Source organism: Fischerella thermalis PCC 7521 (assembly GCF_000317225.1).
In the GTDB taxonomy this organism is placed as follows: Bacteria; Cyanobacteriota; Cyanobacteriia; order Cyanobacteriales; family Nostocaceae; genus Fischerella; species Fischerella thermalis.
In genome coordinates this window covers 115,343-166,063 of sequence record NZ_AJLL01000012.1, presented here as the reverse complement: position 1 = coordinate 166,063, position 50,721 = coordinate 115,343, and the positions used below count along the sequence as shown (strand labels likewise).

The window sequence follows — 50,721 nt, the reverse complement described above, 5'->3', positions numbered from 1 at the left end:
ATAATTTGAGAGACCTCTGCCAAATTCAAAATTTGGCAAATTTACCTAAATTTTCCTGACGCCACTGAGCGTCTAGTTTGCGATTTGTTCGCAACTCTAACACTCGTATGCCACTGGTAGGTAGAGGATTTAATTTTGTTTGCAATTGTTCCCAGGAATTTATTAATTCATATTCCACACCATAGGTAGCACACAATTGGGAAAAGTCTATATTTTGGGGTGTGGCAAAAAATTCTTCAAATGGTGGTTCAAACTTAGCAATAGGTAACATTTCAAAGATGCCACCACCATTATTGTTAACTAACACAATTGTTAGATGTCCAACAAATTTATTTCTAATTAAAAAGCCATTTGTATCATGTAATAGTGCTAAATCTCCAGTTAACATGACACTGCTTTGATGACGATGGGCAATTCCTAAAGCAGTAGATAATGTCCCATCTATACCATTTGCACCCCGGTTAAAAAAGGGTCGTATACCAGATTGATTGAGTTGCCAGAAATATTCTACATCTCGTACAGGCATACTATTGGCAATAAATAAAGGTGTTTGTGGCGGTAGACTCTGGGAAAGTAACCAAGCAATTTTACTTTCTAATAAATCGTCTATTTGCTTAAAGGTATGATCAACATTTGTTCTAACTTGTACTTCGAGTTGATGCCATAGTTGCAAGTAAGAGGATGGGGTGGTGGAGTGGTGGGGTGATAAGGAGAATTTACCCTCTTGTTTGCTGACTAATTCTTCTACATTCACCCGTAGATGAACTGTCCTATTGTGGAGAGGATCAAGATTTTGATCACTAGAGTCAATTAGCCAACGTCTAGCAGCAGTGGATTTTAGCCAGTTACGCAGTACTGGACTGGTGGGCATTTCACCAATTTGAATTACTATTTCTGGTGTGAGCTGTTTTGCTAGTTGCTGATTCCGCAATATCAGGTCATAAGTAGAGATAATGTGAGGGTTGATACTAGCATAATTTCTGACAGGGGATAATCCTTCAGCTAAGACTGGAAATTGTAAATTTTGGGCAAGTTGGGCGATCGCTTGACAATATTCCTGTGGCTGTTGTGGTTGGGCAACTCCAGCTATAATGATTCCTCGCTCAGAGTTTTGCCAATCGTTAAGGGGAACAGATGGGGTGATTGAGAGATGGCGTGATGGGGAGAATTTTGTGACGTGAGCAAAAAATTCTTCTGGGTTAAATTGCGACTGTAGAAACGCCAAATTTTGTGTCTCTACATTCGCGTCAGGAATCGGTGCGAGGGGGTCGCGAAAAGGTATATTTAGGTGTATGGGGCCAGGGACAGGGTAGAGCGATCGCTCCCAAGCATAAACCATTGTTTGCCGTAAATAAGCTAGCATTCCCATTTCTGCTACGGGTAGAGCTAACTCTGTTTGCCAGTTGGGGTAACTGCCATATAATTTCAACTGGTCTATAGTTTGTCCAGAATGACAATCCCGTAATTCTGGTGGTCGATCGGCGGTTAAAACTAGCAGTGGTACACGAGTTTGTTTCGCTTCAATTACTGCTGGGTAAAAATTCGCCCCCGCTGTCCCAGAAGTACAAACGATAGCTGTGGGTAATCCTGTGGCTTTTGCTCTTCCTAAGGCAAAAAAAGCTGCGGAACGTTCATCGAGAATGGAAATAACATCTATTTCTGGTGCTTGTTGAGCAAAAGCAACCGCTAATGGTGTGGAACGAGAACCAGGACAAATGATAGCAGTTGTTAAGCCCAAGTGCTGCAACGTTTGTGTCAATACGGAAGCCCAGAGTTCATTTGTGTTTCTGAAACCAACTTGCATGGAATTTTTTGAGATAGGGGATAGGTGATGGGGTGTAGATGCGCTTTGCGCGGCTTCCCGTAGGGTAGGGAAGATGGGGTGATGGGGAGAAAAACTAATAACCAATGACAATTGACAACTACCAACAACCAACAATATATGACTTGCTTTACAATCCTAAAGGCAAAATTCGCTCTTTTATTTTCATATGGACTGCATTGATGTCACCGGAATTCGGGCTTATGGCTACACTGGCTATCTACCAGAGGAACAGGTGCTAGGACAATGGTTTGAGGTGGATGTGAAGTTATGGTTGGATCTCAAATCAGCAGGCAAAACTGATGCGATCGCAGATACTGTAGACTACCGTCAAGTTATTAATTTGGTGCAACATCTGATCAAAACATCAAAGTTTGCTTTGATTGAAAGACTGGTAGCTGTAATTGCAGATTCTATTTTGCAAGAGTGCGATCGTCTCACGCAAGTTCAAGTTACCCTCAGTAAACCTGCTGCACCAATCCCAGACTTTGCTGGCAAAATCAGCATTTGTGTGACTAGAAGCAGGTAGGTGGGGAGGTGGGGAAGTGGGGGGCTAGGGATCCCCACTTTGTGGGGTTGGGGGGTAATGGGGAGATGGGGTGGTGGGGAGTAAGTAGTTTAAAGAATGGGTAACCACTAACAACTAACAACTAACTATTAACTATTAACATACATATCATAAGGTAATAGTTATACCAAAAATCCCTGATATATCTAATAAGTTAGGACACTGTATATTTTAAATTTGATAAATAGAAGAAATGTGCTGTGTGCTGCCAATATTTATCAAGCTTGTCTAAAAAATTTTTTTGTTAAACAACATTATATTAACTTGATATTAGACACTTCAGTTACTTGTAGCTGGTTAATTAAGAATTAAAAAATAGACTACTTTCTCAAAAACAGCAAGAGGTAGTGATTAATTTAGTTAAGTAAGACACAGTAGGATAGGGGATTTATTATGATAGGATTACGGTCTTACAAACTTAGCTAACATCGACAACAAAATTCGCTCCTGTAGAACTGGTAACTTTAGCATGGTGGCTCCAAAAATCCTAGTTATCGAGGATGAAGAAATCCTTGCTGTGGATATTACAAATACTTTACACAAGTTAGGATATGAGGTTCATAAAATAATTAATTTTGGAGAAAATGCAATACAAAATATAGTAGAAATCAGTCCTGACTTAGTGTTAATTTGTATCTGTTCAATAGGAGAATTAGATTGTGTTGAAGTAATAGATACTATTAAATTTAATTTGAAAATACCAGTACTCTGTTTAACAGAAGATCCAGAACATAAAACATTTAGTAATAATCACTTAGGAGAGCCTTTTAGCTACATTATTAAACCCTTCACGGAAAAAGAATTGTATAATGCAGTCGAAATGGCTCTTTATAAAGAGAAAATTCACAAGCAATTAAAACAGGAAAATCAAAAACTACTGACGGTTATTAATAGTATGGGCTGTGCAGTAGTGATGACAGATATAAATTCTTGCATCCAAATGATGAATCCAGTAGCGGAAATACTGACTGGTTGTCAGCAAAAAGAAGCTTTGGGGAAATTTTGGAGAGATGTTTTAAATTTAGTTGATCAAGACACTGGAGAAGAGATTGTTGATATAGTAACGCAAGCAATGGAAACTGGTATAGTTTTGCAACTACCAGAAAACTGTCTTCTCATAACCAGGGATGGGAAAAAAATACCGATTGGAGATACTGTTGCACCAATTCGTGATCATATGGGTAGAATTGCAGGTGCTGTGATAGTTTTTCAAGACATTACTCAACGCAAGCAACAGGAAGCACAACTAATTCGCAATGCTTTCTATGATGGACTAACAGCACTACCTAACCGAGTGTTATTTCTGGATAGGCTAAAACAAGCATCAGAACGTTGTAAAAGACGCTTTAATTATCATTTTGCTGTTTTATTTTTAGATTTAGATAGTTTTAAAATAATTAATGATCGCTTTGGGCATGGCATGGGTGATGATTTATTAGTAGCGATCGCTCGACGCTTGGAGTCGTGTTTGCGTGGTGGTGATACTGTCGCTAGATTTGGCGGCGATGAATTTGCAGTGTTGTTAGAGGATATTAAAGATGTTAGTGATGCTATTAATATTGCCAAACGTATTCAAGAAACTTTAAGTTTACCTCTGCACCTCAATGGATATGAAATCTCCACAACAGCTAGTATTGGGATAGCTTTAAGTTGTAGTGGTTACGAAGAACCGACAAATCTATTGCGGGATGCGGATACAGCAATGTATCGTGCCAAAGTAAAAGGAAAGGCTAATTATATTATTTTTGATAAAAGTTTTATAGATTAAATTTAAATTAGGTTTAATGTGGATTGAAGCGTTAACAACAGTATTTTGTTATCGAACACGGATGCACACAGATTAACACCGATGATTTATCTGTGTGCATCTGTGTTCATCTGTGTTCGTTATTTGTTTATTTTTGTTGTGGCTGCAATTCTGATTGATAACAAAAATAAATAATAAATAAGATTACGTATTTTTAAAATTTCCTGACAACTACTTAATATTTCATCAAATCACTTACTTTTTCAGAGTAAAGTGAATATTTAACCGTCAGCCAGCAAAGCTAATGGTAAAAGTCCTAGCAAAATTGAAATTTTCAATAGTAATTTTTGTTGTGGTATTGTTGGGTATTATTTTTGTATCTGTTCCGCCAGCCCACACCCAACAACCAGTGGTCCTCAATTTGTTGATGACAGCCCCTGATGCTCAACCTTGGAAAGAGGGTATCATCAAAGACTTTGAGAGTAAAAATCCTGGTATTCGCATCAATATTATTGAAGGGCCAAACGCTACGAATTTACTCGAAGATTTGTACACATCAGCTTTTATTTTAGGTGATTCTCCCTATGACCTGATTAATATGGATGTCATTTGGACACCTAAATTTGCTGCGGCTGGGTGGCTGCTAGATTTAACAGACAAGGTTACAGAATCAGAATTGACAGCTTTTTCACCTAAGGATGTAGAAGGTGGACGTTACAAAGGTAGGTTGTATCGAATTCCGATGCGGAGTGATGTGGGAATGCTTTACTACCGAGAAGATTTACTTAAACAAGCGGGGTTTAATCCACCAGAAACTTTTACAGATTTGATCAAGATTTCCCAAGCATTAAAACAGCAAGACAAGATAAATTGGGGTTATATTTGGCAAGGTCGCCAATATGAAGGATTAGCGGCGATGTTTGTCGAAATTCTTCAAGGTTTCGGGGGATTTTGGGTGAATCCTAATACCCTAGAAGTAGGATTAGATAGACCAGAAACCTTAAAAGCGATCGCTTTTCTCAAAGAGACAATTGCAACAGGTATTTCTCCTCCCGGTGTGACAACATACCAAGAAGAAGAAACCAGACGCATTTTTCAGAGTGGACAAGCGGTATTTTTACGCAGTTGGCCCTATGTTTGGCCCCTCGCTAATGAAAAAGATTCTCCCATCAGAGGTAAAATTGCCATTAAGCCAATGGTGAGCGCCCCTGGTGAAAATTCAGGAGCTTGCTTAGGCGGGTGGGGTTTGGGAATTTCTAAAACGACTAAACATCCCCAAGAAGCTTGGAAAGCAATTCAATACTTTACCAGCGAAGCAGCACAGCGTCGATTTATTCTCCAAGCTGGTTTTGTACCTAGCAGGCGTTCATTATTTACGGATCCGCAAATTGTCGCCACCTATCCCCACTACCCCCAATTACTAGAAGTAGTGGAACAAGCTGTTTTGCGTCCACCCATTGCTCAGTATGCCCAAACCTCAGATATTTTGCAACGTTACCTGAGTGCAGCATTAACAAATCGCATGACTCCGGAAGCAGCCATGAAAGCAGCAGCCCAGGAGACGAGGCGGCTGTTGGGGGATGTTTGAGGAGGTGGGGATTAGGGGAGTGGGGGAAGCCTAATCAACAACTAACCACTAACCACTAACAACCAACCACCAACAACCACCAATGACCAATGACCAATTTAAGTACAATGGGTAGTCGAGAACACAGAACGGCGTGGCTTTTCTTGTTGCCTGCGCTGTTGCTGTTATTGTTAGTATTTGGTTATCCAATTCTGCGGGCTTTTTGGTTGAGTTTGTTTGCTCAGAATTTGGGAACTCAACTACAGGCTAATTTTGCTGGTTTGGATAATTATGTGCGGATGGCTGGGGATGGGCGTTTTTGGCAAAGTTTCTGGATTTCATCTGTATTTACAACCGCATCTGTGATTTTTGAATTGGTTTTAGGGTTGGGAATCGCCTTAATTCTCAATCAACGATTTTTTGGACGAGGTACAGTCAGAACTGTTGCTATCATACCTTGGGCTTTGCCTACTGCTTTGATTGGTTTGGCGTGGGCGTGGATTTTTAATGATCAATTTGGGGTGGTAAATGATATTTTGCTCAGGTTGGGTGTAATTCAAACAGGAATAAATTGGCTGGGGGAACCAACCCTAGCAATGGTTGCAGTTGTGTTTGCAGATGTGTGGAAGACTACGCCATTTATTAGTATTTTGTTGTTGGCTGGATTGCAGTCAATTTCCTCAGATTTGTACGAAGCCCATGCCATTGATGGTGCTAGACCTTGGCAAAGTTTCTATCAAATTACCTTACCACTGTTGATGCCACAAATTCTGATTGCCATGCTGTTTCGCTTTGCCCAAGCTTTCGGGATTTTTGATTTAATTGCTGTAATGACTGGCGGTGGACCTGGCGGCGCTACGGAAGTTGTATCTTTATATATCTACTCAACAATCATGCGTTATTTAGATTTTGGCTATGGAGCGGCGCTGGTAGTGGTGACATTTTTATTATTAGTTACAGCTGTGGCGATCGCAAGTTGGTTGTTGAGAAAATCTCGTTTAATGGTGTAAGGGGGAAGGAAGCGGGGATTGGGGATTAACAAAACAGGGTTAATTAACTATCTGTTTTTCTTACCCTTGCGCCAGTCTAGGTACACTTACTTGTACTTTGGTCTTACATTCTTATACTCAAAAAGTGCAGTATAATACTGCACTTTTTTAACTAGCCTGCTCCCACGTGAACTTCTTCTCAATCTGTTTTTTCTTGAGCAGTCTGACTCCCCTTCGCCAGCTGTATCTTCTAAAAAGTCAGGGATTAAGACTCTGGACGTTATTAGTTTGTGATCACTGATAACTGTTCACTGTTCACTGATTTAATATCCGCCTTCTTCTTCGTACTCTGGCATTTTCTCTTTGACTTTCTTGGGAATGTTTACCGGCTTTGGTGGTTCATCATCCCAAGCGTCGCGCTTGAGATCGTCGTCGTAATCATCATATTCTTCTGTGTATGATGATTTACTGGTGTAAGGTTGGGGTGGTTCGTAGGGTTGGGCTTCATACCTATCTTTACCCGTGGCTTCACTCCAGTTGTCTTCTTCCTCTTCTTCGTAGCGGATGGACTCGTAAGATCGTGCTTCCATCACCCGTCGTTGAGGTCGTTCTTCTTCATAATAGTCTTCGTCCCATTCCTGTTCTACTACAGGTTCGGGAGCGCGAACTTTAGGCTTAATTGGTTCTATTGGCACTCCACTCGGTAACTGGTTGGAAGGTGCAACTGTTCGGGGAGCGTAGTTGTAATCTTCTACGTCTTCCCGCTCCCAAGGCGCTCTACCGATACCAAGACGCTCTAGAATACCGACTGTGAGCTGAGTTACCCGTTCTTCAGCACCCTCGAATACAATTAACCTGTTAGGACCTGTACTGACTATTTCTTCTACCGAGAGTTCATAAGTACTCAGGAAAGAATCAGGAATTTGGGGTAGTCCTAGGGAGGCGATAGTGATAGAATATATTTTCCCTGTCTCGCCGTTGAATTTGAAGCCGCGGACTTTACCTAAGACTTCACCTGTTTCTGTAATTACTTCCCAGTTAATCAGGTTGCTGAAAGCCTCAACCTCAATGTCTTCGATGACATCCTCGTTATCAACCAAAATCACATCCCCGATTTGGCTGATGTTGCTGAGGTACATATAGCGCGGTATGCCAGAGACGGAGATCAGGCTGTCTCGCAAGCCAAGAGCCACAACCTCTCGCTGATCTACATCAACCCAGACTTGACTGACTATGCCTAGTCTTTTCCCGTTGTCACGGGTGATTACCTGGGTATTTAAAATATCGGAACGCCTAATTATTTGTTCAGAGGTCATTCTATACCGAGTCCTGATCTCGAATCCGGTTTATCTATACACTATTATTAACAAAAACTCAAGCCGACGTATTAGACGATTGTAACTTAATACCCAACACTTGAGTAAAAGCTCCTCTTGCTTGAGTAACGCCAATCGTGCGTTCGGCTGATTCTATCATCGGGCGACGCAAACTCACAACTATAAATTGTGCTTGTTGCGCCTGTTGTTTAATCATTTTAGCTAATCGTTCCACGTTTGCCCCATCCAGAAACATATCTACTTCATCAAATGCATAAAATGGCGAAGGACGATACCTTTGCAGGGCAAAAATAAAGCTTAAAGCTGTGAGAGATTTTTCTCCCCCAGACATGGAAGCAAGGCGTTGTACTGGTTTACCTTTGGGGTGTGCAACTAAATTTAAGCCGCTACTAAATGGATCTTCGGGGTTGTCGAGTTGTAAATAGCCGTCGCCTTCAGAAAGGGTGGCAAAAATTGATTTAAAGTTTTCATTGACGGCGTCGAATGCTTCTTTAAAAGCGCGTTGACGCAAAGTAGTAAAGTTTTCAATTCTTAACAATAATTCTGTACGTTCTGCTTCCAATGTTTGCAATTTTTGACTGAGTTCTTCTAAACGTTTTTGGGTGCGTTCGTATTGTTCTAACGCCAGCATATTCACTGGTTCCATTGCTTGTAGGCGCTTAGCAAGCGATCGCAATTCTTTTTGTAATTCTTCTAAATCGACTTTATCTGGAACTTCTGGTAAAGGTGATGGTAAATCCGCCGCCACTGTTTGCAGTTGGGCTTGGACGTTTGCTAGTTGTTCCCGACGCGTTTGCTGGGTTTCTTGGAGTTTTTGAATTTCCCACTCTAGCTGTTGTTGACGCTGGGTGTCAGCACGCAATTCCTGTTCAGCGCGATCGCGTTTTTGTTTTTCTTCCCCTAAATTCGCTTCCATTTCACTCAAACGCTGGCGAGTCTGGGAAATTTGTTCGTTAATTGCGACTATTTCACCAGCAAGGCGATTGATTGTGTCTCTGGTAGAGGATTGTTGTGTTTGGTATTCAATAATACGCTGTTCTGCTGCTTCAATTTTCTCCTGTAAGCGCTGTTGCTGATTTTCTAAGTCTTTGAGGTTTTGTTCGGCTGTCCGTAATACTTGTTCTCGTTGTTGTAATTGTTGCTCTTGTTCTTTGATCACTGCTTGAATTTGCTGCCATTCCTGGGGAGTTTGGGAGGCTTCCAACTCTGCCAGCGCGTGGCGTAGTTGTTGCAATTGTTGCTCTTGTCCTGGTAAATCCCGATCTAAAACTTCCAAACGAGACTGAGCAATGGTAAGTCTTTCGGTATTTTGGCTAAGTTGCGATCGCGTAGTTTCTAACTGGGTAGTGAGGGTTTTGATTTCTTTTTGTAACTGTTCTAGTTGCAACTGCTGTTCGCGCCGGGTTTGACGTGCTTGTGTTAATTCTTGGGAAAGCTGTTTGGCGCGAGTTGAAAGGGATGCGATCGCCTCGGTACAACGTTCTAAAATTCGATCAATATCTCCCAAGCGCTTTTTCAGCGCCAAGACTTCTTCCGATTCCGCTGCTTCGCCACTTCCAAACCGCAACGCCGAACGCTGGAAGACACTACCACCAGTCATCGCACCACTAGTTTCTAACAATTCGCCTTCGAGGGTGACAATCCGGTAAAGTCCCAAATTTTTACGAGCGTGTTCTAAGGTGGAAAAGACAACTGTATTGCCAAAAACGTAGGCGAACACATCCCGATAACGCGGCTCACACTCCACTAAGTTCACAGCATAGCCGATAAAGCCTTGAGCTAAACGCAGGGTTGCATCTGGTGTAAATTTCGGAGCTTGAATTTTATTTAACGGTAAAAAAGTTGCTCTCCCAGCACGTTTTTGCTTTAATAATTCAATTCCGGCGGCGGCGACGGAATCATCTTCCACCACAATATGTCCCAACCGCGCACCAGCAGCAACTTCCAAAGCGAGTTGAAAACGCGGTTCCACTCGTCCTAGTTTGACAACCATCCCACAAATACCAGGCATTCCTGATTGTAGAATGACTTTACTTGCGCCTGTGCCTTGGACTTCTTGTTGTACTTGCGCTTGTGCTTCTAATTTATCTAATTGGCGTTGTTTTTCCCGTTGTTCTTGTAAGAGGCGCTTTTGGGTTTCTTGTTGAATTTGTAATTCTTGTTCTGTGGCGGTGAGATTTTCCGCTAATGCTTGAATTGGTTCACTGGAGGAATTAAATTCTGTTTCTAGGCGACTACACTCAGTTTGTTTTTCTGCAAGTTGTGGTTCTAGAGTATGAATTAACTGGGTTTGTTCTTGAATTTGCTGTTGCAGTTGGTTGTTTCGTTCCCTTAGCTGTGCTTGTTCGGTGCGCTGGGGTTCGACGGTTTGCAGCAAAGTTTCAATTTGGCGATTGAGTGCTGTTTGTTGTTGTACCCAAGCTTCCGAAGCAGAAGCAATTTCTGCTGCTGCTTGACGAGAATTTTCTAATTCTTGTTGGGTTGCATCTCGTTCCGTTTGTAGAGACTTTGCATGCGACATCTCTACATTTTGTTGTTGCACCAGTTGTTCTATAGTTTGCTGGTGCTGTTGAATTTCTTGCTGAGTTTGAACTAGACGCTTGGCTGTTTCTTGGAATGCTGTTTCTAGTTCTGTTTGTTGACGTTGGAGTTGTTTACGTTCGGCTTCTTGGTTAGCGAGGATGGATTGTACTGCTAAAAGTTCTTCTTCTCCCAATGCTTTCACACGGGCGTTGAGTTGTGCAAGTTGGATATTTTTTTGAGTAATTTGGGTGTTGAGGTGGGTGAGTTGTTCGGTGAGTTCGGTGGAGGTGCGATCGCCTGCTTGAATTTGGTTCGCTAACTTTTCTTGGTGATTTTGCAAGGTACGCCAAGATAACACCGCTTCCCACTTTTGTTTTTCTAAATACTCAGTGCGGAGTTTTTGATATTTTTCGGCTTTGGCTTTATCTTGAGAGAGGCGATCGCACTGTGCAGTTAACTCTGTTTCAATAATCCGGCAACTATCTTCTTTTTCCCGAACTTCTTCGAGAGTATTTTTCGCTTGATTAATTTTACGGTCAAAGGCTGCCACCCCTGCCAACTCATCAATAATTTCGCGCCTTTCCCGCGCGTTCATCGAAATAATACTAGTGACGTCCCCTTGCAAAACGACGTTGTAACCTTCTGGATAAACCCGCAGACGTTCTAATTCTTCGTGTAACTCTGTCAGAGTACTGGAAATTCCGTTAATGTAATAGTTTGATGTATAAGTTCCTTGGGGAGTCACGCGTAGCCTGCGGGTGACACTCCACTCTCCACCCGGTATAGCGCGGATTTTTTGTTTACGATTTTTTTCGTCTTCTGTTGGTTCAACCTCTTGTGTATTCTTCTGTGCAACGGAGGTATCGTCATCGAGGCTTTCAACTTCGACGGTGGAAACAATCGGTTCAACTTCTAAAAATTCATCTGGTTCATGATCCGATAAATCAAACGTCACCGTCACACTAGCTTCGACAGCAGCACGAGATTTGCTAGTTTGGGTGGTGTTGACGAGATCGGGTAAGCGATCGGCACGCATTCCCTTAGAATTAGAGAGTCCTAAGCAAAATAGCAGCGAGTCAAGAATATTCGATTTCCCAGAACCATTTGGTCCAGAAATGACAGTAAACCCCGGCAACAGAGGAACGGAGGTAGTGCCACCGAAGGATTTAAAATTGGTAAGTTCAACCCTTTTTATATGCACCATAGGCGCTGACTAGTTGGGAAGGCGGAAAGTTCAAGTGTATCAGTGAACGTTGTTAATAGTCATTGATTTGGGATCGGGGGTTGAGGATTGGGTGGGGTTCTAGTGGTCTGTGTCATTAGTTCTGAGGGGTAAAAAAGAACCGCAAAGACGCCAAGTACGCCAAGAGAAGGGGAGAAGAAAAGGGTAATTGATTAAATTATTAACCCAGCAAAATTAATGCGATCAACCACTAGGCTGGGATAGTAATTACAAACTCTGCTCCCAGTCCCGGGGTAGAATTTACCTCCAGAGTACCCCTATGTTTTTCTACAACAATTTGACGGGCAATAGATAATCCTAATCCAGTTCCTTTACCTACAGCTTTGGTGGTAAACAGGTGATCAAAGATTTTTTGTCTAACTTGTTCTGACATCCCCACGCCATTATCTTGAATGCGGATCAAAACTGAATTTTTATTTTGACTCATGCTAGTCGAAACAGTAATGCAATTGGGATGGGCTTGAATTTCCTGAAAGTTACGTCCAAAATTTGACTCCTCTAAAGCATCTATGGCATTTGCTAGTAGGTTCATGAATACTTGATTCAATTGTCCAGCAAAATATGGGATGGGAGGTATATCACCATAATTTTTCACAACTTCAATGGCGGGACGAGTATTATTCGCTTTGAGACGATGTTTGAGAATCAAAATAGTACTGTCGAGACCTTCATGAATATTAAAGGCAATTTTACTTTCGGTGTCTGCTCTGGAAAAAGACCTTAAGCTATCGCTGATACTACGAATGCGCTGTACACCCTCTTGCATTGACAAGATTAATTTAGGTAAATCTTCACGCACATATTCTAAATCTATGGCTGCGATTTCTGCTTGAATTTCTAAATCAGGGTTGGGATATTTCTGCTGGTAGAGGTTGATGAGATAGAACAAATCCTGTACATAGTTTTGGGTAGAGAAGCGATGCTAAAGTCGATAATTTTGATTTGTTTGGTTGTGGGGTTGATGAGAATATTAGCCGGTTTGATGTCTTTATGAATAATGCGATCACGATGTAGTTTTTCTAGAATCAGGGTAATTTGAATAGCGATGTCGAGAAATTCTTCTACAGAAGGGATGTTTTGCTTGATCCATTCCTGAAGAGAGATACCCCCAAAGTCTTCCATTACTAAAGCATAACCATTGCCGTAGGTTTCTAAGCTCAGTGGTTGCACAATACCAGGGATATCAAGATTTTTGGCAATTGTGTACTGATTACGAAATTGCACAAGTTCATTGAAGCTAGGATATTCATTCCGCATCAGTTTAATCACTACGGGTTGCTGATCTTGCTTTCTCAAACCTCGATAAACAAGAGTTCTAATACCTGTATAAATTTTTTCTAAAACGCGATAACCCGGAATATTAACTGTAGCTTCTACCATGTTGATTTTAAACACCGATTGTCTATTCTATAATAGTTTTCCCCTCAGTGTGGTTTTTGTATCAACTATTGCTAAAACTCATCTAATTTACTTAAAACAAATGAGGTCTAGCAGAAGCCTACTAGACCGGAAATTTTATTTGGAACGCGATCGCAATTAATTTAAAGATGTATTGCGTCACGAAGAGTTATCGATGGGAGTAATTACAACTAAGGGTGGACAGTAGGACACTGCAAATTAGCTCATCTACGGTAGGAAGCTCAAGACAAAGCATTCACTGAGTGAAATATTAAACAGTGCAACTGAAAGCGAATGTGATATTTAGGTGAACTATTGCAGCGCTGGGCTTAGGCAGGAGGCACAAGCCTTTGCCTGTGGATTAAGTATATTAACGTGTGCCTGTCGTTCATGTGACTTGATTCTATACAACTTTTGAGCAAAAGTCAAGTAGATTCTTAAGACAATATTAAAAAATAAGCTTTTTTTAATTTTTAGTGATACACGGTACTTGATTTCATTTAATCCATTGGCAGAATGATCGTAAAGAACTATTGCGATCGCTTTTCATGGCTCTGGCTACCGGACATTTAAGGAATTCTACCTGCCTAGAACCTATCTTCATACTCCAGCACCGCCTGATTATCGCCAGATAAATCAGTGGAAGTACGCAGGCGAAATTCAGAATTAATACGATAGTTAACGCCAAATTGTGGCGCTTCATCACTCGTCAAAACTTTGAGAGCAGAAAAAGAAATATTACGGGAAACATCAATTCCAGCTTCCGCCGCCAGATCCATCGAAAAATTTCTCCTTGTTACTTCTGGATTATCTGGATCATCGGAAGCAACAGTAGGAAATATACGTAGTTCACTTAAACCGAAAGCGTTACCAATTTGGTTAAAAGCGCGTTGAATATTCAAAGCCGAACCTGCTAAATTGACAAGTCCCAAGGTGCTATCACCACGTCCCAAGGTTTGTACAAAACCACCCCCGAGTAAAGCAACTATTTCTGTTTGATTGCGGGGAGGATTGCTGGTGAGTTCGAGATTTTGATTAAGCTGGCTAGCTGGACCATCGATTCTGGCTTCGACACGCACAGTATTTACAGGTTGAAAGGATGTAATGTTTTCATCACTGATTTCAGAAGAGAAAGGAGTGATAGTTACTTGGGAAGGGTTGACATCCAATACGTTAGCAAAGAGGCGGATATCCAAGTCGGGGTTTTGATCTCCTCTAAAAACCGCTCTGTTTTTATAACCACGAGCAAGGTTAAATTGAGTAGTAAATAAATTCACATCTCCACCCCGTAGGCGAATAGTTCCTTCAGGTTCTGGATTATTAAATGAACCATTGACATTCAGCGAACCAGTAGCGCGGAAACTTAGAATTGGTGGTAAAGCAATTTCTACATTTTTGTCTAATTCTAATTTGAGATCATTAAATCGTGTGACTGTAGTGTAATTTTCAGATTTTTCTGGTTTATTTGTTTTGGCATAACTAATTTCTTGATGACTATTGCCAGCATTGATGGCGTTGTTAGCTGATTCTGTGATTAAAACCTGACCATTAGCTAGCTTGAGATTACCGCCAATAACTGGACTGAGAGCAGAACCAGTAATCTGCAAATTGCCACTCACCCCTCCTTGATACCGTCCCTTCAAATTCACTGCTAATTTATTCAAAGACACATTCAGAGGATGATCTATTTGTTTTTGGGAGTTAGTGAAAATCGGAATTTCTCCTTGAGCTATGATATTACCCTGACTAAAATTGCCTTGGAGACTTTCAACTTTAATACGGTCAAAATCAAACTGGGCCTTACCTGTGACATCAGTCAATTTTCCTGGTAAAGCCTGAGCTGAAAATGTGGCATCTTTAACAGCAGCAATACCATTCACAATTGGTTGTTCTTTTGTTCCCCGTACAGTGAGATTGACTTCCCCTTGTCCCTTTTCAAAAGCTAGCTGATCTGTCAACAAGTTTAAAATTGCTAAGCCTTCGTTTTTCACTTGCACATCCAAATTGATTTGGTCGCTATCTGGTGCAGCAGTAGCAAAAGGCAATTTTGCAGGAACACTGCCAGTAATGGTAACAGGTTCGGAGCCAGCAACCATGACGTTACTACCAAAATTTAAACGTCCATCGTGGTAGCTAAAACTTGCAGTCGCCGATTCTATACCTTTTTGATTTAGGGTTCCTTGTGTAATTTGTAATTCTCCTCTGGCTTGGGGATTATTAACACTGCCTGCTAAAGTTGCTGTAGCGTTGATGTTACCTGTCGCACCCATTGGCAAATTGACGTAATTACTCAACACCTCCAGGGGGAAATTTTTCACCCGTAGCTGACCCGATTGTTCTGTACCGCCTACATTACCAGTGAAAGCGATCAGCTGATCTTGAGATTCAATTCGCAAAGGTAGTAACCTGAGAACACCATTTTCAAAGCTACCGTGAGCAATTACTTGTTCTACTGTGTATAGGTGGTTGGGTTCGCTTTCTCGTCCCCAGACGAAGTTTTGACCATTCAATTTAAAATCTGCTGTTAGTCCATTTTCTGTGGCAGTATCAAAATCAATTTCGCCGTTAAAAGTCCCTTTTAAATCTGCTAAGTCTGGTACTAAAGCAACATCACGCCGTTGTTGTTGCTGCTGTGCAATCAGTGCTTTAATTTCGGAAAAACGGCGAATTTGATCTAGTATAGGCTGGCCTGCTGAACCGACTGCTACGGTGTTGAGGTCACTCGCTTTACCGTAGGTTGGGGTAGCTGTTCCCCGTTGGAAATCTTGTAGTTCAAAAAACTGGAGTGTTGTTAATATATCTTGGATTTCACCTTGACTGATGTTTAGTTTGCCTTTGATTTGGGGAGTTGTAGCTGTGGGTGTAAACTCACCAGTAAAGGCATAGCGACTGTTACCTTTGATGAAGGCGCTATCGGTCAGGGTTGTCTTACCATCTTCGTAACGGAACAGAGCTTGCAAGCGATCGCCTTTAATTCTACCTACTTGTGGCTGAGCGATCGCTACATCCCCGGCTACTGCTAATGTATTTTGATTAATAAGAAAATCTCCACTCAGTGAACCTGCTATTTCCCCTTGTCCCAAATAAGTACTTGCAGGTACTGGCAAATTCAACACTTTTAAGGGAAAGTTTTCTACTTTTGTCGCTAAATTATCGCCTTGTGCTTGACCTATTGCTGAAGCTTGCTGCCATTGCACTGTAAAGGAATTGGGGCGATTATTCCCATCGAGATTGACAGCAATTTTGTCATGCTTGCCAGTGACATCTAAATTTAAACCACGTCCTTGCACTGATTGGATGTTACCGTTTAACACCGACTCAAAAGCTAAGTTGTTAACATTCAAGTCTCGCAGTGTCAGTTTTCCTACCAAATTTGGCACAGGCAGATTGCCAGTAATTTTCCCGTTAAAATCAGCTTTTCCAGCTAGATCTACTGTCTGAGGCAACTTTAATGGCAACTGTTGCAGATTGTAATTTTGGGCTTGAACATCAAGATTTAACTCCGTAATTTCAGGTATGCCAGCTTGATTGCTATTGGCTAATATGTAACCACTGGCATTTAAACCAGGGGCTGTTGCTCGTTCAACGAGCAACTTTTCTCCATCCCAGCCGACAAGCGCAGTCAGTGGTCGCTCAATACCAGCTAGACCTTGAGAAAAGTTTACCTGACCTGTTGCCCGGATATCTGCTAACTTAGAGCTTCCTAAATTACCAGCAACTTGGGCTTTGCCACCGAATTTACCTTCTAGCTGCTCCTGAAACCGATTTAAGTCCACGCCAGCAGCATTAACTACGGCCTGATAGCGACCGTTAGCTACTTGGATATTTGTGGCTGTAAAACTGCCACCACCAACATTAAGTTTGGCTTGACCGTTAGCTTGGATTGTTTCTGGTTGAAAGGACTCTACAGAACCAGTAACATTAAACTTACCAGTAATTTGACCGTGTAATTGTTGAGGAACAGGTGTTAATTGTTGCAGTGGTGCGTTATTTGCTTGCAGTTGTGCCTGATATACACCGTTGGCTACTTGAATATTCGTAGCAGTAACTGTACCAGTTTTTACAGCTAAGCTGGCTGAGCCATTTCCACGTAAAGTTTTCAGGTCAAAATTATTAGTATTACCTGATACTTGGAATGTACCCGCCATCGCAGCTTGTAATGCTGGTTGTAATGCAGGGACAGGCTGTTTCAGCAACTGTGACAACCTCACACTATCGGCTACAAGTTTGGCAGAAAAGCTGTTTTCCCCTAGCTGGATTTGAGAAACTGCCACTGTGCCATCTGCGACTTTAACTTTGGCGTTCTGAGTGCGAATATTACCCAGTTTGAAGGGTGCGGAACTGCCAGAGAGGATGAGGCGACCGTTGAAGCGGGCATCATTAAGATTTATATTTTCTAGTTGTTGGGGGTTGACAAAAGGTTCTATTTGTACACCCGTGGCATCAGCAATTGCTTGCCAATTCTGGTTATTCCAACTGCCGGCAACCTGGACTTTACCACCAGCGACACTGAGGGCAACATTACGGAAATTGAGAGTGCGATCGCTATTGACAACAACTTCACCTGTGGTAGGGTACTGCGCCTGGGGGGCTTGGAATTGTACTATTGTTTGCACATTGTCAGCAGTACCAGTCATTTGGGCTGTACCAAAGACAGTACCGACTTTCAACCCTGGTTGCGAGTTGTAAAGAAGAGCGATCGCATCACCAGGAACATCCTTGGCCGATAAATTAAAATTCAAACGGGGAACTGTCCCCAACTCAACCTTGCCAGTACCCTTGACCTCACCGCCGACTTTGGCTTTGCCTTGAATATCTTCAAAGACAATCACCTCATCTTTTAGTGCAAACTCAAACTTGCCACTGACACTATCAAAATCAACTTTATCAATTTGGGCAGGCTTGTTAGTGGTAACGATACCTGTAAGAATCGGTTCGGTCGTTTTTCCTGTAAACTGCAAATCTGCTTGTACTTCCCCAGTTACAGGTACAGGCAATTTGAGTTTGAGAGTTTCTTGGACATCAGCGACATTGACGCCATTTACACGCCCTGCCAACTTATAACCAGTTTCGGTGTCAATGGTACCGTTAGCAATTAATGGGATTTTGCCGTAGCTGCCGATGACATTGTCAAGCTTAATTTCTGTGCCTTGAAAGTGCAGCTTTCCTTGGGTATTCAAAAATGGTTGGGGAACTTTTGGAACTTGAAACTGAACTGCTTGCAAATCAACATTACCAAATAATATAGGCGGCTGAGTTTGCCCAATTTGAAACTGCATCTGCAAGTCACCGTTGACTCGACCGGCTTGTAATGATAGTGGTAACTTAACTAAGCGCGTCACATCAGAGGCTAGCAACTCTTGCCCGCGTATTTGTAAATTCGTTGCCCATGTCTGTGGGCGGATATCTCCCTTCAAGGCAACATCACCCCCACTGCTTGGTTTTCCTGTCAAGTCCAACCGAATCACTTGGTTGTTTTCCAATAGTTGGGCAGTTCCGTTTACTTGTGAAAATCTCACGGGAGAGGAGAGGGCAGAAGAGGCGTTATTCCCCGTGTCCCCCTTGTCCCCCATGTCTTCTATATCTCTCTTGCGTGGCACTAAGACTAATTGGGCATTGCGGAACCGTATTTTATCCAAATCTGTTTGAATTGGTTGACCTTGACCTTGTCTTTTGATAATAGTGGTAATCCAGCGCCCTTGTTGATCCTGTTCAACGTAAACATCTGGATTGACTAAGGTTACATCCAACTTCAGTTCACGCTTAAAAAGTAACTGTAACGGTTCAAAGCCTACCTCCACGGTATCGACTGCAACACTATCAGGGTCTGTGGATGTTGCTGGAATGGCTGAAGTCCCAAACTTTACTCCCGTGAGCGAAAATCCCTTAACTTCTCCTAGCTTCACTGGACGATTGAGTGTAGTGGTCAGACTTTTTTCTGCTAGTGGTGTTAAATCTTTCTGGATAAAACTCCACAACCGCCAAGCACCACCTATAAGTCCTATTAGTAAAATTCCACCTAAAGCGATGCCACTACGACCCAATATCAGCAACCATACACGCTTGTTGTTAGTTGGAGATTTATAATTTTGCTTGAGAGATTTACTCATGGGATTTTACTTTTATGATTAGCCGAGTTGGAGAGGCACAATAGTTTCACCAACGCATGATAGACGGGTTTTGTTTCCTAGAAGGGTAATAGGAAATAATCCTTTCTCCCTTACCCTTTTTTTTACTATCTAACAAAGTTTATTTGGTACAGCATTTAGCTGGCAATGCCATTACCAGGATACAAACCTATTTTGGCTTTGGAGTATAAGAATAGCGATGATTTAAGTAAAGAAAAAAGAAGCATTTTCGTGCGTTTTAGTCTAAGCAATTAGTGATTGCTAGCAAAATACTTAATATTCATTAATATTTGAGTTGTCAGTGATAATTTCACATTCCGAGTTGGAATTGTTGAGAATTGCTGACAAACAAACACACGTTCCCGCAAGCATCCATTAGTGGTTGACAAGGTTGATTATGTGGACTAACACTATTGCATCTGGGAATAAGGTAAAAGGTGAAGGAAAGGGGTATTATTTCCATCCCTTGCCCTTTTTCCTTTGCCTTTAGTCAGGAAGTATGCGTATTAAGCTATACCACCCAATCTAATCTCTCAAATTTAAAATAGGTATACCTATTAATACTGGTATGTTTAACAAAATTTGAGACAAATATTTTGTATAAATTTACACAACAAGCATTTTATCAACTCCCAGACAAGGGATTAGAGTTTGGGGAGCAGGTGAGGATACAAATAATAAATTTTGAATACTGAAACCTTCATAATCCATAATTGATTCGCTTAATTCTTAATTCCTGTTGTGGCAATACCCTGGATCAATTGACGCTGGCCAAGGAGAAATAAAAATAAAATCGGTACAGTGGTTATAGTTACTGCCGCCATTAGCAAAGGCCAGTTATTGGTAAATTGCTCTTGGAACTCAGCCAAAGCTAGCTGTACAGTTCTCAATTCTGGTTTTGTAGTAAATACTAACGGCTTAAATAAATCATTCCATTCACCGATAAAGGTAAACAGAGACAAAGTTACCAAGGCTGGGCGTGCTAAAGGTAATACTATTTGCCACAAGATTTGGACTCGGCTTGCCCCGTCTATTGCTGCTGCTTCTTCTAACTCTACAGGTATTGTTAAGAAATACTGCCGTAATAAGAAAATACCAAAACCATTAGCAGCCGTCGGTAAAATCAAAGCCCAGTAAGTGTTAATCAAGTGTCCCCATTTCAAGACCAAAAATATAGGAATCACGAGTAATTGAAAGGGAATCACCAGTGTTGCTAAGACAATCAATAGTAATGCTTGTCTACCACGAAATTTGAGTCTTGCCAGGGCATAACCTGCCAAGGCAGAAGTCACTATTTGAAAACCCGTGACAGCTAATGCTACCAAGCTAGAATTAGCAAATGCCAGTAAGAATTTACCTCGTCGCCAAGCTTCATGGTAGTTTGCTAAAGACCAACCGTTCTGAAGAAGCAGATTCGGAGTAGTGCCAGGCGGTGCAAGAGATGTCAAGAAAACTACAAAAAGGGGTAACAAGACAATCAGGCCCCCTAACAAAAGTACTGCCAGACTCCAAAAAGAAGAATATTTAAGATTTCCGAGTGGTTTGGACATGTACTGAATTTGAAGATCCAACCATTTGTTTTTTGTGACCAGAGTAAGCCTTCCTCCGGAGGAGCTACGCTAACGCTGCCGGCAACCGCTAATCTATAACATAGTGACTTGTTAAGTTAAATTAAACCACAGTGAGTAAAAATAAGGATTATGGATAAAGGATGAAACATGAAGGCAGCTATGTTGAAAGCAGAAGGCAGAAGGCAGAAGGATGAAAAATTTTCACACTTCAAACTTCATCCTTCACAAATCACACTTTACCCTATCCTTTGGGGAGCCGCCCAAAGGGCGTCTACATATTTCATCACTTTATCATTGCCCTATATTCATAGGGTTAAATAAAATCTTGGTATCAAATGTATCATATATCCAGGAGCGAACATCAAATGCAGCAGCTAGCAGATCAACCAGAAATTGATTTTCACAGCGAAACCTATAAAGATGCCTATAGCCGCATTAATGCAATCGTGATTGAAGGGGAACAAGAAGCGCATGAAAATTACCTGAAACTTGCTGAACTGCTGAGCGAACACAAAGATGAGCTAATTCGTCTTGCCAAAATGGAAAGTCGTCACAAAAAGGGATTTGAAGCCTGTGGGCGCAATCTCCAAGTAACCCCAGATATAGAGTTTGCTAAACAATTTTTTGCCCAACTGCATCACAATTTTCAAGTAGCAGCCCAAGAAGGCAAAATCGTTACTTGTTTGCTGATTCAATCCTTAATCATTGAATGTTTTGCGATCGCAGCATACAACATCTATATCCCTGTGGCTGATGATTTTGCCCGTAAAATTACTGAAGGCGTTGTCAAAGATGAATATAGTCACCTAAATTTTGGAGAAGTTTGGTTAAAAGAACACTTTGAAGAATCAAAAGCTGAATTAGAAGAAGCAAATCGCCAAAATCTTCCGATTGTTTGGCAAATGCTCAACCAAGTTGCAGATGACGCCGAAGTATTGGCAATGGAAAAAGAAGCGTTGGTAGAAGACTTTATGATTCAGTACGGTGAAGCTTTAAGTAATATTGGCTTCAATACCCGTGACATTATGCGTCTGTCTGCCTACGGACTTAGAGCTGCGTAATCTCAAGGTAAAAGTTAGAAGGAACAAGGTTAAGATTTTGACCGTGCTAATTTTCGATTTTGGAATAATCAACTAAAATCGCAAATTTGAAATTCAAAATCGATAGACCTTTTAACTTTTACCTCGTCTTGGTATGAATCACTATCCAACTGTTGAGAAATCTTGCGCTTTGTGTAGAATTTTCACGAGTTAGAAATTTCTCTCCCACTGACCACTCTGATTTTAGATGACTGGTTGAAGATTGTTTTTCTGGGATGACACATTGGTGTTTCAGTTAGATCACAAATCCAAAACTTTCCAGCCACCGGATTTATCTTTTGGTTGATCCGTCTTGAAATCTAAAATCCAAAATCCGTCTTGAAAAGCTTTGAGCCTTGCTATCGCTTTCGGGGGTGACGCTAACGCCCCAAGCCCTGGCTCAAACTTTTCGCAAAATCCAAAATTCATTGCCACCACGCTTTTAAAAAAGCATACGCCTAATAGAATAGTTCATGTTTGGTCTAATCGGACATCTCACTAGTTTGGAACACGCACAAGCGGTAGCCAGAGACTTAGGCTATCCGGAGTACGCAGATCAAGGTCTAGATTTTTGGTGCAGCGCCCCGCCCCAAATTGTTGATCACATTACTGTAACCAGCATCACTGGTCAGAAAATAGAGGGAAAGTATGTAGAATCCTGCTTTTTGCCGGAAATGCTAGCAAACCGTCGAATTAAAGCAGCTACACGCAAAGTCCTGAATGCTATGGCTCTTGCTCAAAAGCATGATATAGATATTACGGCTTTGGGTGGATTTTCCTCGATAATTTTTGAAAATTTTAATTTAGAGCAGTTCAAACAAGTCCGCAACATCGAGCTAGAGTTTGAACGCTTTACCACAGGGAATACACACACCGCTTACATTATTTGTAGGCAGGTAGAACAAGCATCAAAACAATTAGGGATTGAACTATCTGATGCAACTGTTGCTGTGTGTGGAGCAACTGGAGATATTGGTAGTGCTGTTTGTCGCTGGTTAGAGGCAAAAACAGATGTTAGGGATCTGCTGCTAATAGCCCGAAACCAAGAACGCCTCACAAATTTGCAAGCAGAACTAGGGCGGGGAAAAATCCTAGCTTTGGAAGAAGCATTGCCTCTTGCTGACATTATAGTTTGGGTTGCTAGTATGCCCAAAGGCATGGAAATCGATCCTACAGTGTTAAAAAAACCCTGTTTGTTGATCGATGGAGGCTATCCAAAAAATCTAGCTACTAAGATCCAGCATCCTGATGTGCATGTTCTGAATGGTGGCATTGTGGAGCATTCTCTTGACATTAACTGGAAGATCATGAAAATCGTCAATATGGATGTCCCGGAAAGACAGTTGTTTGCTTGTTTTGCAGAATCAATGCTGTTGGAATTTGAGAAGTTGCATACGAACTTCTCTTGGGGACGTAATCAGATTACCGTAGAAAAGATGGAACATATTGGTCAAATTTCCATAAAACACGGATTTAGACCGCTGTTGGTGTAGGTAAGAGGTAATGGGTAATGGGTAATGGGGAAAAATGATTACCAATTACCAATTACCAATTATTAGTTCCTAATCCCCAATTCCCTATTTCCTATTCGTAAAATATGGCAACTACTGAGCGCAAACCACTTCTGTTGGATTTTGAAAAACCTTTGGCAGAATTAGCAAACCGGATTGAGCAGATCCGTCAACTTGCGGAAGAAAATGGCGTCGATGTTTCTAGTCAAATTCGTCAACTAGAAGCTCGTGCTATGCAATTACGTGAGGAAATTTTTACCAGTCTATCACCATCACAGCGACTCCAAGTCGCTCGTCACCCTCGTCGCCCTAGTACTCTTGATTACATTCAGGCTATTACTGACGAATGGATGGAATTGCATGGCGATCGCTGTGGTTCTGATGATCCAGCTTTAATTGGTGGTGTTGCTCGTTTGGGAGGGCAACCTGTGGTAATGTTGGGTCATCAAAAAGGGCGTGACACTAAAGATAATATTGCCCGGAATTTTGGTATGGCTACTCCTGGCGGCTATCGTAAGGCAATGCGGTTAATGAAACACGCCAATAAGTTCGGGATGCCTATTTTAACTTTTATTGATACGCCGGGGGCTTTGCCGACTGTAGTAGCTGAACGACAGGGCGCAGGAGAAGCGATCGCTTATAATTTGCGGGAAATGTTTAGCCTGGATGTGCCAATTATCTGCACGGTGATTGGTGAAGGTGGTTCTGGCGGTGCGCTGGGTATTGGTGTAGGCGATCGCCTCCTTATGTTTGAACACTCGGTTTATACGGTGATCACCCCAGAAGCTTGCGCTGCTATTCTCTGGAAAGATGCTAGCAAGGCTCCCCAAGCAGCAGCAGTTCTCAAAATGACTTCTCAGGATCTCAAAAACTTAGGAATTATTGACCAAATCCTGCCAGAACCTGTAGGTGGCGCTCATTCTGACCCCATCAAGACTGCTCAAACTCTGAAAAGTGCTTTATTAGACAATCTAGATGAATTGGGCCGTCTCACTGCTGCTGAACGCCGTCAACTACGTTATGATAAATTCCGTAAAATTGGTGTTTTTACTGAAGTTTCCCACTAGGGATACTGAAATTCTTGATTAGCATAAGAGCAATGCTATAATTGCCTATGGTTCTTAAAGATTTTTAACAATCTTTTTAACCATAGGCATTTACGTTATTGGCAAATCAACTCGGCTGGAGGAGTGATTTGTATGTTTGTTCTATGCCAACAACAAAACTAAAGGGTGCTACCTTGCCTCCAAGGCAAACATCTCCGTTTTGTCTGGCAAAATTGACTAGAGTATATGCCCGTGCTGGCAATGAATAATAGCATTTGTCAAGCATGATTAATCGAATCTTTAGATTTACTTAATCTCAGCAGTAAATTTAAGAATTTGAACAAAGTGAGTGGCAATGCGATTTTATCTGCCAAAGAATTTGGAATTCACAGCATGAGTTTTGATCAAAAACAACGCGCCCTGATTACGGGGGCAAGTAGTGGTATTGGTAAAGCAACTGCTTTAGCCTTTGCAAAAGCGGGAGTTGATGTTGCCTTAGTAAGCCGTTCTGTTGAGAAGTTAGCAGTAGTAGCACAAGCAGCTCAGCACATAGGAGTAAATGCGAAAGCGTATTCTGTAGATTTAGCTTGTGTAGACCAAGTGCAAAAACAAATACAGGCGATCGCTCATGACTTTGGTGACATAGATATTTTGGTCAACAATGCTGGCATGGCTTATGTTGCTAGTCTGAGCGAAACTTGCCTATCTGACTGGCAAAAGGTACTAGATTTAAATCTTACCAGTGTGTTTCAGTGTATTATGGGAATTTTGCCGGGAATGCGCGATCGCAAGAAAGGCACAATCATCAACGTTGTATCAATTGCCGGCAAACAAGCATTTCCCAATTGGGGAGCATACTGCGCCAGCAAAGCTGGTCTTCTGGCTCTTTCTCAAACTTTGGCACAAGAAGAGCGCCCCCACGGCATCCGTGTTAGTGCTATATGTCCTGGTGCGGTCAATACCGAACTCTGGGATGCAGTCGGTGCTGACTTTGACCGCTCAAAAATGCTATCTCCAGAAATTGTTGCTCAGTCGATTCTCCACACTGCATTGTTACCACAGCAAGCAGTGATTGATGAGTTGACCCTGATGCCTAGTGTTGGCGTTCTTTAACAGTTATCAGTTATCAGTAAATACTGATGATTATTCACTGTTAACTGTTTTCATCGCTCAGTCATCTATAAATTCCAAAACTATTCAAGACTCATACCATGACTATTGTTAGCTCCAACGGTTCCAATCGTTTTCAGTCTCCTTTGGTTCCCGATTTGACAGAAGCCATCACCACTAGACCTGATCGCAATACTCACGACGGGCGAAAACCCGACTTACACCCACCACAAGAAGAACAAATAGATGAGATGGTGGAAGCCGTGCGGACTCTACTTTTGGGTATAGGAGAAGATCCAGAACGTGAAGGACTACTGAAAACTCCAAAGCGGGTAGCAGAAGCCTTGCGGTTTTTAACCAGTGGCTACAATCAATCCTTAGAAGAACTGGTGAATGGAGCGATTTTTGATGAGGGACATAGCGAGATGGTGCTAGTCCGAGATATTAATGTTTTTAGCTTATGTGAACACCATATGTTGCCATTTATGGGCAAAGCTCACGTCGCTTATATCCCGAATCAAAAAGTAGTAGGATTGAGTAAGCTTGCTCGTATTGTGGAGATGTATTCTCGTCGCTTGCAGGTACAAGAAAGATTAACTCGCCAAATAGCCGAAGCAGTCCAGACAATCTTAGAACCCCAAGGTGTGGCTGTTGTCATTGAAGCCACCCATATGTGCATGGTGATGCGGGGTGTGCAAAAACCAGGTTCCTGGACCGTCACCAGTGCAATGGTTGGCGTATTTCAGGAAGAACACAAAACCCGCGAAGAATTCTTTAATTTGATTCGTCATCAAGCGGCGATATTTTAAGAAATTGTTGATAGTTGCTAGTTGATTGTTGATTGTTATTCCAAACAACAATCAACAAACAACAATTAACGACTATCTATTTCCTAACTTTTCAAACAACTGAGCTACTTTCTGTAAATCTTTATCCCCAGGCGCACGTTCTACTCCACTAGATAAGTCAATACCAGTGGGTTTTACTTGACTTAAAGCTTCTAAAATGTTATAGGGTGTAAGCCCTCCAGCTAAAAACCAAGGGCGACTGGGCTGGAAATTTTGTAGTAGTTGCCAATCTAAAGTTTTACCAGTACCACCTAACTGCTGCGGATGATAGGCATCAAGTAACAGTGTATCTACAAAGAGATTATAGATAGCTGTTTTGTCAAAATCTGTGGCTGTGCGTATTCTCAAAGCTTTAATGATTTCTACCCCAGGTAGTAAATCACGCAACTGCTGACAAAATTCTGGTGATTCATCTCCATGCAACTGCACTCCAGTTAAACCACCATCAACAACAGCCTGCTTGATTTTTTCAGGACGCGTGTTAGCAAATACACCTATGCTGTCAACTTTGCTGGGCAGTTTTTCTACTACAGCCTGAATTTGTTTGATAGTAACATAACGCGGGGAAGTAGTAACACAAATAAATCCCAATGCTGTTGCACCCAAATCAGCGATCGCTTTTCCCTGTTGTGGTTGCGTGATACCGCAAATTTTAATCCGCATAAAAATTTTCGAGATTTTTCCTAATACAAAAAGTTAATTTTTCCCTAGCAATCTTATAATTTGTGTGGTCTACACCAAAATTTTTCTATAGGAGACAAAAGCCTGATGTCATCAATCTTACTAGCAGCCGCAGCCACAGTTCCTCCTACAGCCGAGTGGAGTCCCAAAGTGGCGCTGATTATTAGCATCAGCTGTTTGGTGGCTGTTTTGCTAAGTTTCAGGATTGAAAAGCCCAAAGTTGGCCCAAAAATGCCTGGACTACCTTTAAGCATTCCTACCTTTGTCGCTGCGATGGCTTTTGGTCATGTCATTGGCGTTGCCATTGTTTTGGGATTGACAAATATCGGTAAGATTTAGCTAGATCTAAATTTGGAATTTCCAATTCCAAATACACAATTGTTTCGGTCATCCTAACTAAGGAAAGAGGATTTAACCTCTCCAGGGAAAGAGGATACCCCACTTAATTAGATAGAGCATGGACATGGCTGTAGAGATGCGGGGTTTCATAGGGAATTTCGCCTTTCTACAGCTAAATAATTTATTCATGTAGGAGAAACAATTGTGATTTCATCAATTTTATTTGCAGTTCAAAGTACTGTTCCCAATACCTACACTTCATGGGGCTTGTCGGAATTTTTGTACATTACTGGTGCTTGTCTGTTGTGTCTTTTGATTATTCCCCGCGTTGTTTGGTATCCTCACGTTGGTCCAAAAATGCCCTTACCTTTCCCTTCAGTTTTCAATAATCCTAGTGTTGCTACATTCCTGGCTGCGATGGCTGCTGGTCACATCCTTGGTGTTGGTGCAGTTTTGGGGTTGACTAACTTGGGTATCCTGTAGGTTTTGGTTATACTACAAGCAATACATAAAGCAGCAGATGTTTGAGCTTTGGGAAGCGCTTTATCTGCTGTTTTTGTTTGTGTGTTTATGTGCTTGGCTGGAATTGTCTATTCTAGAAATTGGGTAAGTCAATAAATAGATGTATTTTCGTGGTGACTGTTAGTCGATAGTGGTTAGTAGTTAGCGGTATGAAAGGGAACAGAAGGTTTGGGATGGGGTTTTAAATCCCCATAGAAGAAAGATAACCAACAACTAACAACTAACAACCAACTACTAACTACTAACAAATCTTAATAATCTAGGAAATAAAAATGCAAACAAATACAAATTGGCGAATAGGGTCTTTATTCGGGATTCCTTTATTTTTAGACCCCTTGTGGTTTTTGATTCTAGGGTTGGCAACCCTGAACTTTGGTGTAGCTTATCAGGAATTAGGAACAGTTTGGGCTTGGAGTGCAGGAGTAGTCATGGCACTACTGTTATTTACTTCGGTATTGTTACACGAGTTGGGCCACAGCTTGGTGGCGCGATCGCAAGGCATTAAAGTAAATTCCATTACTTTGTTTTTATTTGGCGGGATTGCTGCTATTGAAGAAGAATCTAAAACACCTGGTAAAGCCTTTCAAGTAGCGATCGCTGGGCCAGCAGTTAGCATTGCCTTATTTGTGCTGCTACGTCTGGGGACTGATGTATTACCTGAAACAAGTGCGCTACGAATGATGATAGGAGATTTAGCGAGAATAAATTTAGTATTAGCCTTATTTAATCTGATTCCTGGCTTACCTTTAGATGGAGGACAGGTGTTAAAAGCAGCTGTATGGAAAGCTACAGGCGATCGCTTTCAAGCTGTACATTGGGCAGCAAAAACAGGAAAAATTTTAGGTTATGCTGCGATCGCCCTGGGCTTGGCAGTAGACTATTTTACAGGCGAGTTAGTTACAGGTTTATGGATCGCCCTATTGGGTTGGTTTGGTATCCGCAACGCCACTACTTATGATCGGGTCACCATTTTGCAAGAAACCTTGCTGAAGTTGAAAGCAACTGATGCTATGACTCGTGATTTTCGCATAGTCGATGCGAACCAAACCCTACGTTCCTTTGCCGACTTATACTTATTAGAAACGAATCCTGCACAGATTTATTTTGCTGAATCTGATGGACGTTATCGGGGTATGGTAGCCATTGATGACTTGCGAACAGTAGAAAGAAGCGAGTGGGAAACCAGGACTGTTGATGCGATCGTGCATCCCTTGACAGAAATTCCTAGCGTTGAGGAATCAACTAGTATCGCTGAAATCATTAACAAACTGGAAAAGGAACAGTTACCCCGCGTTACCGTGCTTTCGCCTGCGGGTGCTGTTGCGGGTATCATTGATCGAGGGGATATTGTCCGAACAGTAGCGCAAAATCTGGGTTTGCGGATCACTGATGCTGAAATTAAGCGAATTAAAGAGGAAGGAAGTTATCCCCAGGGGTTGCAATTGCAGCTGATAGCCAAGTCAACGACAAATTAACAGTGAGCAGTGATCATTGATTAAATCTGCTTAATTATGGAGATTTCCCTGGGAAGCATCCCAAATGTTAGAGTTTTTTAAACGCAGAGTAACGCAGAAGTTGACGCAAAGGATCGCAGAGTGTTAATTTTTGTGTTTTGAAAAAATTGGGATGCTCTTTTTGGCTGTTCCCTGTTAACAATTAGCCGCTTTTTGAGTTAGCCACTCATACCAATTTTCTAGCCCAGTTCCGGTTAATGCTGAAACTTGAAAAATCTGAATTTGAGGATTGACCTGCTGGGCATATTCTATACATTTTTGCACATCAAATTGGATGTAAGGCAGCAAGTCAATTTTAGTGAGAAGCATAACTTCACTAGCGCGGAACATGTGAGGATATTTGATAGGTTTGTCTTCTCCTTCTGTGATAGAGAGAATTACGACTTTGAGTTTTTCTCCTAAATCAAATAATGCTGGACAAACCAAATTACCAACATTCTCAATCATCACAACTGAATTCAGCGGTGGATTGAGTTGTTGTAATCCCTTTTCGATCATGGCTGCATCAAGATGACAGCCTGTACCTGTGTTAATTTGGATAACTTTGCAGCCTGTGGCTTGAATTTTTTTGGCATCGTTGATAGTTTCTTGATCACCTTCTATAACACTGATAGTTAAATTATTTTTTAAATCATTGATAGTACGAGTTAAGAGGGTGGTTTTCCCCGCACCAGGAGAACTCATGAGATTTAATGCAAGAATATTTCTACCTTTAAACCAGCCGCGATTTTGGGCTGCTATTAAGTTATTTTTAGCTAAAATATCTTGTTCTAAAGATATTGTTGTGCCATGTATTTTAGCATGAATATGAGATGTGGTTTCGTGAGTCTGGTCGTGACTGTGAGAATGAGTAATGACAGTCCCATCTGCTAAAGTGTGGGTGTGAGTATGATGACTATGCCCATTAGTATCTATTTCCATGACTTGACTGGTTTCTAAATTAGAGATTTTGGCTTCATTATCATTGGAACAACCGCAAGTTACACACATATTTCCTCTATTTCTATTTCTTTAATTTTCAATTCTTGACCAGCAATTAAGTTTATTTGCTGACTACCACATTGACACTGGCCAAAGGGTTGTGTTAGAGGAATTTCTGAACCACATTGGCAGCATTTTCCTAAGCCTGCTATTTCCGAAATTTCTAATTTCGCTCCTTCTAAAACAGTTCCTTGAGAACAAATATCAAAACAAAATCGGATTGCATCAGGCATGATAGCTGAAAGTTGACCTATTTCTAATAGTACCCGTTGCACTTTTAAACCGTGGGCATGTTCGGCTACAATTGCTACGATATTTTGGGTAATGCTAAGTTCATGCATAAGTTTTTTAATTTATTAATTAGCCCAAAGTTTCAATTTTTCGACCACCGTGCAAGGCGATGAACACAGATGAATTATCGGTGTTTATCTGTGTTCATCTGTGTTCGTTTTTTTAAATGTCTATATAACATAGTATTATTAACAAATACGTGGTAATTGATCGCCGACAAGCATATCTACAATCCGTTCTGTGCCAAAAATAGTTTTTAATAAAACGATACCTGGGGGGGAAGGAATAACTTCCCCGATAATACAAGCATTTTTTCCTGCGGGGTGGGATTTCATTGCTGATAAAACTGTATCAGCATGTTCGTGTTTTACTACTACGACGAGTTTACCTTCATTGGCTAAATACAATGGATCTAAACCTAATATTTCGCAAACACCTTGCACTTCTTCCCGAATTGGAATTGATTGTTCATGAAGGCGAATTGCGACATTAGAACTGAGGGCAAATTCATTTAATACAGTAGCTAAACCACCCCGTGTCGCGTCCCGCATAGCATGAATTTCAGGACAAACATCAAGAATATTTTGGACTAAATCATGTAATGGTTGGCAGTCACTTTCTATATTCGTTTCTAATGCTAATTCTCCACGGGCGATGAGAATAGCTGTACCATGATTGCCTAATTCACCATTAATAATGATTACATCTCCGGGTTGAATATAATGGGCAGAAATAGAAACACCTGCACGAATTACGCCAATACCAGTTGTGTTAATAAACAGCTTATCGGCTGCACCACGATGTACAACTTTTGTGTCACCAGTGACAATTTGTACACCAGCTTTATTGGCTGCAATTTGCATACTGGTAACAACGCGTCGTAAGGTTTCTATTGATAAACCTTCTTCTAAAATGACGCTACAGCTAAGATATAGAGGCTTAGCACCACTCACTGCTAAATCGTTGATCGTACCATTAACAGCTAATTCCCCGATATCACCACCAGGAAAAAATAAAGGATCTACAACATAAGAATCAGTTGTAAAAGCCAGTCTATCTCCTTGTTGGAGAAGACTCGCTAAATCAAAAGTTGCTTGGTCTTCTAATTGTGAAAGAATTGGATTATCAAACTTACTAACAAAAACATCATCAATTAAATCGCGCATAGCTTTACCACCGCTACCATGGGCGAGAGTGATGTTTTGATCATGTACTTTCCCTCGATGACGGCGGATTTTTTCGATGTTTTGAAACAGAGAAATTTGGGAGGAATTAGCATAGGAAAAGTTCATATAGTTAGTTCTTAGTTGGTGGTTGATTGTTGGTTGTTAGTGGTCACTTATCTTCACCTTCAAGCAGCGGTATATCCACCATCAACAAATAAAATAGCACCAGTAATATAAGAAGATGCATCGGAAGCTAAAAAAACCAATGGACCAATTAATTCCTCTGGCTTACCACGACGCGCCATTGGTGTAAAAGTGATAATTTGTTTTTGCTTTTCAAGCTTTTCATGTTCTACATTCGCACCCAGCATGATATTTTCAAAGTAACCTGGTGCGATCGCATTCACTCGGATATTTTTCGAGGCCCATTCCACCGCCATCACACGCGTCAGTTGGTTAATTCCACCCTTAGCAGCACTATAAGCAACCAACCCAGGAATACCCACAACAGAAGCAATTGAGGAAATATTAATAATTGCACCACCCGTATTTTGCTTCATCATCTGGATAGCAGCAAATTGCGAACAGTGAAAATGTCCTTTCAAATTCACATTTAGAATTTCATCCCATTCAGACTCCAAAATTGCTTCTGCGGGTTTTATAATATCAATTCCAGCATTATTCACCAGAATATTAACCTGTCCAAACTCATTAACAGCAAACTGAATCAAATCATTACAACTATCACTCTCCGAAATATCCACAAAAGTTGCACTTGCAACTCCCCCAGCATCTTTAATCGTTTGTGCTGTCTGTTTCGCTTCCTCAAAATTGCGATCGCCAACAATCACCTTCACACCAAAATCAGCCAAACCCACAGCCATCACCTTTCCCAAACCCCGTCCGGAACCAGTGATAATTGCCACTTTCCCAGACAAATCAAATAAATTTTGTTGCATACATCCTCACCAAATTCAAGTCAAAAGTTAACTACCTTCCCTTTGACTTTTCACTTAAATTTACACCCCCTTCTCCACATGCCTTCCACCATGTTTATCAACATGTAAAACACCACCGACAGCCCAATTTTCCCTTTCAAACTCATCAATATGCACAGTCACCCATTCCGGCTTAGTACCCATAGTCGCAACCAAAGCATCAGTAATTGCTTGCGCTAATTGTCGCTTCTTTTCAATAGAATGACCCTTGGCAATTTGAACAGTCACAAATGGCATAAAACCTCCCATTCTTCTTGGCTTCTTGGCGTCTTGGCGGTTCGTCCAAAAAAGATATTCTGCAATTCCCTAAACCCCCACCCCCTCTCTCCCAACCATAGAAAAACGACCATATTTGTAATAAGCTGCACACGCACCCTCCGAAGACACCATACAAGTACCAATTGGTGTTTCCGGCGTACAAGCAGTACCAAACACCTTGCACTCCCAAGGCTTCATCACACCCTTGAGAATTTCTCCACACTTACAAGCCTTATGATCTGCTACTTTCAAATTAGGAATAATAAACTTTAACTCAGCATCAAACTGGGCATATTCAGAACGAATTTTTAACCCAGAATAAGGTATATCACCCAAGCCACGCCACTCAAAGAATTCTCTTATTTCAAACACCGTATTCATAGCAGTTAGTGCCAATTGATTACCCCGATTTTCTACCAATCGGCGATATTGATTTTCAACTTCGCAGCGCTTTTCTACTAACTGCCGTACTAGCATCCAAACTGATTGGAGAATATCTAGAGGTTCAAACCCGGAAATGACAATTGGCTTGTGATATTGTTGAGAAATAAATTGATAAGGTTCAGTACCAATTACCATACTGACATGTCCAGGCCCGATAAATCCATCGAGTTGTAGATCAGGATTATCTAACAGTGCTTGTAAAGCAGGAATCACAAGAACGTGATTACAAAATAAGCTGAAGTTGTGAATATTTTCTGCGGCTGCTTGTAGGATGGTAAAAGCAGTACTAGGGGCTGTAGTTTCAAAACCTAAGGCAAAAAATACAACTTCTTTGTTGGGGTTTTCTTTGGCAATTTTCAGGCTATCTAAGGGCGAGTAAACCATGCGGATATCTGCACCTGTTGCTTTCGCTTGCAGCAGACTCGTTTGAGAACCAGGAACCCGCATTGCATCGCCAAAGGTAGCAAAGATGACATTAGGATGTTGGGCGATCGCGATCGCATCATCTAACCTACCCTTGGGCATAACGCACACCGGACAACCAGGCCCATGAATCAATTCTATTGCCTTGGGTAGGACTGCTTCGATGCCATACTTAAATATAGAATGGGTATGACCGCCGCATACTTCCATAATTTTAATTTGTTTACCTAACTGGCAAGATAATTTTTCTATTTGCCAAGCTAGTGCTTTAGCTTTATTAGAATCACGAAACTCATCTACATATTTCATATGAATGTTAGTTGGTGGATGGTAGCTGATTGTTGGTTGTTGCAAACAACAAACAACAATCAACAATCAACAATTATTTGCAATTTCTTGCAGCATCTGCAAGGTTTCTAATGCTTCTTTTTCATTAATTCGATTCATAGCAAAGCCAACATGAACTAATACCCAGTCACCAATGCAAGATTCGGGAGGATGTTGTTCATCAACTATACAAGCAATGTTAATTTGGCGTTTGACACCAGCGATGTTGACTATGGCTAGTTTATGATTTTGGTCTGTGATTTCGATGATTTGACCGGGAATGCCTAAGCACATTGTTGATTTTCCTGTTTAATGAACCGCGAAGAACGCGAAGAACGCAAAGAACGCAAAGGCAGAAATTATAGGATTTAGATAATATATACTTGGAGTTATTTTTTGATGAGTTTGGCGGCTGCAATTACTGCTTGCCCTAGTGATAATCCGCCGTCATTGCAGGGAGTCAGGCTGTGAGTTAGTGTGTTGATGCCTGAATTTTTGAGATATTTACTCAGTTGTTCTAATAAGATAAGATTTTGGAATACTCCTCCGCTTAAGACGACTGTTTTAATGTGATGATGTTGACACAATGAAGTAGCTAATTTCCCAATGGCTTGAGCTAAACCGATGTGAAACTTAGCAGCTATGACTCCTGGAGAAGTTTGCTGCTGTAAGTCCTTTAATAACGCTTGCCACATGGGGTTTGGGTCTATACAGTAAATATTATCTAAAATGTTAATTTCAAAAGGATAGTTTTGTTTTTCTTTATATTTATTTAAGATATTCTTATCAACTAAAGCTTCCATTTCCATTGCTGCTTGTCCTTCATAGTTACATTCTTCTCGGCATATACGGATGCTAGCAGCTACAGCATCAAATAAACGTCCTGCGGAGGAAGCTAAGGGAGAATTGATTTTTTTTGATATTAGTTGATTGAGGAGTGTGAGTGGTTTATGGTTGAGAAATTTAATTATTTCTAAATCACCATATTTTCTTATGATTTCTTCCCAAGAAAATGCTGATATTAATTGAGCATAAGTGTTACGCCAAGGTTGGTAAATAGCTTGTTCTCCACCAATCATGGCTACTGGTTTAAATGTTGCTAATCGCTGAAACTGGTGATAATCTGCTAAGAGAAATTCACCTCCCCAAATTGTGTTATCTTCACCATAACCTAAACCATCTAAGGCGATGCCTAATACAGGTGGTGAATCTAGAGGAAGATGATTTTCGGCCATGCAAGCGGCAATATGGGCGTGATGATGTTGGGTAGAATAAATAGGAATTTGATGAGTAAATCCTAGTTCTTGACCGAGTTTTGTAGATAGATATTCAGGATGTTTGTCAATGGCGATCGCTTCTGGTTGATGCTCGAACAAGTTTAAGTATAAATTGAGGGTGTTTTGATAGGCTGTAAAGGTGGCTGCATTTTCTAAATCTCCCAAATGTTGAGATAAAATTGCTTGTCCATCCTTTAATAAACAAAAGGTATTTTTTAACTCGCCACCCATTGCTAAAATTGCAGGAGAATGCTCAAATCCAGGTGGTAATTTAATCGGTGCTGGTGCGTAGCCTCTGGCGCGACGAATGGTTTGTAATTGCTCACCAACTACCCGCACTACTGAATCATCTACGCGGTTAACAATCTCTCGGTTATGTAACAGGAAATAATCAGCTATTTGGCTTAATTTCTCTCGCGCTTCATCATTATCAATACATTGTGGTTCATCAGAAATATTGCCACTTGTTAAGACAATTGGGTGGTTCATGCGCTTGAGAATTAAGTGATGTAAAGGCGTGTAAGGTAGCATGAAACCAAGGGTATTTTGTCCTGGGGCGACAGAGGGGGATATGGGGAGGTGGGGGGGTGGGGAGGTGAGGGGAGTGTGAGGAGTGTGTAGACGCGTAGCGGCTTCCCGTAAGGGGGGAGTGTGAGGAGTGTGAGGAGTATGAGGAGTGTTTGGTTCTTTTTTCTGCAACAAGACAATGGGTGCGGCGGAACTTTGCAATAATTCTCTTTCTTTATCGTTGATGGTGCAGTATTTTTCTATGATTTCTAAATCCCGCGCCATCAAAGCAAAGGGTTTGTGATATCGTTGTTTGCGCTGGCGGAGTTTTTGCACAGCCGTTTCATTTGTAGCATCGCAAGCTAGATGAATTCCGCCGATACCTTTGATGGCGACAATTTCGCCTCTCTGCAATAAAGTACACACAGCATCGACATCATCCAACATGGAAAACATTGAAGCTGTAATTGGTTTACCATCAGCACGTTCTAATGTTGCTTTTGGGCCACAAACATGACAAGCTACAGGTTGGGCATGAAAGCGACGGTTTTCGACATCGTTATATTCTTTCATACACTCTGCACACATGGTGAAAGTCGCCATGCTAGTGTTAATGCGATCATAAGGAATAGCACGAATAATACTCAACCGGGGGCCACAATAAGTACAATTTGTGAAGGGATAGCGATACCAGCGACTATAAAAATCAAATATTTCTGATCGACATTGGGAACAAGTAGCAGCATCAGGAGAAATTTCCGTTTTGACAGCACTACTGATACTATGAGAAATCACAAAATCATGGAATAAAAATTCTTTTTCATAACGCTTGCGTGTGAGTTGATTAATTCTTGCTAATGGTGGGCATTCTTGCTGTAATCTTTTGATAAATTCTTCTATAGATTCATCAGTTCCAGAAGCACGAATTAAAACACCTTCACCATCATTACAAACATCACCACGCAACCCACAAGCCTTTGCGAGTCGATATACAGTCGGGCGAAATCCTACCCCTTGAACAGTACCGCGAACCCTAATTTCTTCAGTAGTCATTTTGCATAATTCAAAGATATCAATACACACAGATGCACACCAATAAATCATCTGTATTTATCTGTGTGCATCCATGTTCGTTGTCGTAAAGGTAGTGTTGGTGATTTTACTAGTTCATGATAAAGCAATACTCCGTAAACCACTTCATCTTGAACAGCATTACGCAAAGCTGATACTGACTCTTGTTTAACACTTTTAATTAAACGAGTTAAAGCTTCTTTATGTAAATCTTCAATAGCACGTTTCAAGCCTATAGCTACGCACCTTTGACTCTCTTCCCACTCAGATATTATTGCTTCAAAACGGCTAATTTCTTCTACTAATTCTTCTAGTGAAATCATTATACATTGGTTAATTATTGATTGTTAGCTAGAGTACAATACAGTTCAGTGAAGCAATGTTCCCTTCTCCTTCTTTTTCTTTCTCTGTGTCCTCTGCACCTGGTGCAGTTCGTTAGAAAAAATAACCTTGACAAAAAGTACTAGCCTTAACCGAACCGTATTGAGTTATAGTGCGTGATAGCAAAGCCGTAACTTGGTGACTTTGTGCCTTGGTGGTAAAAAATCTTAAACCACCAAGACACCAAGACACAAAGAGTTTTTATATGTTCTGGTGTACGCAATTCATGTTAGCTACTCAAAATCAAAAACTCATTTCATTTTGAAATCTTGCAGCAATAAAGGCATAATAGCACCCGTTGCGATGCTAGATAATATTACTGTTAGCCATAAGGGAAAATGCAAGAATAATGGTATTATTAGTAAGAGCAGACCTATGGCAGCACCAATAGCCGTTTGCTGCCAAAAATACTGCGGATCACGTATGAGTTTACCCTTGAGAAATAATTTAGCAGAAAACCAGCCGATTTCTAACATAAAACCTCCTAAAACTTGGGACAAAAATTCAAAAGTAACAATCCTAATACCATAGCTGGAATAACACCCGCAGGGGCAAATAATCCACCAATGGTAGCAGCAAATTTATAACCTAATTCTTCTCCGGCTAAAAGTATGCCGCCAATTGCACCACCTACTACAGATAATCCAGTTGCTATTATTAACCAGAGCAATCCTGTAAGTAGGTTAATATCACCCGATGCTAAGGTTGTAAGCAAATCTGTCATAGTTTATTCTCCTGATAATTTATAGTTCTGCCAATACTTGGGCTACTACTTGCGCTTGCTCTATTTGTCCATATTTAGTAAAAATTTCCCAAGCTTGTTGATAGTAATTACGCGCTTGTGTGAAGTTTTGCAGATTACCTGTTTCTGGTTGACTCAAGTTGTCAGGTAAATTAAGTAAGGCGTTGGCTTTGTTAGCAATGGTGTTAGCGTATTCTATTGGTGTATCTTGGAGATTACGCACTTTTAATGCTTGATCATAAGCTGCGATCGCTCGCACTAAATTATCTAAGGGATGAGATGATGGTAGGTATTGCAGGGCATTGCCTAAATTATTCTGCAACATCGCATATTCCCTGGGATGATCGATGATATTAATGTGTTTTAGTGCAGCCTCAAAAGTTTGTACCGCTAAGCTTTCAAACAAATATTGTTGCTGAAAACCTCCTGACATCGAAAGGTAGGCGATCGCAATATTGTTATGTAAAATTGCATATTCCTGTGGATAATTTTCCCAGGTGAATACTCGCAAAGCCGCTTGATATACCTGGATGCTATCTTCGATTTTTGCCATGTTGAATGGTACTAAAGATTGTAGCACTAAGCCGTAATTCATTTGGGCTTCTGCGACTTCTTCGGATGAGGCAAATTCTTGTAAAATTGGTAATGCTTCTGTGTATAATACTTGTGCTTGTAATAACAATCCTTCTGTGTCTTGGGGTATTGACTGCAACGCCCCAGCCCTTCCTACTTTTGCCCGCGCTTTGAATAAAAAGTAATCTTCACCACATAAATTTTCTGCTTCTTGATATAAGGCGATCGCATTCCACAAATCTTGAGCAGTTTTTGGTTTTTTGACAAAACCATGTGCCATCTGAATTAGCATCTCAATTTTATCTTTTGTTGATGCTGACTCAGAAGCAATAGCAGCGATCGCTGCTTTGGTGGCGGTATCTGTAATAGTTTGTTTCATGGCAGATGTAAAGTTGGCAAAACCAAGAAAACTCTTTTATCCTTGCGTCTTTGTGCTTTGGTGGTTCAAGATGATTTTTAACCACTAAGACACTAAGACACTAAGTGTTTTCATGTTAGCTAGGTGCAATCAATAATTCAATAATAATGATCAAAGTTTTTGATTGTTGATAACTTGTTTATGGACATCGCATTTGGGTGAAAATATCCGACTTGATGGAAAAATCCCTTGGTTAATGCTTTGGCCCTACTATTAATTGTTTAATTTTTTTTGATTTTGTCAAGTGCAAAATTTATAAAATAGACTTGCTGTCTATACGTAAATATTATGTTAGTTTTACTGCTTATCTAAAGCTTAATATGTTATTAATATGATAATTTAATTACTGATTTGAGTATCCCTCTTCAGTTATAATCTCTTGTTTGTAATTCTAAAATTTAGAGTTTGGCATTTTTAATATAGTGAATTTTACTGAATTAAATGATATTTAAAGCAACTGGATATTCTGTATTTTTTGTTACTAAAGAGCTAGATTATAAGTTCTAATTGGTTTTGTTTAATACTTTAATTTTTTTTAAATATAATATTATTGGAAAGAAAAGTATTTGATATTGAAAGATAAACGAGATTTCACAGGTAAAACTCTACAAATCTCGCTATAGCCTTTTGGATAGGGGAAAGGTTAAGGAATTAATAGGTAAAAGTTCTTCTGTTCCTGATTCCTCAACTTCTGCAACAAGTCTATTGTCAACAATACAAACACGCGGCCAATGACTAACGTATTATGGCTACAAGGTGGTGCCTGTTCAGGTAACACCATGTCATTTTTAAATGCAGAAGAACCAACTGTCTGCGATTTAATTTCTGACTTTGGTATCAACCTACTGTGGCATCCTTCTTTGGGGCTAGAATTAGGAGAAAATTTGCAAGGGATGTTGTGGAATTGTGTGTTAGGTAAAATCCCTGTAGATATTTTGGTGTTTGAAGGTACGGTAGTTAATGCCCCTAATGGTACGGGAGAATGGAACCGCTTTGCCCATCGTCCGATGAAAAATTGGGTTAGTGATTTAGCAAAAGTAGCTAAGTATGTGGTTGCAGTCGGCGACTGTGCTACTTGGGGAGGAATTCCTGCTATGGACCCTAATCCTAGCCAATCCCAAGGTTTACAATTTCTCAAACGGCAAAAGGGTGGGTTTTTAGGGGTAGATTACCGTTCTAAAGCTGGATTACCTGTAATTAATATACCTGGATGTCCTGCTCATCCCGACTGGATAACGCAGATATTAGTTGCGATCGCCACAGGTCGCATTGGCGATATTACCCTTGACGAATTCCATCGTCCCCAAACTTTCTTCAAAACCTTTACCCAAACTGGTTGTACTCGCAACATTCATTTTGCCTATAAAGCTACAACTGCCGAATTTGGTCAACGTAAAGGTTGTCTATTCTACGACTTGGGTTGTCGTGGTCCGATGACTCATTCTTCCTGTAACCGGATTTTGTGGAACCGCGTTTCTTCCAAAACTCGTGCTGGAATGCCTTGTTTGGGTTGCACCGAACCGGAATTTCCCTTCTTTGACCTTAAACCGGGAACGGTATTTAAAACCCAAACTGTTATGGGAGTTCCCAAAGAACTACCGCCAGGGGTGAAGCAGAAAGACTATGCCTTACTCACCTTAGTGGCAAAGGACACCGCCCCAACTTGGGCAGATGAAGACTTTTTCTTAGTTTAGGTAATGGGTAATGGGTAATAGGTAATGGGAAAGAAAACCACCAATTACCCTTACGGGTTCGCCAGTCGCTCATGGGGAAGTGGGGATTGGGGGCTAGGGGTCCCCTTTGGGGTTGGGGGAGGAAGCCCCTGTTCTGCGCGCTGACTCACCAATTACCAATTACCGATTAGCAATTACCAAAAGGATAAATTATGGGAACTCAAACATTAGACATCTCACCCGTCGGGAGGGTCGAAGGCGATTTAGATGTGCGGGTGGAAATCGAAGATGGTTATGTAGTCAACGCTTGGACTCATGCCGAACTTTTTCGAGGCTTTGAAGTGATTCTACGCGGTAAAGACCCCCAAGCTGGCTTAATTGTTACACCTCGTATCTGTGGAATATGCGGTGGTTCTCACCTCACTTGTGCATCTTGGGCATTGGATACCGCCTGGGAAACCGAAGTGCCGCGCAATGCAATTTTAGCTAGAAACCTCGGTCAAATCGTCGAAACAATTCAAAGTATACCCCGCTATTTTTACGGTCTATTTGCCATTGACCTCACTAACAAAAAATACCAAAATAGCCGCTACTATAACGAAGCTGTCCGCCGCTTTGCTGCCTTTACTGGCAAGCATTACGAAATTGGCGTGACTATTTCTGCCAAACCTGTAGAAATTTATGCCCTTTTGGGTGGTCAATGGCCCCATTCTAGTTACATGGTTCCTGGTGGTGTCATGTCTGCCCCCACCCTCACAGATATTACCCGTGCTTGGTCAATCCTAGAATACTTCCGCACTAATTGGTTAGAACCTGTGTGGTTAGGCTGTTCTTTAGAACGCTACGAAGAAATCCAGACCTATGATGACTTTATGGCTTGGTTGCATGAAAATCGTAACCATCGTCAGTCAGACTTGGGTTTCTACTGGCGCATGGGTTTAGATATTGGTTTAGATAAATTTGGTGGTGGTGTAGGTAAATACGTCACTTGGGGGTATCTACCCCATGAAGATAAATACCAAAAACCAACCATTGAAAACCGTAACGCTGCCATGATCATGAAGAGTGGAGTGTACGACAGTTACAGCGACACTCACACTTTGATGGATCATACCTTTACTCGAGAGAATACTACTCACGCCTGGTACGACGAAGGTACAGCTGATGTTCATCCTTTTGACCGCACCACCAACCCCACCGCCAAAAATCACAAAGACTTCAACGGTGCTTATTCCTGGTCAAGTGCAGTACGCCACATCGAATATGGACGTTTAGAAGCTGGCCCCTTAGCACGACAATTGGTTGCAGGTGGCACACATGGCGAATCTTGGCAACATTATGATGGATTTATCCTTGATGTTTTCAAGCGTATGGGCGGTCCCAGTGTCCATGTCCGTCAGCTAGCACGGGTTCATGAAATTGTCAAGTTGTATCGTCAAGCCGAACGCTGTCTGCGGGAGTTTAAATTAAATGAACCTTGGTATATCAAACCCAAACAAAAAGATGGGCGCGGTTGGGGTGCAACAGAAGCAGCGCGCGGTTCCCTGTGTCACTGGGTAGAACTAGAAGATGGCAAAATCAAGAACTACCAGGTTATTGCACCGACAACATGGAACGTCGGGCCCCGGGACGCCGAACAAAAGCGTGGCCCCATTGAAGAAGCCTTGGTGGGTATACCCGTTGCTGATCCAGCTGACCCTATAGAAGTAGGTCATGTTGCCCGATCCTTTGATTCTTGCTTGGTGTGTACAGTTCACGCCCACGATGCCAAAACAGGTGAAGAGTTGGCGCGCTTCCGCACTGCTTAAAGAGGGTGTGAGGGGTATGAGGGGTATGAGAAGTATGAGGAGTATGAGAAGAAAAGACTTTTTATATTTCCCACACTCCCCACCTCCCCATCACCCCACCACCCTATCACCTCATCACCCCACCTCCCTCCCACTCCCTACATCTATAAATTTCAAAAGGAAAATTAGTGTCTAATTCAGAATTACATAATTATCTTCCTGGTCTTCCCGAGGCAGCGCTGCAAGAGTTCACACAATGGTGTGTGCTCGAACAAGCAACAGCAGCAGGATACGAATTCACCCCAGATCTAGTGAAGTTAGAAAACCTGGAAAGTGTAGATTATATTCAAGAATTGGTTGGTCAATTTGCTGATGCTACCAGGAAATCAATTGAAGGAAGTATGGCTATCTTAGTGGCAGGAAAACAAGCTGATACTCATGCTTTGCCTGGTATAGCAGCGATCGTTGATTTTATTTCTCTGTATGTCAAGTACTTAGTCCCGAAAGGCCCAAAAAATGAATTGCCACCTGATGAGAAGCTAGATTTAGCATCAAAAGAACAGTTTGAGCAGCTGTGTCAAATTGCCAAAAAATATAGTGTAGAAATCTAGGCAATACCAACAAATAAAAATCAATAGATCTCTTGCAAAAGTCTAATTAACCCCTCAATCTCCCCGCTTCAATTACGGTGTACACACAAGTCTGAAATAGCTTATGAATCGTGGTTTTAGCCACTTTGTACACACAAGTGATTGAATTACTGCCAAATCCAGTACTGTAGAGTGTGTTGTTGCACAGCGCAGCGCACCATTTAGTGGTTTTCGGTGCGTGAGGACGTTCTGTCCATAACGCACCTTTCTATCTTATACCGTTTCACAAAAATCTTGATACAAATCCTCCACGCCAGGTGACGCCACGTGCAAAATACCTCTCAAACTCTCATTTCTTTGTGATCTCCGTGTCTTTGTGGTTCGATTTTTGAGAACTGGTGCTTAAGTTCAACAGCAAAATCTTCTTAACCCGAACTGAGGTTAACCAACAAAAAGCTCTAAAGGTTCGATTTCAACCGCATATTCCTAAACCCGTAGAACCAGATGCGCTAGTGAACGCGATCGCCACTCTGGTAAATCACCAAGTGAGGCAGCACTTTTCGGAAGAAGCTAGCAAGAGTTTTCTTTACCCAATAAATAAAAAAAAGGGATAGGCGGTGTGCCTACCCCAAGGCAATAGCCTTAGAAAACCTAGCTATAGCTTAAGCTTTTCTTCGATGACTTTTGGTAAATTATCGGTAAAGATTAGGTTCCAGAAGTCCAAGAATTGATGTACTCGATTTGTTCTAGTGTCAGGGTGTCGATTTTAATTCCCATTGCCTGTAATTTCAATCGGGCAATTTCTTGGTCTACTTCGGTAGGAATGGCATGAATACCAGGTTCCAGCTTGCCTTTATTCTTCACCAGGTATTCGCAACCAAGAGCTTGGTTAGCAAAACTCATGTCCATTACTGCACTGGGATGTCCTTCGGCAGCAGCAAGGTTAATCAAGCGTCCTTCACCCAAAACTACAACTGACTTGCCGTTTTGTAAGCGATATTCTTCGGTGAAAGGGCGGACTGTCTTGACTTCTGTGGCTTTAGCGCCCAAAGCTTTCAGGTCAATTTCAATATCAAAGTGACCAGAGTTACAGACGATCGCACCATCTTTCATTACGTCGAAATGTTCGCCGCGAATCACGTGCTTGTTACCAGTAACGGTAATAAACAAGTCACCTAGCGGTGCTGCTTCTGCCATTGGCAGGACACGGAAACCATCCATTACAGCTTCGATCGCTTTGATGGGGTCAATTTCAGTGACAATTACGTTTGCACCAAGTCCCCGGGCGCGTAGGGCTGTACCTTTCCCACACCAGCCGTAACCAACAACAACCAAAGTTTTACCAGCTAGCAGGATGTTTGTAGCGCGGATGATCCCATCCAGGGTTGATTGTCCTGTACCGTAGCGGTTGTCAAAGAAGTGCTTGGTGTCGGCGTCGTTCACATTCACAGCTGGGAAACTGAGAACACCATCTTTGAACATAGCACGCAACCGCACAATGCCCGTGGTGGTTTCTTCTGTTGTGCCAATGATGTCTGCTAGTTGCTCTTGGCGTTCTTTTACGAGAGTGGCAACCACATCACAACCGTCATCAATAATAATGTTGGGACGGTGGTCTAAAGCGATTTGAACGTGGCGATTATAAGTTTCGTTGTCTTCGCCTTTAATAGCAAAGACGGGAATTTCGTAATCAGTGACGAGGCAAGCAGCTACGTCATCTTGGGTGGAGAGGGGGTTGCTGGCAATCAACACAGCATCTGCACCACCAGCTTTCAGGGCAATTGCCAAATTTGCTGTCTCAGTTGTGACATGGCAGCAAGCTACAAGGCGAATGCCTGCAAAGGGCTTTTCTTGAGCAAAGCGATCGCGAATCTGCCGTAAAACTGGCATCTCACGTCCTGCCCATTCAATGCGCTGTCTTCCCAAGGGAGCGAGGGCGAGGTCTTTAACCTCGTGCTTTAATCGGGGAGATGTTGCGGTCATCAAATAGTTCCTCTATTCAAAGTAATAAAGTTACGTAAATTTTTACGCACTCTACTAGATTATTCCAAGACTGCCGAATTCAACCAGAATTTTTGTGAAAATAGGCAACAGGGATGGGGAGGTGGGGAGTGTGTAGACGCGCTCTGCGCGGTTTAAGGTAAGGGTGGAGTGTGAGGAGAATAATTATAGTAACTAATTCCCTTTGTCCTCATTACCTTTCCCTGTTCCTTTTCAGCCGTTGAGCTTGCGTAGAACAAAAATAATTTTGAAAAAAGAATAAACTTCCTCTAAAGTAAATAGGGGTAAATACTCAACTGTAGACAGGTATAATCACTGAAATAGATTTGGCAGTATGGATTTAATCAGTAATCAGTTATCAGTTATCAAATTAAATTACTCACTGGTTACTGATTACTGTTTAGTGTACCCTACAACAAGCCTATGAGCGCGTCTACACTGTTCACTATTTACTGATAAAGGAGGTATCCATTGCGCTCTCGATTCGTAGCGACGATCGCTTTCTCTTCAATAGTCGTTACTGTTGGAGTAATGCCACAAGCTACAGCGCAGATTCCCTTTATACCCAACCTGCAACCCCCGAATTTGCGGACTAGTGAATCGGATAGCAGAACAGTTACAGGCTGGGTTTATTTGGATGGTAAGCGTTTATTTCAGATCACCGCACCAAGAGCGAACTTTACGGAGCGTTTAGAGAATATCCAGGAAAATATCAATCAAATTAGTCAAGAATACTTTCGAAATCCAGATGCAAAACTGGATGTGCAAGTTAAGACCGAAAACGGATTGCCAGTAATTTATGTCAACAACCGACAGTTAATGACTATTACTGACCAAGATGCCAGACTACGACAAGTAGATGCTTGGACCTTAGCAAATCAAATCTCCCAAAGCTTACGAGAACAACTAGAACAGGCAAAACAAGAGCGAGAACCAGAGTTTTTAGTCCGTCAGGGTGCAATTGCTGTTGGATGTGGACTAAGCATCCTTGTCATTAGTTGGGGACTGACTCGTTGGAAAAACCGCTCACAAAGGACTTTTATCCAACAGCAACTAGCTTCTACCGCTTCACCAACAGCTAGACCAATTACAACACAGCTAAATCAACAGCAACAACGCCATATCCAAGAAGTCACAAAACGGCTGTATCAGATCGGCCAAGTAGGTATTTGGGGAGGCGGAGCATTATTTATCCTGGGTTTGTTTCCCCATACGCGATCGCTCCAGTTAGGAATTTTCCTCGGTTTACAGTTTCCTGTGATCTTAGGTGCTGTAGCAATTGGAACTTATGTATCGGTGCGTTTGAGCTATTTACTTATTGATCGTTTCACCTCTGCTTTTGTTAGTAGTAGTGCTTTACTGACTCCAGAAACTTCTGAACGTCTACAACTACGAGTTTCTACGATTTCTGGTGTAACAAAAAGTATGGTTACTATTGTCTGCGTGGGGGTGGGTATTCTATGTGCGCTGCTGGCTTTAGGTATAGACGTTGTTCCTTTGTTGGCGGGTGCTGGTTTAGTTGGTGTGGCTGTATCTCTTGCTTCCCAAAATTTGATCAAAGATGCGATTAACGGCTTTTTGATCATCCTAGAAGACCAGTACGCTTTAGGTGATGTCATTTCTGTAGGGACTGTAGGAGGTTTAGTAGAAAATCTGAATCTGCGGATGACTCAAGTTCGAGATGCAGAAGGACGCTTGATCACCATTCCTAACAGTGAAATTAAAATCGTCGCTAACCTCTCGAGTCGTTGGTCACGCGCTGATTTAACTGTTCCAGTTGACTACAAAACTGATATTGATGAGGCTTTGAATTTAATTAAGAAAGTCGCCATAGAAATGGATGAAGACCCCAAATGGCAACATCAAATTGTCGAAACACCCCAGGTTTTGGGGATAGATAACTTTGGCGATCGCGGTTTATTAATTCGTGTCTGGATCAAAACTCAGCCACTCAAGCAATGGGATGTCGCGCGAGAGTTTCGCCGCCGTCTCAAAATCGCCTTTGATCATGCCGGAATTTTTATTCCTGTCCCCCAACAAGCCATCTGGGTAAATGATGCTCAACTGTTAGTTAGTCCAGATTCAAGACTCAGGGAGCAACAGTCAAAAGTCAATGGTCATCAGTAGTAGTGGTTGATTGTTGGTTGTTGGTGGTTGGTTGCTAGTGGTTAGAAATCATTTAACAGTGAGTCATAGAATTTGATAACTGATAACCAATTTATAGTACTTATGTACTATAATAGAAAAGGATTCACTCAGTCAAATGTGGAAAGAACAAAGGGGGAAGGATTTTAAATCCCCTTACCTTTTCCCTTTCCCGTTTTCTCCGACTAGACAAACTTCTGGAGATGGATCAAGGATTTGCCATATGATTAAGCACTATATTCTCAGCCTCAATCCAACAGCTAAACATGACTGGGATCGATGTATTCTACGTGATCCACTGACAGCCAAGCGTCCAGATCTTGCCAAACTAGTGGCTGAGGCTGTTGGCGCTGACACAGGTAGCTATTTGGTGAGTGTAAATATCGAAGTAAAAGTTTTAGAACAAGCTACTGTAGTTCAGACCGAACAATTATCCTTGAATGTTTCAGATGTGAACGAAAAGCCAAAACTAAGGGAAGTAGCATAGTCATAATTGAATTACCCTACCTATACTGAGAGTTAGGTAGGTATTGTATCTAGAATACTAAGGATACGAGGATTTTATTGTTACTGTGAGCAGCGAAAAAATTATATACATTACTTCATCCTGCTTTTGAGTTTTTCGGCTTATGACTCTGGGCAGGTTCAATATCAAGCAAGTATTGTTAGTATATATAAAATAATTAAAATTTATCGTTTCATTTAAAATGCCGACTGCTTTAATTACAGGAGCCTCCAGTGGTATTGGCAGAGCCTTTGCTGAGGAGTTAGCCGCACAAAATCATTATCTTATTCTTGTTGCTCGTTCAGAAGATAAATTAAACGAACTAGCCAACCAATTAAACCAAAAATATCAAATTCAAGTTGATGTAATAGCTAAAGATCTGACAGAACCAGGTGCTACTAATACTGTCTTTGAGTTTACCAAAGAAAAAGCATTGACAATTGATTTACTAATTAACAATGCCGGTTTTGGAGATTACGGAGACTTTGCCGAAACAGATGAAGAACGGCAAATTAAAATGGTACAATTAAATGTTTTGGCATTAGTAGATTTAACCCATAAATTTTTACCACTGATGCGACAACGACGTTCAGGTAGCATCATTAATATTTCTTCTATAGCTGCATTTCAACCGATACCATATCTTTCTGTTTATTCTGCTAGTAAAGCTTTTGTGCGTCATTTTAGTGAAGCATTGTGGGCAGAAAATCGTCAATATGGCATTCGCATTTTAGTTTGTTGTCCAGGCCCGACGGAAACAAACTTTTTTACAGAAGCAAAATTTCCGCCAGCAATTGTAAGTAAAAATACTCAATTATCAAGTTCAGAAGAAGTGGTAAAGGAAACTCTTAAGGCTTTGGAAAAAGGAGATTCTACTGTTGTAATTGGCGGATTTTCGACTCACTTGATTACCAAAGTAGCTAGTGTAGTTCCACGTGAGACTTTGCTAAATATTTTGGAAAAGCAGTTTAAAGCTTAAAAGTGTTGGTAGTTGATTGTTGATTCTTCCAAACAACAACCAACTACAAACCAACAACTACATATAACGAGTCAATTGCACGCGATATCTGTCTTTTTTTGTAACAGCAATGTCTCCAACTTCTAAACGCCCTTTACCGCGAATGGCAATTAAATCCCCTGTTTTGACTTGAGAATTAGCTTGAGTGATTTCTTTCCAATTGACGCGTACATCACCACCATCAATTAACTCCACCATTTTACTGCGGGACATGCCAAACCCAGCTGAGGCGATCGCATCTAATCTTAAAGAAGCTTCGACAGTAGTTAATTCTTTTTTCTTCGGTTCTCGTACTTTTAACTCGCTTAAATCAATGCGTTGAGTTTTGACAGGAACTGAACGTACCTGCTTGAGGTTCATTTCCAAAAATTCTACCAATTCCGGTACAACAATCGCCTGCGCTCCCCGTTCACCTAAAACAATAATATCCCCCGTCTTTTCGCGGATAATACCAGTTCCCAACATTGCGCCTAAAAAGTCGCGGTGAGTCGCAGTATCAAACAGAAAATTTCCAGCAATATCTAACGCTGCGATCGCAACTTGAGATAAATCCAAAGGAAGTTCCGAGCGTGCGATCGCCATTCTTTGACGTTCTGCTTGCGGGTATCCTCCCCACGCTAATAACTGCACTTCAGTTAAGCGACTAAATACCCGTTGAATTTCTGCTAACTCTGGAGGAGAAAGAAAATCAGTCAAAACTACTTCCCAAGTTTTAATCGCTTGCTCAGCTTGATCAATTACACGAGCAACAGTATCTCTATTTTCAATACCTTTTAAAAGTTCTTCCCTTGGTAGCATTATTTCATTCTTTTGGTAGTTGATAGTTGGTAGTTGATAGTTGGTTATTTTTCTAAACAACAAACAACTAAAACTACTCTTTATAACCTTGAATATTTTCAGGCTCAAACTGACGCAAAATCCGAGTCGCTTGACGGTGAATACTATCTGAACCTTGCACCACTATTAAGTATTTACCTTCATTCAAGCGATTGCGGTAAGGTAAAGCGTCGCCACTACCAGCAATTAGACCTATTCCTCCACCAACAAATACACTCCCTAAAGCCCCACTCGCAGCTCCCAGCAACCCTGCAACAACATGATTGCCGATTTCACCCGCCCAGGCAAAGGTATCTAACCCTGTAATAATGTTAAAAGTAGCTCCTGCAAAAAATCCAAAAGGTATTAGCCAAAAAGCCATCAGTCTTGCTTGCTTTTGAGCAACTTCTTTGGGGTCAATTAAGCCAAATTCATCGGCGCTTTTGTAACCCTTACCGAGAATTGTACCTTTTATGCCTTCTTTTTTTAAGGCTAAGTAAGCTGCTTCGGCTTGAATACGGTCTGCTAATACGGCAATCAGGTAATTCATTGATATAACAACAGTTGTCTCAAGTAAAATTTGCCCTAATTAACAGGGTATCAGTAGTGATTAGTTAGTGGTTCGCAGTCGGTGGTTGATTGGAACAAACAACAAATAACAAACAACAATGACCCTTACTCTAACACTTCATCTAGTGGTTCACAAAAAGTATTAACACCTTGTTTGAGGACATACATCAAAACTGGTGTTGCTAAAATTTGCGGAAACGTGGATATTGTTTTTAA

Annotated in this window: 42 protein-coding genes and 1 pseudogene (1 of these 43 running past the window's edge); 19 read left to right on the top strand and 24 right to left on the bottom strand. The window is 41.3% G+C overall.

The genetic code is table 11. From position 1 onward, the window contains the following. Window positions 1-25: 25 nt before the first annotated feature. On the bottom strand, window positions 26-1,804 hold the full coding sequence (gene menD, locus UYK_RS0104095) for a 2-succinyl-5-enolpyruvyl-6-hydroxy-3-cyclohexene-1-carboxylic-acid synthase (RefSeq protein ID WP_009457402.1): 1,779 nt from the start codon (window positions 1,802-1,804) through the stop codon (window positions 26-28). Between the two features lie 187 nt (window positions 1,805-1,991). Here menD and folB point away from each other — a divergent pair, with 187 nt between their 5' ends. From folB to UYK_RS0104075, 4 genes are all read left to right on the top strand, one after another. After that, window positions 1,992-2,351, top strand: coding sequence for a dihydroneopterin aldolase (gene folB / locus UYK_RS0104090; RefSeq protein ID WP_009457403.1), 360 nt, complete (start codon window positions 1,992-1,994; stop codon window positions 2,349-2,351). A 508-nt stretch (window positions 2,352-2,859) separates the two neighbouring features. Next, window positions 2,860-4,158, top strand: a complete 1,299-nt coding sequence (locus tag UYK_RS0104085) for a diguanylate cyclase domain-containing protein (protein WP_016870950.1) — start codon at window positions 2,860-2,862, stop codon at window positions 4,156-4,158. 283 nt (window positions 4,159-4,441) lie between these two features. Next, complete coding sequence (locus tag UYK_RS0104080) at window positions 4,442-5,725, top strand: ABC transporter substrate-binding protein (RefSeq protein ID WP_009457408.1); 1,284 nt, start codon at window positions 4,442-4,444, stop codon at window positions 5,723-5,725. A gap of 89 nt (window positions 5,726-5,814) precedes the next feature. Then, a complete protein-coding gene (locus UYK_RS0104075) occupies window positions 5,815-6,714 on the top strand; it encodes a carbohydrate ABC transporter permease (RefSeq protein ID WP_016870949.1) in 900 nt (299 codons plus the stop codon). Between the two features lie 302 nt (window positions 6,715-7,016). Here the strand turns inward: UYK_RS0104075 and UYK_RS0104070 are convergent, their stop codons facing one another. The 6 genes from UYK_RS0104070 to UYK_RS0104045 all read right to left on the bottom strand — a co-directional run bounded on the left by UYK_RS0104070 (window position 7,017) and on the right by UYK_RS0104045 (window position 20,872). Then, a complete protein-coding gene (locus UYK_RS0104070) occupies window positions 7,017-8,009 on the bottom strand; it encodes a PRC-barrel domain-containing protein (protein WP_009457410.1) in 993 nt (330 codons plus the stop codon). A gap of 58 nt (window positions 8,010-8,067) precedes the next feature. Further along, on the bottom strand, window positions 8,068-11,757 hold the full coding sequence (gene smc / locus UYK_RS0104065) for a chromosome segregation protein SMC (RefSeq protein WP_026086351.1): 3,690 nt from the start codon (window positions 11,755-11,757) through the stop codon (window positions 8,068-8,070). Between the two features lie 229 nt (window positions 11,758-11,986). Next, complete coding sequence (locus UYK_RS23990; protein WP_071588102.1) at window positions 11,987-12,685, bottom strand: sensor histidine kinase; 699 nt, start codon at window positions 12,683-12,685, stop codon at window positions 11,987-11,989. Then, on the bottom strand, window positions 12,634-13,191 hold the full coding sequence (locus UYK_RS0104055) for a serine/threonine protein kinase (RefSeq protein ID WP_016870946.1): 558 nt from the start codon (window positions 13,189-13,191) through the stop codon (window positions 12,634-12,636). Before UYK_RS0104055 ends, UYK_RS23990 begins: the two co-directional genes overlap by 52 nt. A 590-nt stretch (window positions 13,192-13,781) precedes the next feature. Next, window positions 13,782-19,304 (bottom strand): translocation/assembly module TamB domain-containing protein, encoded by a 5,523-nt coding sequence (locus UYK_RS0104050; protein ID WP_016870945.1) that lies wholly within the window; start codon window positions 19,302-19,304, stop codon window positions 13,782-13,784. A 740-nt stretch (window positions 19,305-20,044) separates the two neighbouring features. After that, a complete protein-coding gene (locus UYK_RS0104045; RefSeq protein ID WP_016870944.1) occupies window positions 20,045-20,872 on the bottom strand; it encodes a carbohydrate ABC transporter permease in 828 nt (275 codons plus the stop codon). 386 nt (window positions 20,873-21,258) lie between these two features. On the opposite strand from UYK_RS0104045, the gene UYK_RS0104040 reads away from it, so the two are divergent. The 5 genes from UYK_RS0104040 (at window position 21,259) to folE (ending at window position 26,448) form a co-directional block, all read left to right on the top strand. Beyond that, complete coding sequence (locus UYK_RS0104040; protein WP_009457420.1) at window positions 21,259-21,954, top strand: aldehyde oxygenase (deformylating); 696 nt, start codon at window positions 21,259-21,261, stop codon at window positions 21,952-21,954. A gap of 491 nt (window positions 21,955-22,445) precedes the next feature. Then, a complete protein-coding gene (locus UYK_RS0104030) occupies window positions 22,446-23,465 on the top strand; it encodes a long-chain acyl-[acyl-carrier-protein] reductase (protein WP_009457421.1) in 1,020 nt (339 codons plus the stop codon). Between the two features lie 104 nt (window positions 23,466-23,569). Beyond that, window positions 23,570-24,550, top strand: a complete 981-nt coding sequence (locus UYK_RS0104025; protein ID WP_009457422.1) for an acetyl-CoA carboxylase carboxyltransferase subunit alpha — start codon at window positions 23,570-23,572, stop codon at window positions 24,548-24,550. Between the two features lie 372 nt (window positions 24,551-24,922). After that, window positions 24,923-25,642 (top strand): SDR family oxidoreductase, encoded by a 720-nt coding sequence (locus UYK_RS0104020; RefSeq protein ID WP_026086350.1) that lies wholly within the window; start codon window positions 24,923-24,925, stop codon window positions 25,640-25,642. 98 nt (window positions 25,643-25,740) lie between these two features. Beyond that, window positions 25,741-26,448, top strand: a complete 708-nt coding sequence (folE, locus tag UYK_RS0104015) for a GTP cyclohydrolase I FolE (RefSeq protein WP_009457430.1) — start codon at window positions 25,741-25,743, stop codon at window positions 26,446-26,448. A gap of 72 nt (window positions 26,449-26,520) precedes the next feature. Here the strand turns inward: folE and UYK_RS0104010 are convergent, their stop codons facing one another. Beyond that, window positions 26,521-27,150 carry a phosphoribosylanthranilate isomerase gene (locus UYK_RS0104010; protein ID WP_009457431.1) on the bottom strand — a complete coding sequence of 210 codons (630 nt, stop codon included), beginning with the start codon at window positions 27,148-27,150 and terminating at the stop codon, window positions 26,521-26,523. Between the two features lie 105 nt (window positions 27,151-27,255). On the opposite strand from UYK_RS0104010, the gene psaK reads away from it, so the two are divergent. From psaK to UYK_RS0103995, 3 genes are all read left to right on the top strand, one after another. Further along, window positions 27,256-27,507 carry a photosystem I reaction center subunit PsaK gene (gene psaK / locus UYK_RS0104005; protein ID WP_009457432.1) on the top strand — a complete coding sequence of 84 codons (252 nt, stop codon included), beginning with the start codon at window positions 27,256-27,258 and terminating at the stop codon, window positions 27,505-27,507. A 204-nt stretch (window positions 27,508-27,711) separates the two neighbouring features. Continuing rightward, complete coding sequence (locus UYK_RS0104000; RefSeq protein ID WP_009457433.1) at window positions 27,712-27,990, top strand: photosystem I reaction center subunit X; 279 nt, start codon at window positions 27,712-27,714, stop codon at window positions 27,988-27,990. A 311-nt stretch (window positions 27,991-28,301) separates the two neighbouring features. Beyond that, window positions 28,302-29,504, top strand: coding sequence for a site-2 protease family protein (locus UYK_RS0103995; RefSeq protein ID WP_009457434.1), 1,203 nt, complete (start codon window positions 28,302-28,304; stop codon window positions 29,502-29,504). Window positions 29,505-29,678: 174 nt separating this feature from the next. Here the strand turns inward: UYK_RS0103995 and hypB are convergent, their stop codons facing one another. The 12 genes and pseudogenes from hypB to UYK_RS0103935 form a co-directional block, all read right to left on the bottom strand. Beyond that, window positions 29,679-30,533, bottom strand: coding sequence for a hydrogenase nickel incorporation protein HypB (gene hypB, locus UYK_RS0103990; protein ID WP_009457435.1), 855 nt, complete (start codon window positions 30,531-30,533; stop codon window positions 29,679-29,681). Then, complete coding sequence (gene hypA / locus UYK_RS0103985; protein WP_009457436.1) at window positions 30,524-30,865, bottom strand: hydrogenase maturation nickel metallochaperone HypA; 342 nt, start codon at window positions 30,863-30,865, stop codon at window positions 30,524-30,526. Before hypA ends, hypB begins: the two co-directional genes overlap by 10 nt. A gap of 138 nt (window positions 30,866-31,003) precedes the next feature. Then, window positions 31,004-32,107, bottom strand: a complete 1,104-nt coding sequence (gene hypE, locus UYK_RS0103980) for a hydrogenase expression/formation protein HypE (protein ID WP_009457437.1) — start codon at window positions 32,105-32,107, stop codon at window positions 31,004-31,006. Window positions 32,108-32,166: 59 nt separating this feature from the next. Further along, window positions 32,167-32,940, bottom strand: coding sequence for an SDR family NAD(P)-dependent oxidoreductase (locus UYK_RS0103975; protein ID WP_009457438.1), 774 nt, complete (start codon window positions 32,938-32,940; stop codon window positions 32,167-32,169). A gap of 60 nt (window positions 32,941-33,000) precedes the next feature. Beyond that, window positions 33,001-33,216, bottom strand: coding sequence for a tautomerase family protein (locus tag UYK_RS0103970; RefSeq protein WP_009457442.1), 216 nt, complete (start codon window positions 33,214-33,216; stop codon window positions 33,001-33,003). Window positions 33,217-33,285: 69 nt separating this feature from the next. Then, window positions 33,286-34,413: a hydrogenase formation protein HypD gene (gene hypD, locus UYK_RS0103965; protein WP_009457444.1), complete on the bottom strand. Its 1,128-nt coding sequence runs from the start codon at window positions 34,411-34,413 to the stop codon at window positions 33,286-33,288. 66 nt (window positions 34,414-34,479) lie between these two features. Next, the gene (locus UYK_RS0103960; RefSeq protein ID WP_009457446.1) at window positions 34,480-34,725 is read right to left on the bottom strand and encodes a HypC/HybG/HupF family hydrogenase formation chaperone; all 246 of its coding nucleotides are present in this window, start codon (window positions 34,723-34,725) and stop codon (window positions 34,480-34,482) included. Between the two features lie 95 nt (window positions 34,726-34,820). Then, window positions 34,821-37,268, bottom strand: coding sequence for a carbamoyltransferase HypF (hypF, locus tag UYK_RS0103955; RefSeq protein ID WP_026086349.1), 2,448 nt, complete (start codon window positions 37,266-37,268; stop codon window positions 34,821-34,823). A gap of 50 nt (window positions 37,269-37,318) precedes the next feature. Beyond that, window positions 37,319-37,609, bottom strand: a pseudogene (locus UYK_RS0103950) (NifU family protein); the annotation flags it as partial. Between the two features lie 309 nt (window positions 37,610-37,918). Continuing rightward, window positions 37,919-38,143 carry a hypothetical protein gene (locus UYK_RS0103945; protein ID WP_009457449.1) on the bottom strand — a complete coding sequence of 75 codons (225 nt, stop codon included), beginning with the start codon at window positions 38,141-38,143 and terminating at the stop codon, window positions 37,919-37,921. Between the two features lie 8 nt (window positions 38,144-38,151). Next, complete coding sequence (locus UYK_RS0103940) at window positions 38,152-38,391, bottom strand: asr0689 family protein (protein WP_009457450.1); 240 nt, start codon at window positions 38,389-38,391, stop codon at window positions 38,152-38,154. Between the two features lie 19 nt (window positions 38,392-38,410). Further along, window positions 38,411-39,361, bottom strand: coding sequence for a tetratricopeptide repeat protein (locus UYK_RS0103935; RefSeq protein WP_016870940.1), 951 nt, complete (start codon window positions 39,359-39,361; stop codon window positions 38,411-38,413). Between the two features lie 770 nt (window positions 39,362-40,131). Here UYK_RS0103935 and UYK_RS0103930 point away from each other — a divergent pair. From UYK_RS0103930 to UYK_RS0103915, 4 genes are all read left to right on the top strand, one after another. Next, window positions 40,132-41,094 carry a hydrogenase small subunit gene (locus UYK_RS0103930; RefSeq protein WP_009457452.1) on the top strand — a complete coding sequence of 321 codons (963 nt, stop codon included), beginning with the start codon at window positions 40,132-40,134 and terminating at the stop codon, window positions 41,092-41,094. Between the two features lie 191 nt (window positions 41,095-41,285). Next, on the top strand, window positions 41,286-42,881 hold the full coding sequence (locus UYK_RS0103925) for a nickel-dependent hydrogenase large subunit (protein ID WP_009457453.1): 1,596 nt from the start codon (window positions 41,286-41,288) through the stop codon (window positions 42,879-42,881). Between the two features lie 167 nt (window positions 42,882-43,048). Next, a complete protein-coding gene (locus UYK_RS0103920; protein ID WP_009457454.1) occupies window positions 43,049-43,471 on the top strand; it encodes a hypothetical protein in 423 nt (140 codons plus the stop codon). A gap of 377 nt (window positions 43,472-43,848) precedes the next feature. Next, window positions 43,849-44,064, top strand: a complete 216-nt coding sequence (locus UYK_RS0103915) for a response regulator (RefSeq protein WP_016870939.1) — start codon at window positions 43,849-43,851, stop codon at window positions 44,062-44,064. 91 nt (window positions 44,065-44,155) lie between these two features. On the opposite strand, the gene ahcY is transcribed toward UYK_RS0103915, so the two are convergent. Beyond that, complete coding sequence (gene ahcY, locus UYK_RS0103910; RefSeq protein WP_009457455.1) at window positions 44,156-45,433, bottom strand: adenosylhomocysteinase; 1,278 nt, start codon at window positions 45,431-45,433, stop codon at window positions 44,156-44,158. 489 nt (window positions 45,434-45,922) lie between these two features. Here ahcY and UYK_RS0103905 point away from each other — a divergent pair, with 489 nt between their 5' ends. The 3 genes from UYK_RS0103905 (at window position 45,923) to UYK_RS0103895 (ending at window position 49,080) form a co-directional block, all read left to right on the top strand. After that, window positions 45,923-47,578, top strand: a complete 1,656-nt coding sequence (locus UYK_RS0103905; RefSeq protein WP_009457456.1) for a mechanosensitive ion channel family protein — start codon at window positions 45,923-45,925, stop codon at window positions 47,576-47,578. Window positions 47,579-47,819: 241 nt separating this feature from the next. Further along, window positions 47,820-48,083 carry a hypothetical protein gene (locus tag UYK_RS0103900; protein ID WP_009457457.1) on the top strand — a complete coding sequence of 88 codons (264 nt, stop codon included), beginning with the start codon at window positions 47,820-47,822 and terminating at the stop codon, window positions 48,081-48,083. Between the two features lie 220 nt (window positions 48,084-48,303). Continuing rightward, window positions 48,304-49,080 carry an SDR family NAD(P)-dependent oxidoreductase gene (locus UYK_RS0103895; protein WP_009457458.1) on the top strand — a complete coding sequence of 259 codons (777 nt, stop codon included), beginning with the start codon at window positions 48,304-48,306 and terminating at the stop codon, window positions 49,078-49,080. 57 nt (window positions 49,081-49,137) lie between these two features. Here UYK_RS0103895 and UYK_RS0103890 read toward each other — a convergent pair whose 3' ends face one another. From UYK_RS0103890 to UYK_RS0103880, 3 genes are all read right to left on the bottom strand, one after another. Next, complete coding sequence (locus UYK_RS0103890; protein WP_016870937.1) at window positions 49,138-49,917, bottom strand: photosystem II electron transport protein, Sll1252 family; 780 nt, start codon at window positions 49,915-49,917, stop codon at window positions 49,138-49,140. A gap of 73 nt (window positions 49,918-49,990) precedes the next feature. Then, window positions 49,991-50,485, bottom strand: coding sequence for a hypothetical protein (locus UYK_RS0103885; RefSeq protein ID WP_009457463.1), 495 nt, complete (start codon window positions 50,483-50,485; stop codon window positions 49,991-49,993). 125 nt (window positions 50,486-50,610) lie between these two features. Then, window positions 50,611-50,721 carry the 3' end of a hypothetical protein gene (locus UYK_RS0103880; RefSeq protein ID WP_009457465.1) on the bottom strand. Its footprint extends 270 nt past the window's final position, so 111 of the gene's 381 nt are visible here — the last part of the coding sequence; the start codon falls outside the window, past its right edge — the gene reads right to left on this strand; it ends in the stop codon at window positions 50,611-50,613.

Excerpts from the sequence above, each read along its gene's own strand:
- menD (WP_009457402.1), bottom strand. The coding sequence starts at position 1,804 with ATGCAAGTTGGTTTCAGAAACACAAATGAACTCTGGGCTTCCGTATTG.
- folB (WP_009457403.1), top strand. The coding sequence starts at position 1,992 with ATGGACTGCATTGATGTCACCGGAATTCGGGCTTATGGCTACACTGGC.
- UYK_RS0104085 (WP_016870950.1), top strand. The coding sequence starts at position 2,860 with ATGGTGGCTCCAAAAATCCTAGTTATCGAGGATGAAGAAATCCTTGCT.
- UYK_RS0104080 (WP_009457408.1), top strand. The coding sequence starts at position 4,442 with ATGGTAAAAGTCCTAGCAAAATTGAAATTTTCAATAGTAATTTTTGTT.
- UYK_RS0104075 (WP_016870949.1), top strand. The coding sequence starts at position 5,815 with ATGACCAATTTAAGTACAATGGGTAGTCGAGAACACAGAACGGCGTGG.
- UYK_RS0104070 (WP_009457410.1), bottom strand. The coding sequence starts at position 8,009 with ATGACCTCTGAACAAATAATTAGGCGTTCCGATATTTTAAATACCCAG.
- smc (WP_026086351.1), bottom strand. The coding sequence starts at position 11,757 with ATGGTGCATATAAAAAGGGTTGAACTTACCAATTTTAAATCCTTCGGT.
- UYK_RS0104050 (WP_016870945.1), bottom strand. The coding sequence starts at position 19,304 with ATGAGTAAATCTCTCAAGCAAAATTATAAATCTCCAACTAACAACAAG.
- UYK_RS0104045 (WP_016870944.1), bottom strand. The coding sequence starts at position 20,872 with ATGTCCAAACCACTCGGAAATCTTAAATATTCTTCTTTTTGGAGTCTG.
- UYK_RS0104040 (WP_009457420.1), top strand. The coding sequence starts at position 21,259 with ATGCAGCAGCTAGCAGATCAACCAGAAATTGATTTTCACAGCGAAACC.
- UYK_RS0104030 (WP_009457421.1), top strand. The coding sequence starts at position 22,446 with ATGTTTGGTCTAATCGGACATCTCACTAGTTTGGAACACGCACAAGCG.
- UYK_RS0104025 (WP_009457422.1), top strand. The coding sequence starts at position 23,570 with ATGGCAACTACTGAGCGCAAACCACTTCTGTTGGATTTTGAAAAACCT.
- UYK_RS0104020 (WP_026086350.1), top strand. The coding sequence starts at position 24,923 with ATGAGTTTTGATCAAAAACAACGCGCCCTGATTACGGGGGCAAGTAGT.
- folE (WP_009457430.1), top strand. The coding sequence starts at position 25,741 with ATGACTATTGTTAGCTCCAACGGTTCCAATCGTTTTCAGTCTCCTTTG.
- UYK_RS0104010 (WP_009457431.1), bottom strand. The coding sequence starts at position 27,150 with ATGCGGATTAAAATTTGCGGTATCACGCAACCACAACAGGGAAAAGCG.
- psaK (WP_009457432.1), top strand. The coding sequence starts at position 27,256 with ATGTCATCAATCTTACTAGCAGCCGCAGCCACAGTTCCTCCTACAGCC.
- UYK_RS0103995 (WP_009457434.1), top strand. The coding sequence starts at position 28,302 with ATGCAAACAAATACAAATTGGCGAATAGGGTCTTTATTCGGGATTCCT.
- hypB (WP_009457435.1), bottom strand. The coding sequence starts at position 30,533 with ATGTGTGTAACTTGCGGTTGTTCCAATGATAATGAAGCCAAAATCTCT.
- hypA (WP_009457436.1), bottom strand. The coding sequence starts at position 30,865 with ATGCATGAACTTAGCATTACCCAAAATATCGTAGCAATTGTAGCCGAA.
- hypE (WP_009457437.1), bottom strand. The coding sequence starts at position 32,107 with ATGAACTTTTCCTATGCTAATTCCTCCCAAATTTCTCTGTTTCAAAAC.
- UYK_RS0103975 (WP_009457438.1), bottom strand. The coding sequence starts at position 32,940 with ATGCAACAAAATTTATTTGATTTGTCTGGGAAAGTGGCAATTATCACT.
- UYK_RS0103970 (WP_009457442.1), bottom strand. The coding sequence starts at position 33,216 with ATGCCATTTGTGACTGTTCAAATTGCCAAGGGTCATTCTATTGAAAAG.
- hypD (WP_009457444.1), bottom strand. The coding sequence starts at position 34,413 with ATGAAATATGTAGATGAGTTTCGTGATTCTAATAAAGCTAAAGCACTA.
- UYK_RS0103960 (WP_009457446.1), bottom strand. The coding sequence starts at position 34,725 with ATGTGCTTAGGCATTCCCGGTCAAATCATCGAAATCACAGACCAAAAT.
- hypF (WP_026086349.1), bottom strand. The coding sequence starts at position 37,268 with ATGACTACTGAAGAAATTAGGGTTCGCGGTACTGTTCAAGGGGTAGGA.
- UYK_RS0103945 (WP_009457449.1), bottom strand. The coding sequence starts at position 38,143 with ATGTTAGAAATCGGCTGGTTTTCTGCTAAATTATTTCTCAAGGGTAAA.
- UYK_RS0103940 (WP_009457450.1), bottom strand. The coding sequence starts at position 38,391 with ATGACAGATTTGCTTACAACCTTAGCATCGGGTGATATTAACCTACTT.
- UYK_RS0103935 (WP_016870940.1), bottom strand. The coding sequence starts at position 39,361 with ATGAAACAAACTATTACAGATACCGCCACCAAAGCAGCGATCGCTGCT.
- UYK_RS0103930 (WP_009457452.1), top strand. The coding sequence starts at position 40,132 with ATGACTAACGTATTATGGCTACAAGGTGGTGCCTGTTCAGGTAACACC.
- UYK_RS0103925 (WP_009457453.1), top strand. The coding sequence starts at position 41,286 with ATGGGAACTCAAACATTAGACATCTCACCCGTCGGGAGGGTCGAAGGC.
- ahcY (WP_009457455.1), bottom strand. The coding sequence starts at position 45,433 with ATGACCGCAACATCTCCCCGATTAAAGCACGAGGTTAAAGACCTCGCC.
- UYK_RS0103900 (WP_009457457.1), top strand. The coding sequence starts at position 47,820 with ATGATTAAGCACTATATTCTCAGCCTCAATCCAACAGCTAAACATGAC.
- UYK_RS0103895 (WP_009457458.1), top strand. The coding sequence starts at position 48,304 with ATGCCGACTGCTTTAATTACAGGAGCCTCCAGTGGTATTGGCAGAGCC.
- UYK_RS0103890 (WP_016870937.1), bottom strand. The coding sequence starts at position 49,917 with ATGCTACCAAGGGAAGAACTTTTAAAAGGTATTGAAAATAGAGATACT.
- UYK_RS0103885 (WP_009457463.1), bottom strand. The coding sequence starts at position 50,485 with ATGAATTACCTGATTGCCGTATTAGCAGACCGTATTCAAGCCGAAGCA.